General features: G+C 68.1%; 34 protein-coding genes and 1 pseudogene (2 of these 35 cut by a window edge). 14 read left to right on the top strand and 21 right to left on the bottom strand.

Annotated elements, in window-relative coordinates:
* Positions 1–775, top strand: the 3' portion of a protein-coding gene (locus tag ACWEWT_RS12075; protein WP_452558355.1) for a M24 family metallopeptidase. The gene continues 365 nt to the left of window position 1, outside the view; the window shows 775 of its 1140 coding nt (coding positions 366–1140); its start codon lies beyond the left edge, outside the window; the stop codon is at positions 773–775.
* A gap of 12 nt (positions 776–787) precedes the next feature.
* On the opposite strand, the gene ACWEWT_RS12070 is transcribed toward ACWEWT_RS12075, so the two are convergent.
* Positions 788–1192 carry a pyridoxamine 5'-phosphate oxidase family protein gene (locus tag ACWEWT_RS12070; RefSeq protein ID WP_452558354.1) on the bottom strand — a complete coding sequence of 135 codons (405 nt, stop codon included), beginning with the start codon at positions 1190–1192 and terminating at the stop codon, positions 788–790.
* 108 nt (positions 1193–1300) lie between these two features.
* On the opposite strand from ACWEWT_RS12070, the gene ACWEWT_RS12065 reads away from it, so the two are divergent.
* The 4 genes from ACWEWT_RS12065 to ACWEWT_RS12050 all read left to right on the top strand — a co-directional run bounded on the left by ACWEWT_RS12065 (position 1301) and on the right by ACWEWT_RS12050 (position 4798).
* Positions 1301–2065 carry an SDR family NAD(P)-dependent oxidoreductase gene (locus ACWEWT_RS12065; RefSeq protein WP_452558353.1) on the top strand — a complete coding sequence of 255 codons (765 nt, stop codon included), beginning with the start codon at positions 1301–1303 and terminating at the stop codon, positions 2063–2065.
* Positions 2062–3330: a precorrin-6y C5,15-methyltransferase (decarboxylating) subunit CbiE gene (gene cbiE / locus ACWEWT_RS12060; protein WP_452558352.1), complete on the top strand. Its 1269-nt coding sequence runs from the start codon at positions 2062–2064 to the stop codon at positions 3328–3330. The genes ACWEWT_RS12065 and cbiE overlap by 4 nt, the downstream gene beginning before the upstream one ends.
* A 92-nt stretch (positions 3331–3422) precedes the next feature.
* Complete coding sequence (locus tag ACWEWT_RS12055; protein ID WP_452558351.1) at positions 3423–4046, top strand: hypothetical protein; 624 nt, start codon at positions 3423–3425, stop codon at positions 4044–4046.
* Complete coding sequence (locus ACWEWT_RS12050; protein ID WP_452558383.1) at positions 4043–4798, top strand: cobalt-precorrin-6A reductase; 756 nt, start codon at positions 4043–4045, stop codon at positions 4796–4798. The genes ACWEWT_RS12055 and ACWEWT_RS12050 overlap by 4 nt, the downstream gene beginning before the upstream one ends.
* A gap of 99 nt (positions 4799–4897) precedes the next feature.
* Here ACWEWT_RS12050 and ACWEWT_RS12045 read toward each other — a convergent pair whose 3' ends face one another.
* The 10 genes from ACWEWT_RS12045 to ACWEWT_RS12000 all read right to left on the bottom strand — a co-directional run bounded on the left by ACWEWT_RS12045 (position 4898) and on the right by ACWEWT_RS12000 (position 14781).
* Positions 4898–5425: a PadR family transcriptional regulator gene (locus tag ACWEWT_RS12045; RefSeq protein WP_452558350.1), complete on the bottom strand. Its 528-nt coding sequence runs from the start codon at positions 5423–5425 to the stop codon at positions 4898–4900.
* A 57-nt stretch (positions 5426–5482) separates the two neighbouring features.
* On the bottom strand, positions 5483–7051 hold the full coding sequence (locus tag ACWEWT_RS12040) for a precorrin-2 C(20)-methyltransferase (RefSeq protein WP_452558349.1): 1569 nt from the start codon (positions 7049–7051) through the stop codon (positions 5483–5485).
* Positions 7048–7683, bottom strand: a complete 636-nt coding sequence (locus ACWEWT_RS12035; protein WP_452558348.1) for a precorrin-8X methylmutase — start codon at positions 7681–7683, stop codon at positions 7048–7050. The genes ACWEWT_RS12040 and ACWEWT_RS12035 overlap by 4 nt, the downstream gene beginning before the upstream one ends.
* A gap of 92 nt (positions 7684–7775) precedes the next feature.
* Positions 7776–8891 carry a 4Fe-4S binding protein gene (locus ACWEWT_RS12030; protein WP_452558347.1) on the bottom strand — a complete coding sequence of 372 codons (1116 nt, stop codon included), beginning with the start codon at positions 8889–8891 and terminating at the stop codon, positions 7776–7778.
* A 134-nt stretch (positions 8892–9025) separates the two neighbouring features.
* Positions 9026–9991: an SDR family NAD(P)-dependent oxidoreductase gene (locus ACWEWT_RS12025; RefSeq protein WP_452558346.1), complete on the bottom strand. Its 966-nt coding sequence runs from the start codon at positions 9989–9991 to the stop codon at positions 9026–9028.
* Between the two features lie 4 nt (positions 9992–9995).
* Complete coding sequence (locus ACWEWT_RS12020; protein ID WP_452558345.1) at positions 9996–11276, bottom strand: class I SAM-dependent methyltransferase; 1281 nt, start codon at positions 11274–11276, stop codon at positions 9996–9998.
* Positions 11273–11995, bottom strand: coding sequence for a DUF1365 domain-containing protein (locus ACWEWT_RS12015; RefSeq protein ID WP_452558344.1), 723 nt, complete (start codon positions 11993–11995; stop codon positions 11273–11275). The genes ACWEWT_RS12020 and ACWEWT_RS12015 overlap by 4 nt, the downstream gene beginning before the upstream one ends.
* Positions 11992–13317 carry an NAD(P)/FAD-dependent oxidoreductase gene (locus tag ACWEWT_RS12010; RefSeq protein WP_452558343.1) on the bottom strand — a complete coding sequence of 442 codons (1326 nt, stop codon included), beginning with the start codon at positions 13315–13317 and terminating at the stop codon, positions 11992–11994. The genes ACWEWT_RS12015 and ACWEWT_RS12010 overlap by 4 nt, the downstream gene beginning before the upstream one ends.
* Positions 13318–13491: 174 nt before the next feature.
* On the bottom strand, positions 13492–14334 hold the full coding sequence (locus tag ACWEWT_RS12005; protein ID WP_452558342.1) for a MerR family transcriptional regulator: 843 nt from the start codon (positions 14332–14334) through the stop codon (positions 13492–13494).
* A gap of 81 nt (positions 14335–14415) precedes the next feature.
* Complete coding sequence (locus ACWEWT_RS12000; protein WP_452558341.1) at positions 14416–14781, bottom strand: hypothetical protein; 366 nt, start codon at positions 14779–14781, stop codon at positions 14416–14418.
* A gap of 126 nt (positions 14782–14907) precedes the next feature.
* Here ACWEWT_RS12000 and ACWEWT_RS11995 point away from each other — a divergent pair, with 126 nt between their 5' ends.
* Positions 14908–15486 (top strand): lipocalin family protein, encoded by a 579-nt coding sequence (locus ACWEWT_RS11995; protein WP_452558382.1) that lies wholly within the window; start codon positions 14908–14910, stop codon positions 15484–15486.
* A gap of 21 nt (positions 15487–15507) precedes the next feature.
* On the opposite strand, the gene ACWEWT_RS11990 is transcribed toward ACWEWT_RS11995, so the two are convergent.
* The 6 genes and pseudogenes from ACWEWT_RS11990 to ACWEWT_RS11965 all read right to left on the bottom strand — a co-directional run bounded on the left by ACWEWT_RS11990 (position 15508) and on the right by ACWEWT_RS11965 (position 20798).
* A complete protein-coding gene (locus tag ACWEWT_RS11990; protein WP_452558340.1) occupies positions 15508–16467 on the bottom strand; it encodes an STM4015 family protein in 960 nt (319 codons plus the stop codon).
* A gap of 493 nt (positions 16468–16960) precedes the next feature.
* Positions 16961–18085 (bottom strand): aminoglycoside phosphotransferase family protein, encoded by a 1125-nt coding sequence (locus ACWEWT_RS11985; RefSeq protein WP_452558381.1) that lies wholly within the window; start codon positions 18083–18085, stop codon positions 16961–16963.
* A gap of 197 nt (positions 18086–18282) precedes the next feature.
* A complete protein-coding gene (locus ACWEWT_RS11980) occupies positions 18283–18915 on the bottom strand; it encodes a recombinase family protein (protein ID WP_452558380.1) in 633 nt (210 codons plus the stop codon).
* A gap of 50 nt (positions 18916–18965) precedes the next feature.
* The gene (locus tag ACWEWT_RS11975; protein WP_452558384.1) at positions 18966–19274 is read right to left on the bottom strand and encodes a hypothetical protein; all 309 of its coding nucleotides are present in this window, start codon (positions 19272–19274) and stop codon (positions 18966–18968) included.
* Positions 19275–19524: 250 nt separating this feature from the next.
* Positions 19525–20001: pseudogene (locus tag ACWEWT_RS11970) on the bottom strand (carboxylesterase family protein); the annotation flags it as partial.
* Positions 19956–20798 (bottom strand): hypothetical protein, encoded by an 843-nt coding sequence (locus ACWEWT_RS11965; RefSeq protein ID WP_452558339.1) that lies wholly within the window; start codon positions 20796–20798, stop codon positions 19956–19958. The pseudogene ACWEWT_RS11970 and the gene ACWEWT_RS11965, both read right to left, overlap by 46 nt.
* A 285-nt stretch (positions 20799–21083) precedes the next feature.
* Here ACWEWT_RS11965 and ACWEWT_RS11960 point away from each other — a divergent pair, with 285 nt between their 5' ends.
* Positions 21084–21530 carry a hypothetical protein gene (locus ACWEWT_RS11960; protein ID WP_452558338.1) on the top strand — a complete coding sequence of 149 codons (447 nt, stop codon included), beginning with the start codon at positions 21084–21086 and terminating at the stop codon, positions 21528–21530.
* A gap of 217 nt (positions 21531–21747) precedes the next feature.
* Here ACWEWT_RS11960 and ACWEWT_RS11955 read toward each other — a convergent pair whose 3' ends face one another.
* Positions 21748–22350: a hypothetical protein gene (locus ACWEWT_RS11955; protein ID WP_452558337.1), complete on the bottom strand. Its 603-nt coding sequence runs from the start codon at positions 22348–22350 to the stop codon at positions 21748–21750.
* Positions 22351–22360: 10 nt separating this feature from the next.
* On the opposite strand from ACWEWT_RS11955, the gene ACWEWT_RS11950 reads away from it, so the two are divergent.
* The gene (locus ACWEWT_RS11950; RefSeq protein WP_452558336.1) at positions 22361–22531 is read left to right on the top strand and encodes a hypothetical protein; all 171 of its coding nucleotides are present in this window, start codon (positions 22361–22363) and stop codon (positions 22529–22531) included.
* Positions 22532–23064: 533 nt separating this feature from the next.
* Here the strand turns inward: ACWEWT_RS11950 and ACWEWT_RS11945 are convergent.
* Positions 23065–24246, bottom strand: a complete 1182-nt coding sequence (locus tag ACWEWT_RS11945) for a hypothetical protein (protein ID WP_452558335.1) — start codon at positions 24244–24246, stop codon at positions 23065–23067.
* Positions 24247–24859: 613 nt separating this feature from the next.
* Between ACWEWT_RS11945 and ACWEWT_RS11940 the strand changes: the two genes are divergently transcribed.
* Together ACWEWT_RS11940 and ACWEWT_RS11935 are read left to right on the top strand one after the other, a co-directional pair.
* Positions 24860–25225 carry an effector-associated constant component EACC1 gene (locus ACWEWT_RS11940; RefSeq protein WP_452558334.1) on the top strand — a complete coding sequence of 122 codons (366 nt, stop codon included), beginning with the start codon at positions 24860–24862 and terminating at the stop codon, positions 25223–25225.
* Positions 25222–26853 (top strand): caspase, EACC1-associated type, encoded by a 1632-nt coding sequence (locus ACWEWT_RS11935; protein ID WP_452558333.1) that lies wholly within the window; start codon positions 25222–25224, stop codon positions 26851–26853. Before ACWEWT_RS11940 ends, ACWEWT_RS11935 begins: the two co-directional genes overlap by 4 nt.
* Positions 26854–27182: 329 nt before the next feature.
* On the opposite strand, the gene ACWEWT_RS11930 is transcribed toward ACWEWT_RS11935, so the two are convergent.
* Positions 27183–28772 (bottom strand): serine/threonine-protein kinase, encoded by a 1590-nt coding sequence (locus ACWEWT_RS11930; protein ID WP_452558332.1) that lies wholly within the window; start codon positions 28770–28772, stop codon positions 27183–27185.
* Between the two features lie 667 nt (positions 28773–29439).
* On the opposite strand from ACWEWT_RS11930, the gene ACWEWT_RS11925 reads away from it, so the two are divergent.
* The 4 genes from ACWEWT_RS11925 (at position 29440) to ACWEWT_RS11910 (ending at position 57387) form a co-directional block, all read left to right on the top strand.
* On the top strand, positions 29440–30981 hold the full coding sequence (locus tag ACWEWT_RS11925; RefSeq protein ID WP_452558331.1) for an MFS transporter: 1542 nt from the start codon (positions 29440–29442) through the stop codon (positions 30979–30981).
* A 938-nt stretch (positions 30982–31919) separates the two neighbouring features.
* Complete coding sequence (locus ACWEWT_RS11920) at positions 31920–33347, top strand: hypothetical protein (protein WP_452558330.1); 1428 nt, start codon at positions 31920–31922, stop codon at positions 33345–33347.
* A gap of 4 nt (positions 33348–33351) precedes the next feature.
* Complete coding sequence (locus tag ACWEWT_RS11915; RefSeq protein ID WP_452558329.1) at positions 33352–35118, top strand: hypothetical protein; 1767 nt, start codon at positions 33352–33354, stop codon at positions 35116–35118.
* 9 nt (positions 35119–35127) lie between these two features.
* Positions 35128–57387: an amidohydrolase gene (locus ACWEWT_RS11910; RefSeq protein WP_452558328.1), complete on the top strand. Its 22260-nt coding sequence runs from the start codon at positions 35128–35130 to the stop codon at positions 57385–57387.
* A gap of 91 nt (positions 57388–57478) precedes the next feature.
* Here ACWEWT_RS11910 and ACWEWT_RS11905 read toward each other — a convergent pair whose 3' ends face one another.
* On the bottom strand, positions 57479–57671 hold the end of the coding sequence (locus ACWEWT_RS11905) for a hypothetical protein (protein WP_452558327.1). Its footprint extends 584 nt past the window's final position; the window shows 193 of its 777 coding nt (coding positions 585–777); its start codon lies off the right edge, out of view; its stop codon occupies positions 57479–57481.

Raw genomic sequence — 57671 nt, 5'->3', positions numbered from 1 at the left:
GCTGCACCTGTTGCCGCTGGCGCGTAGTTTCAGCGGTCTACCGGTATCGGCGACACCGGTGCTGCGCGAACTGCGCATGATCAAGGACGACGCCGAAATCGAGGCACTGCGCCGCGCGGGCGCCGCCATCGACCGGGTACACGCCCGGATGGGCGAGTTCCTGCGGGTCGGGCGCACCGAGGCGGAGGTCGGTAAGGACATCACCGACGCCATCGTGGCCGAGGGGCATACCGAGGCGGCGTTCGTGATCGTCGGGAGCGGGCCCAACGGCGCCGATCCACACCATGAGGTATCCGACCGCCGTATCGAAGCGGGTGATGTGGTGGTGATCGATATCGGGGGGCCGGTGGATCCCGGTTACTACTCCGATTCCACCCGGACCTATGTACTGGGCGAACCCGATCCGGAGATCGCGGCCCGCTGCGCCGAACTGGAACGGGCCCAGGCCGCGGCCGTCGCCGCGGTACGTCCCGGGGTGCGCGCCGCGGCGGTCGACGCGGCTGCCCGCGAACCCTTGGAAGCCGCCGGTTTCGGGCCCGCGTTCGTCCACCGGACCGGTCACGGTATCGGCCTGTCCGTCCACGAGGAGCCCTATATCGTCGCCGGGAACGACCTGGAGCTGCGGCCGGGGATGGCGTTCAGTATCGAACCCGGAATCTATTTCCCGGGAGAGTGGGGTGCCCGGATCGAGGATATCGTGGTCGTCACCGATGACGGCTGTGTGCCGATGAACGAGCGCCCGCACGGGCTGACCGTCCTCCCGGCCGACAGCTAGCCGGTCCGGCGTTCAGGCTTCGCGTAAGCGGACACCGCACAGCACACGCTGTACCTCGATGGCCAGCACGACCCGGGTCGGGTTCTCTCGTGGCACCCGATAGCGTTCGGCGTAGCGCCGTTCGGCTTCGCGCACCGCGGCGGCATCGTCGAGGACGACGGCCGGGCCCTCCAGGGTCAGCCAGCGCGCGCCGTCCACCTGGCCGACCGCCGCATAGCCGGATCGGCGCACATTACGGGCCTTCACCGAGGCGCCGTCGGTGATCACCCGGGCCAGCCCGGCGGCGGGGTCCCAGGTGAAACCCACCGGCACCATATGCGGGGTCCCATCGGCGCGCAGCGTGGTGAGGGTGGCCAGATGTCGTTCGGTGAGGAACTCGACGGCCGCCGGGGACAATTCGACAGTACGCAGCGTCATGGACCGACGGTAGCGGGAGCGTCATGGACCGCCTGCCGCGGGCACCGCCCCGGCCCGGCACGTCTCCCGGTTCTCCGTGCCGGTTCGTGCGGATGACAGACTGAGCCCATGGTTGTGCGTCGAACACGAGGGATCGACCCGGGTACGGTGCTGGTGCTGGGTGGGCGCAGCGAGATCGGCCTGCAGATCGCGCTACGGGTCGCGCCCGGCCGGGCGGTCGTGCTGGCCGCGCGGCGCTGCGAAGATCTGGACACCGAGACCGCGGCGCTCACCGCCGCCGGGGCGACCGCGGTGTATCCGGTGGAATTCGACGCCGACGATACGGCGAGCCACCCCGCGCTGCTGGGCAAGATCGCCGCCGACTACGGGCCGATCGGAGTCGCGGTACTGGCCTTCGGTGTACTGGGCGAACAGCGCCGGGCCGAGGCCGATCCCGCCCACGCACTGGCCGTGGTGCATACCGATTACACCGCCCAGATCAGCGTGCTGACCGTACTGGCCAACGAGATGCGGGCCCGGGGCAGCGGTCAGCTGGTCGTATTCGGTTCGGTGGCGGGAATCCGGGTGCGGCGCGCCAACTATGTGTACGGATCGGCCAAAGCCGGATTGGACGGTTTCGCCTCCGGCCTGGCCGATGCGCTGCACGGCAGTGGTGTGCAGTTGCTCCTGGCGCGGCCGGGATTCGTGGTGGGCCGGATGACCGAGGGGATGAGCCCGGCCCCGTTCTCCAGCACTCCGGACCAGGTCGCGGCCGCGGTGGTGAACGCATTGGGCCGCCGGTCCGCACGGGTCTGGATTCCGGGCATCCTGCGCCCGGTGCTCTTCGGGATGCGGCTGCTGCCCCAGGCCGTCTGGCGGCGGCTGCCACGGTGACCGCCGACCCCGCGCTCCGCTGGGTGGGCCCGCCGATCCCGGTGGTGGGTATCGGTGCCGACGGCTGGCCGGGACTGCCGGACCGGTCGCGGGCGGTACTGCGTGATTGCGCGATGCTGTTCGGTTCGGCGCGGCAGCTGGCGTTGCTCCCCGACGAGGTGACCGCGCGTCGGGAACCCTGGCCGTCCCCGTTGCTACCCGCCCTACCGGGCCTGCTGGACCGATATCGCGATACCCGGCTCGGCGTCCTCGCCAGTGGTGACCCCATGTTCTACGGGATCGGGGTCACCCTCGCGCGATTGCTCGGTCCGGGTGCGCTGCGGGTGTTTCCCCAGCCGTCGGCGGTATCGCTGGCGTGTGCCCGGCTGGGCTGGCCGGTCGCGGAGGTGGGGATCGTCAGCGCGGTCGGCCGGCCGCTCGAGCGGCTCCTGCCCGAACTGGCCGAAGGGCGGCGGCTGCTGGTGCTCAGCGCCGACGCCGCAACGCCGGCGCGGATCGCGGAGCTGCTGCGCGGCAACGGGTTCGGATCCTCGGCGCTGACCGTGCTGGAGCAGCTGGGCGGGCCGTCCGAAGAGCTGGTTTCCGGGATCGCCGGCACCTGGTCCGAACCTCCGGGCGATCCGCTCAATATCGTGGCCGTGACCGCGGCGGCCGAACCCGGGCACCCTCGCCGTACCCGGCTGCCCGGACTACCCGATAGTGCGTACGGCGGTGACGGGCAGCTCACCAAGACCGAGATCCGGGCACTCACGCTCGCCGCCCTCGCACCCGGACCCGGCGAGACCCTGTGGGATATCGGTGGCGGATCGGGCAGTATCGCCATCGAATGGTGCCGCACCGACCCCGCCTGCCGGGCGATCGCATTCGAGATCCTGCAGCGGCGCCGGGACCAGATCACCGCCAACGCGACCGGGCTCGGGGTCCCCGATATCGAGGTGCGCGGCGAGGCAGTGGCCGAACTCGCCGGGGGAGCGGCACTGCCCGATCCGGATGCGATCTTCCTCGGTGGCGGCCTGACCACGCCGGGCTTGTTCGAGGGCTGCTGGTCGCGGCTACCCACCGGCGGCCGCCTGGTGGCCAATGCGGTCACCGCGGAGTCGGAGGCGCTCCTACTGAACTGGTCGGGAGCGCACGGGGGCGGCCTGCGCCGCTTCCAGGTCTATCGGGGTGAACCGCTGGGACGGTTCACCACCTGGCGTCCCCAGCTGCCGGTGACCCAGTGGACGGTGGTGAAGGGCCGGTCCGGGGATGCTTCCCGTATGTGACAACACGAATGGACGAATCGGGCATCGGGAGTAAGGTCACGGGGGTTCCTAGCGCGGGTCACGCGGATTCGCGCGCGACGGGGAGATCGATAGTGAAAATCAAGAAGTTCGCCGCGACCGCGATCATGGCGGCCGCGGCCACCGGTATCGCCGCGGGCACGGGCTACGCGGCGCCCGCTCCGGCGGCGCCCGCTGTCGAGCAGCAGGAGAACGCGGTTCCGGAGGTCACCGGTCACGATCGCGGCGTCGACTACACCCTGGCACTGGCCGAGGCTGGAAAGTCGCTGGTCACCACGGTTTCCAGCGGTGCGTTCAGCCTCGACACCAGCACTGACGCGGTGGTGCTGAGCAACGCCGCCGGGGAGCGTCTCACCAGTATTCCGCTCACCCAGAACGTCAACGGCCAGGTGGTCGCGGTCGCCGCGACCATCGACGAGGACAACAGCCGGTTGACCCTCACCCCGCGGGCCACCCCGGTCGCGGGTGCGCCGTCACAGGCGCAGTTCATCGGTGCCCAGCAGTGGTTCATGAGTGAACTGCAGGCGGCGTCGCTGGGCGCGGCGGTGGGTGCCGCCATCGGTGCGGGAATCGGGTTCCTGTTCCTGGGTGTCGGTCTCATCCCGGGTGCCATCATCGGCGCGGGTATCGGCCTCGCCGTGGCCGGTGGCCCGCCGCTGCTGGATTCGGCCATCGCCTACTTCAGCGGCCAGCCCTGAGAATTCTGCTGCTGGGCGGGACCGGGGAGGCCCGGGAACTCGCCCGACTGCTCACCGGCGAGCGGGAACACGAGATCGTGTCCTCGCTCGCCGGTCGCGTATCCGATCCGATCCGGCCGCTGGGCGAGGTGCGGATCGGTGGGTTCGGTGGAGTCGGGGGTCTGCGGAAATGGCTGCGGGAGAACCGGACACAACTCGTTGTCGACGCCACCCATCCGTTCGCGGCCACGATGACCGCGCATGCCGCGCAGGCCACCGGGCAACTCGGTATACCCATGATCCGGTTGAGCCGACCGGGCTGGACGGCCGAATCCGGTGACCGCTGGTACCGGGTGCCCGATCTGGCGGCAGCCGCGCGCACAGCCGCCGAACTGGGACAACGGATCCTGCTGACTGTCGGTCGGCACGGGGCGGCGGCTTTTTCCGAATACCCCCGGCCCTGGTATCTGATCCGTGTCATCGACGCACCCGAGGGCGCGCTTCCGCCGCGGCACGAAATCCTCTCGGCGCGTGGGCCGTTCACCGTCGAGCAGGAATCCGCCCTGCTGGCCCGGCAGCGGATCGATGTGGTGGTCACCAAGGACAGTGGGGGCGCGGCGACGGCCGCCAAGCTCACCGCCGCGCGGACTGCGGGCATCCCGGTGGTGGTCGTGGATCGTCCGGCTACGCCGTCCGGGGTCATCGTGGTCGGAACCGTGGCGGAAGCGCTGGAAGCGGTATCCGGATGGGCGGCCGCAGGTTCGGGGAAGTGATCGCGCCGATGGAGAAGCCGGCTTTGGTCTGCCCTCCTGTCGACAACGCCCGGGGAACCGGCCTGGCCGGTGGCCGACAGTGAGATCGGACGGGTGCGTTCAGGAACCGAGCAGTTCGGGTAGTTTGTCGAACCAGTCGAGGACGGCGCGTTCGTATCCGATACCGAATTCGAGTGTCGCCCGGGAATGCGGGGACATATTCGGCCCGGCTTCCTCCGCGCGGTAGCGGTCGAGCCGTTCCTGGTGGACCTTGCGGGCGTTATCGATGATCGAGGCCAGATGGGCGGGCTCGAGGTGACCGCCGAAATGCAGGGTCAGCAGCAGTGGGAACCGGATGGTCTCCGGGCTCGGGTCGCGGGCTATCCATTCGGCGAACTCGGCGCGCCCCGCCTCGGTGATGCGGTACGGAGTGCGTTCGCGGGCACCGGTTTCGCCTTTCGCCACCAGGCCCACCGAATCCATGGCGGCGAGTTCCCGGTAGACCTGGCTCTGGGTGATGGTCCAGAAATCGCCGATGCGTTCCTGGGCCAGGTTCACCAGATCCCAGCCCGACATCGGTCCCTCGTGCAGAAACCCCAGAAGTGAAGCGGCCGTGGAGTTCAGCGGCCGCTGCTGTTTGCCGTTCACCACATAGTCCTTCCACCGGCGCTATTCCATAGTGGAATGCTATCGGATGGGATGAGGTCAGGTGTGATAGCGCCGCGCGGTGTAGACCCGGGGCGCATCGGCAGCGCCGACCACCGCGGTGGTGGAGGCGCCGATGATCAGCAGGGTCCGCATATCGACCTCGGCGGGTTCCAGTTCACCCAGCGGCACCACTCGCACCGATTCGGCCGGGCCGCCCACATCCCGGCCGAGTACCACTGGGGTCTCGGGTGCGCGGTGTTCGAGCAGGATGTCCTTCATCGCGCCGACCTGCCAGGTGCGGGTGGCCGAGGCGGGGTTGTAGACCGCGATCGCCATATCCGCGGCGGCCACGGCCGCGAGCCGCCGAGCCACCACTTCCCACGGTTTGAGCCGGTCGGAAAGGGAGATCGTGGCGTAGTCGTGGCCGAGCGGGGCACCGACGCGGCTGGCGACCGCGTTGGCCGCGGTCATACCCGGCAGTATCCGCACCGGCACCCCGGCCCACTGCGGGTTCGCGGATTCCTCCAGTACCGCCGCGGCCATGGCGAACACCCCGGGATCGCCCGAGGAGACCACGGCGACCCGCCCGCCGCGGCGGGCGAGGTCCAGGGCCATGGCGGCGCGTTCGGATTCGACCCGGTTGTCACTGGCGTGGCGCCGCTGCCCGGGGCGGGCGGGGACCCGGTCGATATAGGTCGTGTAGCCGACCAGGTCGGTGGCGGCGGCGAGTGCCGCGGTGACCTCCGGTGTGGTCCATCGCGTATCGCCGGGTCCCAGGCCGACGACCAGGACCTCACCGCCACCGGGGGCGTCGTCCGCGGTCGCCGCGGCCGGGCCGGTTCGTTCGGTGGAGGTGACCGGTTCGGCGGTCGCGGCCCGTCCCGCCGGGATCGGAGTGGTCGGTTCGGGACCCGGCACGATGGTGATCGCGAAATAGGGGACCTGGGCATCGTCCACATCGCCGGCGGCCAGCACCCGCTCGCGTCCGGTGCTGGCCCGCTCCACGTAATAGGCGCGGTCGAGGCGGCCGGAATCGGCGAGAGCCTTGCGGACGGCCGGGAAAGTGCGGCCGAGTTTCATGATCGCGGCCGCGTCGCTGCCGGCGAGGCGGCGGGTCAATTCGTCGGCGGGCAGTGTCGCGGGTAGCACCGTCAGCACCTGCTCGCCCTCCACCAGCGGGGTGCCCAGTGCCGCCGAGGCCGCGCTCACCGAGGTGATACCGGGAATGATCTCGGCCTCGAAGCGATCGGCCAGGCGCCGGTGCATATGCATGTAGGAGCTGTAGAAGAGCGGGTCACCGGCGGCCAGCAGCGCCACCGAGCGGCCCGCCGCCAGATGCGCGGCCAGACGTTCGGCGGCGGCGCTGTAGAACTCGTCGATCGCACCCTGATATCCACCGGGATGGTCGGTGGTCTCGGTGGTGACCGGATAGATCAGATGTTCCTCGAGCTGATCCGGCCGCATATAGGCCTCCGCGATACCGCGCGAGATACTGCGACCGTGCCGCGCGCTGTGGAAGGCGATCACATCGGCGTCGGCGATCACCCGGGCCGCCTTCACCGTCACCAGTTCCGGATCGCCCGGTCCGAGCCCGACCCCCCAGAGCTTTCCCGTACGCACTGTCATTCCGCTTCGCTCGCAATCGCATTCAACGCGGAGGCGGTGATCGCGCTTCCGCCGCGCCGGCCCCGGACCGTCAGATACTCGAGACCGCTGCTCGCGGCGAGCGCCTCTTTCGATTCGATCGCGCCGACGAAGCCCACGGGTATCCCGAGGACAGCGGCGGGCCGCGGCGCGCCGGCGGCGATCATGTCCAGCAGGTGGAACAGGGCGGTAGGCGCGTTACCGACGGCCACCACCGCTCCGTCCAGGCGCTCCCGCCACAGCTCCAGCGCCGCCGCCGATCGCGTGGTCCCCAATTCGGCCGCCAACTCCGGCACGCGGGGGTCGCGCAGCAGGCAGAGCACCTCGTTGTCGGCGGGCAGCCGGGTGCGGGTCACTCCGGAGGCGACCATATTCGCATCGCACAGGATCGGTGCGCCCGCGCGCAGCGCTGTCCGGGCCGCCGTGACCACCCCGGGGGTGAACAGCACGTCCCCGGCCAGGTCGACCTGGCCGCAGCCGTGGATCATCCGCACGACCACCTGCGCGATATCGGCCGGGAAGCGATCCAGATCGGCTTCGGCTCGGATGATCGAGAACGACCGGCGGTAGATCTCGGCCGCGTCGGTGACGTAGCTGGTGCGCGTGTCGGGCATGCGGACACCCTATGCCGGGCGCGTCGTGCCGGACCTGTGCGGGTGGGCGCCTCGGTGGCCCGCCCGCACCGCGCGGGCGCGGCCCGAACGGATCAGGCGGGCCCGGATTCGCCGGGATTGCCCCGCGGGCGTGGGCCGATCTGGTCGAGCAGGTCGTTGACCTCATCCGGAAAACCATTGGTGACCCGCTGGGGTATCTTGTTCGGGAAGCGTCGCGTCACATGCTCTTCGGCCGCGGAACCGGGTAGCACGTACACCGGCTCGGATTTGCGTTGCAGGGGCCGGACCACTTCGTCGAGATGTGCGCCGCGGTCGTCGAGATAGGCGCCGATCACATCCTCGCCGGCCGGGCATACGGCCATGCAGTAGCCGGCCTTGTAATTCGGTTTGAACGACAGGCTCTGCCACATGGAGAACGATTCACCGGTGGTGACCCGCTGGCGATAGTCGGTACGGTCGGTGCTGTCGGCGACCGTTTCCGCCCAATCGGTGAAACCGCCCATGAATTCGCGGTAGTTGTGCGTGTAGCAGGCCTGGAAATCGAATCCGCCGTCCGGGGTTATCGCACCGACCGGGCAGGCCGATACACACAGTTTGCATTCGAGGCAGGGATTGAAGCTCAGCGGGGGACTCGGAGTATCGACCACCACGTCGGTGACCACCGTGCCGAGCAGGATGAAATTCCCGTACCGGGGATGGATCACATTGCGGTGGATCCCCATGACTCCCAGCCCGGCGGCCTCGGCCACCACCTTGTGGGCGATCACCCAGATCCGTCCGGGGAACTGCTCGACCTCCATCGGATATCCCGGCGCCGGGTATACGGCGCGGTATCCGGCATCCTGCAGTGCCCGGGTGATGCGGCGCGATACCGCGTTGGTCTCGTCGTCGGCGTGATTGAACTCGGTATTGGCGAGACTGCGTTGCGGGCTGCGCAGATTGTCCCGGTTCATCCGCACGCAGAACGCTATGAAGGTCCGGGCGCTCGGCAGGATCGCCCGCGCGTGCTCCACCTCTTCGGCCACCCGCGGATCGTCCACCGCGACGAACCCGGCATCGTCGGCACCGGCCGCGTGGCAGATCTCGCGGAGCCGGTCGGCCGTCAGTACCGGATCGGGTCTGCTTCGCTCCCGGCCGGCCATCGCCTGCACGGTCGGATGCTGGGTCAGCCGCCGCGGGGCGGTCGGTTCGGGTTCGGTATCCGGCATCGGGACTCCTTCGCGACGAGATCCATGCGAGCTCGAGAGGAAGGACGATGCGGCGGAGCGGAATTCATCGGTCGGCGCGCACCTGCGGCCGCGGTCGCCGAACACCTGTCGCACAACGGGAACGCGCCGGGTGGTCAATGCGGATGGAGTGCCACCTCCGCCGCGGTGAGGCAGTACTCCCACAACGACAGGAGTTCGTCCTCGGAGTAGCGAGTGCGCCGCAGATAGTGTTCGTCGCGGATCCGCCGGTCGTGCCAGAAATGGCCGGACATCGGCGCCGGATCGGTGGTGGCCAGCCAGACCGCGGTATCGGCGCCCTCGTCGGCGGTGCGCATCGCCGGCCGCAGGGCGGAACTGAAGCGGGGGAGGGCGGCTGTGATTCCGGGGGTGTTCACCCAGCCCGGATGCATACTGTGCACACTGACCCCATAGTCGGCGAGGCGTCCGTCCAGGAGCGGGCCGAATGCCACCTGGACGCGTTTGGTGCGGGCGTAGGCGGTGGCACCGCGGTATTCGCCGGCGCGAAACTGTGGATCGCCGACGGGCAGTGCCTGCGCGTACATCCCGCCCGAGGCCACGAAGACGATCCGGGCGCTGCCGGCCGCAGCCAGCAGCGGAGTGAGCCGGTCGGTGAACCGCAGCGGTCCGAGAATATGGGTGGCCAGCGTCAGTTCGTCGCCGGCGGAGTTCTCGGCGCGGTGGTCGGGCAGCACACCCGCGTTGTGGACGAGTACGTCCAGGGCCCGGTATCGCTCGCGGAGGGCCCGGGCGCAGGTGTCGACGCTGCCGGGTTCGGAGATATCGCAGATCGCCAGCTCCACCTCGGCCCCGGGGACAGCGTCGAGGATCTCCCGGCGGGCCCGTTCGCCCCGGCCGGGATCGCGGACCGCGAGTACGGTGCGGGCACCCAGCCCCGCGAACCGGGTGGCGATCGATCGGCCTATTCCGGAGTTCGCACCGGTGACCAGGGCGGTTTTCCCGCGCAGGGCGTCGGTGGGCGGATCGTCGCGGGTCCAGCAGACTTTGCGCAGGTGATAGCCGAGCCGGGTGTAGCCGGGCACTATCGTCCGATCGAGCAGAGTGTCGACTGTACGGATCATCGGATCACACCTCGCCTCGTCTCGTCAGCACGAACTGCCCGACATCCAGATACCCACTGCGGAACCCCGCCGCGGAGTAGGCCAGGTAGAACTGCCACATCCGCTGGAAAACGGGGTCGAAGCCGAGCGCGCTCACCTGGCCGGTATACCCATCGAAGCGCTCTTGCCACAGGCGCAGGGTGTGCGCATAGTGCGCGCCCATCGAGAATCGCTCGGTCACGTGCAGACCGGTGCCGCGGGCGACGGTATCGGCGATGAGCCGGGTAGAGGGCAGGAAACCGCCGGGGAAGATGTATTTCTGGATCCAGGTGTAGGTGTTGCGGGTGGCGCGCATGCGATGGTCCGGCATGGTGATCGCCTGCAGAGCCGCCCGTCCACCGGGAGCCAGCAGTTGCTCGATGGACCGAAAGTAGATATCAAGATATTCGCATCCGACAGCTTCGATCATCTCGACCGAAACCACCGCGTCGTATTCGCCGTCGACCAGGCGGTAGTCCATCAGGTCCACCCGGACGAGATCGCCCGCGCCCGCGGCCTCGATCCGGGCCAGGGCCAAGGTGCGCTGTTCGGCCGAGAGAGTTACCGATCGCACCCGGGCACCGCGCTCGGCGGCACGTATCGCCAGTGCGCCCCAGCCGGTGCCGATTTCCAGCAGCCGGGTGCCGGGACCCACCCGGGCGGCGTCCAGAATGCGGTCGATCTTGCGGTACTGGGCGTCCGCGAGATCCGGCCACTGCGGTGCGGCGGTGGTGGAAAGGAACAGCGCACTCGAATAGGTCATCGTCTCGTCGAGGAATACGCCGAAGAACTCGTTGGACAGGTCGTAGTGGTGCGCGATGTTGTCGCGGCTGTTCGACTCGGTATTGCGTGCCGTACTGGGATGTTTCGCCACATAGAGCCTGCGCAGGGCCTGCAGGAACGAGGGGACCAGGTTCTCGATATTCGCGGCGAGCACGGTCAGGACCGCCGCCGGGTCGGGTGCCGACCAGTCACCGGCCATATACGATTCGCCGAAACCGATGAGTCCGGCCGAACCGAGCCGGATCGCGAAATCATCGGGCCGGTGCAGGCGGAGTAACGGTGCCGCGATATCGGCCGGATCCTGTCCGAGGACGGTGCCGTCGGGATACTCGACCCGCAGCGGCAACCGGGAGACCGCCCGGCGGAAAATACGCCGGGCCACCGCGGCCGCGACAGTGGTACGGGGACCCGCGGGCAACCGCTCGATATCGGGCCAGCGCAGGGTGGGTGGGGTGGTGGTCGGGGTGGGTAGTTCGGTGGTCACCGGGACGGCTCCTGGATCGGTGAGACGGTGCGGGGAAAGACGGGCAGGCCGCGCAACCAGAGCCGGATGCCCTGGAAGCGGATGCGTGCCGCGACGACGAGCGGTGCCAAGGGCATGGTCAGAGCGGCGGTCAGGACGGTGCGGGTGGTCGCGGGCCGGAAGTCGCCGGTCATCGATGCGGTGAGCACCGGGCGGTCGCGGTGCAGGGTGATGGATACACGCAGTCGGTCGCCGGGCTCGGGCAGTGCCATCCGGTACGTACCGGATACGTCGTTGAACGGTGATACGTAGAACTGTTTGTCTGTTTCGGCCCGTCCGTGTTCGTCGGTCCGCAGCAGGTACCGGTGCCGTCCGCGGTAGGTGTTGTGAACTTCGGCCACTACGCAGACCGGGGCGCCGGCGCTGTCCCGGCACCAGTACAGAGTGAGCGGATTGAATACGAAGCCCAGCACCCGGGCATTGGTCAGCATGAGGATCCGGCCGCCCGGGAGGTCGATTCCGGACGCGGCCAGGAACGCGTCGATGTTCGCGCGCAGGCTCCGTCCGGGATCGCCGAGGTGGTCGCGGGAAGAGAAGCGGGCCAGCGGGCGCAGCGGGCGGGGCAGCCGCGGCAGATCGTCGAGATCGACCAGCCAGCTGTAGCTGCGATACCGGAACCGGTGCCGCACCGGCGTATGGCGTACATGGTTGATGGTCGTGTACGCGAGCCGGGCGGTCATGATGTGGGTAGGGGCCGGAGAGCGCGGTCGGGCCAGCGGGCACCGAGCCGCTCGGCGGCGCGCAGCCCCGACAGGGCGCCGTCTTCGTGGAACCCCCAGCCGTGGTAGGCACCCGCGAACGCGAGACGTTCGCCGCCGATCTCGCCGAGTCGCCGCTGGGCGGCCACGGATTCGGGGGTGTACTGCGGATGTTCGTAGACCATCCGGTCCAGGACAGCGGTGGGATCGATACGGTCCTCGTCGCCGAGGGTGACCAGGAAACGGGGTCCGGTGGAATCGCCGAGACGGTGCAACCGGGTGAGGTCGTAGCTCACCAGGACCCGGTCCGGTGTCGCGTCGCATCCGGGGAGCCGGTAGTTCCAGGAAGCGCGGGCCCGCACGGCCCCGGGGAGTACCGAGGCGTCGGTATGCAGCACGGTGCGGTTCACCGAATACGGTATGGCGGCCAGGACCTCGCGTTCGGCCGCGGTGGGTTCGGCCAGCATCCGCAGGGCCTGGCCGGGATGGGTGGCTATCACCGCGGCGTCGAAGACATCGACCTCGTCGCCGTCGTCGCGGATCCCGACCCCGTCGGCCAGCCGGGTCACTGTGCGCACCGGGGTGGCGGTGCGCACCGAATCGAGTCGTTCCGCGACAGCTCGGACGTAGGTGGCCGATCCACCGGTCACCGTGCGCCAAGTGGGAGAACCGAACACAGTCAGCATGCCGTGGTGCTCGAGGAAGGTGAACAGATAGCGGGCCGGATAGCGCAGCGCGGTCACCGGATCGCACGACCAGACGGCCGAGACCAGCGGTGTCAGGAAGTGGCTGATGAAGTAGTCGGAGAACCGGCCCCGCCGGCCGAAAGCGGCGAGTGTCAGTTCGTGTGCCGGACGGGCCTCGAGTTCGGCGCGTGCCAGCCGGTGGAATCGCGGCACCTCGGCCAGCAGTTGCAGGTACCGGCCGCGGGTGAGGGAGCCGGGGCGGGGGAAGAGGCCGCCGAGTCCGCGCGCACCGGCGTACTCCAGTCCACAGCCGTCGCAGCGGACCGACATGCTCATATCGGTTTCCTGGGTGCGGACCCCGAGATCGGCGAACAGGCGCAGCAGTGTCGGGTAGGTGCGGTCGTTGTGCACGATGAATCCGGTGTCCACTCCGATCTCGTCGCCTGTGCCCGAGCGCACCCGGTGGGTGTCGGCGTGCCCGCCGAGCCGTGGATCGGATTCGTAGAGGGTCACCCGTGCCGAGCCGGACAGGACCCAGGCGGCCGTGAGGCCGGCCACGCCACTGCCCACCACCGCGACTCGACGTTCCGTCCGGTCCGTCCTGCCCTGCTCGACCATCACACTCCTCCGCTCGGCGACCTTCGGCCGCAGCTATGCATCGAGTATGCATCGTTTTGTAGGCGATGGCGACCCGAGTCGGCAATCCACGGTCGGACAGGTGGTGCGGCCGCCGAGTGGTTCGCGGTGACCCGGTGTGGCGGATGGGTGCGGTGGGGAGTGAACTGCCGACGGTCAGCCGAGTCGGCCGACCGCCTCGGGAAGGCTCGCCAAGCGGGTGACCGCAGCCGGGAGGATGACGGCGTCCCAGCCGGGTCCGCCGACGAGAACCCGCGCCCCCGCCGCGGTGCCCGCCCGCACGCTGGAGGTCAGCGCCGTCGATTCGTGCTGTGACCACAGCACCAGCTCGGCGGGGCGGTCCAGCCGGGCCAGCGTGTCGGTGAGGGCGGCGGTGGGCACATCCGCCCCGAGCATCTGCGCGCCGATTCCGCGTTCGGCCAGGGCCGCCCGCAGGACCTCCAGCGGGAGTGCGTGGGTTTCGCCGCCGGTGCAGGCGAGCACGATGGGCCGGGGGCGCGCCCGATCCGGCGGGTTGGTGCGGTGCAGCGCCGAAGTGATACACCACGAGAGCAGATGCTCGATATCGATGCAGCCCTCGCCGCCGAGTTGGCGGGCGACGATATCGGCGAAAGCGGGCCGGCACAGCCGCTCCCAGGTGTCCACCACGCCGTCGGCCCGCAGGCTCGCGGTCAATTGTGCTGTCACCGAACGGTAGTCGAGGGCGAAGGCGGCGGTGAGCAGCGATGGCAGATCACCTGGTGTCGCGGCCGGAGCGCGCACCGCGGCGGCGGCACCGGCGGGGGTGGCGCCGCCGCGGATGAGCTCGATCATCCGGTTCAGCTGGGTGATATCGGCTTCGGTGTACAGGCGATGGGTCCCCGGCCGGTGTCCGGTGGGGCCGATCTCGTAGCGGCGGTTCCAGCTGCGCAGCGTGGCGGTGGGGATGCCGAGCCGGTCGGCGACCGCGCGGACGGTATAGCCGGCCGCGTCGGTGGCAGGGGCGGAACCGTCGGGCATCGTCTTATTCTGCCTGTTCCGAATCGCCGTCCCGGGCGGACCCGGGATATCGGCGTGGGAGCCGTGGCCGGTCGGTCGCGCTCATCGTGTCCTCGTCGCGGTCAGGCCGGCCGCACCGCACAGCAGGCCCCAGCCGGCGGCCACCGCGACGGCCTTGGTGCGTTGTGGCCGGTCGCGCAGTGCGACGGCGAGGACTCCGGCGTCGGAGAAATCGGCGAGGACCCGGCAGCCCGTGGCGACGCGCAGAGCGGCGGGGGTGGGTGCGAGGGCCATACCGAGGCCCGACGCGAGATCTCGGTAGCCGGTGGTGCGCGCCAGCGCGCGCCGGCCGGGATCGTCGTCGTCCCAGCCGCACGGCCGCAGCAGTACGGCCGGGCGGATCGCGACCGCGAGTCCGTAACACGCCGTGGCCGCTCCCACGAATCGAGCGAATCCCATAGCTACCATCGATCCTCCTGCGCCGAATGGGTACGCATCGATTATGCATCTATATGGGTTAGAGTGGTCACACACCGCCGAACGCGAGGAGTTTTCGTGACAGCACAGCGCGCAGTTCACCGCACAGCGGGCCTGATGGCCGCTCTTCTGGCCTTCGGTGCCCTCGCCGCCGGCGGTGGCGCGGCGGCCCAGCCGGCGCTGCCGCCCGGTCCCGCGCCTGTTCCCGCACTGGATCTGAACAGGTACCTCGGCGTCTGGAACCAACTCGCCGCGGTGCCCCAGCCGTTCAACCTCGAATGCGCGCGCGATACCCGCGCGGAGTACACCCTCGATCCACAGGGCGACGTCGCGGTGCACAACTCGTGCACCACCTGGTCGGGCGGTCTGAACGAAATTCGCGGAACCGCGCGGGTGAACGACCCGGTGACCGGCGCGCAGCTGCACGTCAGCTTCCCCGGGGTACCGGGCCAGGACATGCTCGACGGCCCGACGAACTACATCGTCACCGCTCTCGCACCCGACTATTCGTGGGCGCTGGTCACCGACCCGAGTAGATTGTCCGGTTTCGTACTGTCCCGCTCGGCATCGCTGGACGCACCGACCTGGGATCAGGTGAAGTCCGCCATCACCGCGGCGGGGCAGTCTCCGTGTATGTACCTGACCTCGCCCACCACCGGTGGTCGCTCCGATCTCACGCCCCTGTGCCTGCGCTAGCGCCCGCGCCGATCGGGCCGGCTATTCCGAGACCGAGACGTAGCGCCGCACCTCGTCGCCGCTGACGTACTCGCGGGCATCGCCGGGGTCCAGGTCGAGCCGGACCCCGGCAGGTGTCAGAACGTCGCGCAACCGGGCGCTCATCTCGGCGCCGAGATAGTTGTGGTGCAGATCCAGGCTGCGCAGATGGGTCAACGGCTGACCACCGAGCAGAGCCCCGGCGCCGTCGTCGCCGAGTATTCCCATCGAGAGGTCCAGCCCGGTCAGCCGGGCGACCACGGGCGCCGAGGCCACGGCCGCGCAGATCTCGTCCTGGATATCGCTGTTGCGCAGGGCGAGATGTTCGAGGGCGGGCAGCCGGTGGCCCAGCAGGATCGGGGCGAGATCACCGATTTCGACGTCCGCGCCGTAATTCTCGGTACCCAGCCACAGCTCGAGCCGCTCGAGCGCTGGCAGGTCGCTGGCGGCGATCCCGCGCACGACCTCCGCCTCCAGCCCGCCGGTCTGTACGGTCAGCGTGCGCAGGTGTTCGTGGTGGACGGGCGCGAAGACGAGCTCGGTTCCACCACGGATCCCGAGCTCTTCCAAGTCGGGATAGGCCGTCAGCAGCGGTTCGATGTGGCCCTGCATTATCCAGGAGATCTCCGACTCCTCGACCGTGATATCGCCGAGGAACACCGCCCGCAGCGCGGGCAGCCGGTCACGGGCCGCGACCAGACAGGCGATGATCTTGTCGGCGCTGGTGTCGTAGGCCTCGGGCCAGATCCCGGCCACGATCGCGTGGACCGCGGTCGTATCGACCTCGTCGAGAAAACGGCCGAAAACCTCTTCCCAGGTGTGCTTGTCGTCCCAGCCCGGTTCCGCGATACGCCACGCCACCGAATCCGCCTCGGGCAGCGGCCCGGGTTCGTCGACCTGCCAGGGCACCGGGAAGTCGTGGACGGGCAGCCCGCCGAACTCGTCGAGATGTTCGCCGATCATCACTTTCGCCTATCTTCGGAAACACCGGCCGTTCGACACGGTCGAGTGTTTCTTACCAACCCGGACCGACACGCGCGCGGCGACCGTGCCGTGAATGCTGTTCCCCCACTGTTCTCACCGCCGGATCAGGGGTAGATCTCCCGGTACGGCTATTTCGAACCCGACCGCGTGTCCACCGTGGGCGCGGCAGCGCCCGAGTGGTGCGACCAGTGCGAAACCCGGAATTTCATTCTGTGTTTCGCGATCCGGGCCCGCGGCGTCCTCACGGTTCCCGCCGGCTTCACGGCCTCCGCCGGCGCACGGGGTCGCGAATGTCTACCGGATCCAATTTCCCGATATGGCCGGCGAGGCCTTCGAGGTCGTCAGGCCGGCCGATCCGGTATCCGGGGCTATCCCTTCCCGGACTCGTTCTTCCTCGGGGCCACCAGCTTCCAGCCCTGGCGCGGCTTCGAGGTCGGCGGATGGCTGTACCACAGCAGGTGCGGATACGGGGTTATTCGGTCCATCCCCTGAGCACCGTACGCAGTTCGTCCTTCGAGATGTCGGGCCAGTCGGGTTGGCGCGATATTCGCGTGTCGTACCAGTCGACCCACCATTCGAAGGATTCGGGTGTGCTGCTGGTGCGAGGCATCGTCTCGGAGAATATCGTCGCCAATCGCCAGTCATCCGCCGTGCGGTACATGTCGAGAGTCGAGCCGGCGTCGACCGACGGGCTCGGCGATATCCGGTCGAGCCACATGTCGGTGGCCTGGGCGCGGGTCGATTCGTCGACGCCTGCCCCCATGCGGTGGAGGAAGTTGCCCGCGTTGTACAGCGGGTCGCTGGGCCCGGCGGTTTCCCAGTCCAGGATCCACAGATTGCCTTGGTCGTCGAGCCGCAGATTGGGGGGATACAGGTCGTTGTGGCCGAAAACGGTCGGCTCGCCCGAGCGGTTGAGGTCGGGCCTGATGTAGTCGGACAGTGTCCCGATTCCGAGTTGGTTCATCCTGGACCGGCGCAGCGGCTGATCGCGGTGGGCGTCATCGGCGTGCTGGATGATCTCCTGCTGCCACTGCGGGATGTCGAGGTTCATTCCTGCCGGCAAGCGATGAGCGGACATCAACTGCACCTGGTCCAGGAGGTCGGGTAGCCAATTCATCATCTCGGGATCAGCGAAGCCCAGTGTCCGACCGCGTACATACTGCATGACCGTGAATTCCCGGCCGGTCGACGGGTCCGTGCCGGCGTACAGGATTCGGGGTGCCCGTACGCCGCTTGCACGCGCATGAGCGATGGCAGTGTTCTCCGGCATCCATCTCCTCAGCGTGGTCACTGTCGGCTGGTCCAATCCGCGCCGGACAATGGCCGGACCTGCACTCGTGTCGACCCGGTTCACCCGGTTTCCGGTCCCGGACTCATCCGGTTCCAGATCCCGGACCTGCCGATACAGCCTCTGGCCTTCTTCTCCGGAGAGGCTGGACTCGCAGCCGCCGGGGAGCCTCTGCGCCTCGATGGATGAGCCCGGCGAGTCGCTCGCAGCTTCCGGCCGTTCGCCGGGGCGCCCGGCGGCCCCCAGCCTGTCGACTCCGGCTGTGGACTGCTGTTCGGCGCGTGCGGTCCGGTCGAGGCCGTACCGCATTCCGCGTGGTGGCCCGTGATGTGCTTCGCTGACCCGCGGAGCGGCTTTCCTGGCCATCGTGTCGATGAGCTGTTCCGCTGCTTGCAGCATTCTCGCGGCGATCTCGCCGCTACTCGACCTGTCCACCGATTCCTGCCGCAGTGATCACGTTGTCGGACAGCGACGTCGAAGAAGCCGATTCCGCTCGCTGCCCCGGATCACTTCACGGTGAGTTCGGGGAGGTATTTGTACAGAGTGGTCCGTGAGACGCCCAGCAGTCGCGCGATCGAGGATATCGACTCGTCGGGCCGGGTCAGCAGCGAACGGGCCTGCCGGATCTGCTCCCCACTCATGGCCGGTGGCCGGCCGAGGCGCTGCCCGCGGGCCCGAGCGGCGGCCAGCCCTTCGTGGGTACCGTCGACGATGAGCTCGCGGATGAACTCGGCCAGCGCGGCGAAGACATGGAACACGAGGCGCCCGCCGGGGGTGGTGGTGTCGAGGGCTTCATGCAGCGACCGGAACCCGATCCCGCGCCGACGCAGATCGGCGACGATCGAGATCAGGTCCTGCAGGGAACGGCCTGGACGATCCAGGGCGGCGACCACGAGGGTGTCGCCGGCGCGCATATAGTCCAAGCACGCGGACAGCTGTTCGCGCTCGACGTCCTTTCCGGACTTCTTGTCGGAGAACACCTTCTTGCACCCGGCCGCCTTCAGGGCCCGGGTCTGCCGGTCCGGATTCAGGTCCCGGGTCGAGATGCGGGCGTACCCGATCAGTGCTCCTTCCCCGCCGATCGGGTCCAGGGCATCCCCGTCGAGGGAAAGTGGTTCGAGCGCATCGGTATCCGGCACCCGGCAATCGTACTCAAAAGGGTGATTACCAATTGTTGAACAGTCGAACTCTACGACACACTGTTTTGAACGGGGTAGGGCCGGGTAGCCGGTTCGGTGTCGTAGACGCGGGTGGTGTGGTCGGCCGGGTTGTAGTGGGGCCAGCCGGGGTTGCCGTGGGTGGCGAAGTTCAGCCAGTCGGTGCGCATGTGCCGGGAGACGGCGGTGACCTGGTCGGCGGCGTCGGGACGTGCGGACCGGTGTGCGCGGACGTCCTCGGGGTGGAGTGTGCCGAATACGAGCAGGAAGTCGAGGCTGTGGGAGGCGCCTTGCTCGCGGTTGAAACTCCAGCACAGTTCGTAGAGCCAGACGGGAACCACCGTCGGCGAGTTGTGCGTCGGCGAGGTGCACGGTGGGCATGCGGAACAGCCAGTCGGCGTGGACGAGCTCGTAGAGTTCGGCAGGGGCGGCCTCGGGGTAGAAGTCGCGATAACGGCGGTTGCCGTCGGGTCGCGGTGCGAGACGCCCCAGGGTCGGATCGACTTGTTCGTCGGTCATCTCGATACCGAGTTGGGTGTTGAACAGCCGGTATTCGTCGCGGGTGTGGCCTACGAGCAGGTCGATGTCTCGGGCGGCGCCGGCGGCGAGGGCCGGCCACGGCGCCTCGGGCAGGACCTCGCCGTCGACGACGGGTGAGAACGGCGTCGGTGTCGACGCCATCGGCCCCCAGGCATCGACGAATGCGGGCATTTCCTCCCGGATCGTGTTCTCGGCGTCGACCAGCGTGCGGGGGTCGACGCCGGCCAGGTCCTCGATGGTGGCCCGGGTGCCGGCTTCGGCCGCGATCGCGGTGGAGATGGCGGCCGCGAGTTCGGGGGAGAAGTAGGTGCCCGGCACGCTCTGCGGGATGGCGCGACGGAACAGCCCGGCTGCGGTCGGCATCGCCATGAGTGCGGCGATACATCCAGCGCCGGCGGATTGGCCGAAGACGGTGACGTTGCCCGGGTTGCCGCCGAAGGCGGCGATATTGTCAGGGGCAGTGACCTGGCGGCGTCGTTCAGTCAGGAACTGTCGGTGCGGGTAAGAGTGGTCTGGAGCAGGATCCAATTGGGTGAGGTCATATTCAGAGGCATGATCCCGGCGGACGCTCGGACTGTGAGTTGATCGCCTCCCGCTTCGACATCCAGCGCGCCGCCGCGGCGCGCCAACTTGTCCTTCGACATCCGCGTCACCGCGTCGGCCACCGTCGAACGGACCTGATCCGTGTCGAATCCCGGCGCCACCTCGGTGAGGTCCGCGGGTAACCGCTCGGCCGTGGAGCCGATCTGTTTGCGGTCCCCGAGGAACCTGGCCGACCATGAGGAAGCCGACCCGTCTGCAGGCCGGTTGAACGCGAATTCACCGAGCTCGGCCGCACCCCAATTGTCTTCCAGGATCCCGCCCTGCGGTATTCGCATCTCCTCGACCTGTCCGCTGATCGTCCCTCCGTTACCCGCGGCCGCAGGTGTGTAGACCAGGCGAACCCCCTGTTTTCCCGAGTTCCTCAGTCCGTGGTTCACCGGGAGTGCAGCGATATCGGCGGCACCCCGATCACCCAGAAGCCCGGCCAAGGTGTCACGTATCTGCTGTCCTGACATGGTCGGCGAGAATTCGGCCGACCGCTCCTCACGGGTGGCAGCGTCTCCCACGGCCGGGGGTGGTACTGCTCCACCGGACTGCTCGATCCGGGGTACTCCCTCGCGATCGCTGCCGGGGATCGTTGTTCCTGCCGATTCGGCTGTCTGTCCGGCCTGCCGGACAGGGGTCTCAGCCGCCCGGGCCGCGTCGGGAATGACCTTGTCGGCCAGTGGCTCTGCTACCCGCTTACCGAACCACTTACCCCGCACAATCACACTTTCGCTCAACTCGGCAGCAACGACGATACGACCGCCTCGCGGCCGGGATCCGGTGGCGCGTAGATGTCGATCAGGTCATGGATACCACCCGCGGTGATAGTAGCGAATCGACCGGTCGCACTCGGCAGTGCGGCAGGTCTCGAAACATTGGTTGCGAGACGGTGTGTGCCGGGGTGGTACCAGGCTGGTTTCCGGACTGTCGGGGACCCCTATCCACCAACCGCCTTGTGCGGCAATTACATTGATTCGACGATCCTCGTCCGCAGTGCCAGTGCTCGATGTCACTGTCATTTTATGTCGACGGGCTCTGACATCAACCCTGCGAAGGCATTCTTCGAGGACCTACGGACCTGGGCTTACCCACAGGTCGACCGCCACGTTACGAAAGAGGGCTTCTTCCAGGCTGTCCAGGAGGAAGCTCAACGAATCAACAGTGTGGGTGGGTACAACCGCACACCCCGTCAGCTCGACCTCGCCATTTCGAATGTCACCGATTGGATCTGGGAGAAGTTCGTCGAAGGCGAACCTGCGGAGGCTCCCGGTGTCCGGGATATCCGGCTTCAGCTGGCCGACGAGCTCTACGACGTGCTCGAGTCCGCCGCTGCGAGCACTCAGGAGACAGTGCCCGAATACGTCACTCGAGTAGTGCTCGGGCATCTTGCCCATCTCACACTGGGTAATGCCGAACTCGAGGCTGCCATGCGTTCTCAGCTCGATTCGTCGGAGCCCGCCGACTTCTGATACCAGGAGCCAACCGCCGATAGCCGCCGGGAAAGTGGGTCTCATCGGCGGTCAGGCCCGGCTTCACCGTCCCGGGTTCATCCCGTTCGGCCGCGTTTCATCCCGTTCTGCGTGGACCTGTTCCCCGCCCATCCTTCGAGCGCCGAACTCGGATCCCGTGCTGGAGATCTTCTGAGAGCCGCGGGCGCGGCCGGTGGAGTCGTCACCCTGGTGACCGTTACTGGTGCGCAGGCCTTGCCCGGACAGAAACAGCCCTGCCCGGCTGCGGATCACCGCGGTCACGGGCCCAACGAAGTCGGTGTCCGAATCGCTGATGGTGACTGGTCACGGCATCGATATGAGGCAATAAGGTCCGCCGGACCGGCCACCTGCCCGGATCTTCATGGTCGGGCAGGGCGGCATGCAGGGTTTCAACGGCGCGGCTGCGGGCGTCGGCGATCACGTCGGGATGGCGGTGTGGATCGCTGAGGTCGCGGGTGCGGGCCACGGCTTGTACGAGCCGGTGGATCGAGAGCGTGCCAGTGGCACGGTCGGGAGTGATCATGTTGTAAGCCGCCGGCGGCCCGAGCGCGGTGCTGCGCTTCGGCGGGTCGAGGCCCGGTTCGTGGCTGCGAGTGAGAGGAATGGACTCCGGGGCGTACCAGGCCAGGGTGCGTAGCAGATCGACTGCGGCGGGTTCGGTTTCGGTGATGCGGTCCAGGGTGATCCGCCAGATCCGGGCGATGGTGCGCTCAGAGTCGGCATCGACATCGGCCTGCCCGAACGTCTCGGCGGGGTAGTCGGCGATCCCCTCGGTGGGTCGGCCGGCTGTTCCCGGCAACCTCGCCGGGGTGATCGGCGCGGACTGGCTGAAATACCTCTCACCAGTCCACTACTACATCGGCGGCGAGCCCCTGCGCAACGGCATGCAGTGGGCCGATACCGCAATCCTGCTCGCGGTGAGTGTCGCCCTGTTGGCCCTCGGATTCCTCCGGTTCGACCAACGTGACCTGCGCCCCTGAAGCCGATCGCCACGAGCCCCGCGGCCTGCTCGATGGCCGCGGGGCCTTGCCGTCGTGATCGGCACCGTCGATATGGTCGGCGACATCTGCGCGCAGAGCATGGTGGCCGATCTTGTCGAGGAACCAGCACGCACGGCTGCCTACGCGCGCGATGGTTTCCCGAGCGATAGGGGTCCCCAAGGTCCACCGACGCATGACCAGCAAAGGGTCTTCTTGGGAAGAACTCCGGCAACAATAGTCGTTGAACAGTGATAATTCAGGTCGAATGTGTCCAAGAACGCATCGGTTCTTGAACGCTCCGACCGAAACGGTCCGCCGGGCCCGTGCGCTGCTGACCCGGCCGGACGAGTCGGTGTCCTCGATCGCTCGGCTTCTGGGATATCGCGGACACGCTGTACGAATACGTGCCCGAGCGCACCGACGGAGCCCGGGCACGTATTCGATGAACAACCCGCAGAGCCGCCGTACCCTCCACCACTGAGTTCGGGTGTGGCTTTGGCGTTCAGGGCTTCCGGTTCCGTGTCGGCGCCCACTCAGTAGCGGGCATTATCGATTTCTATGTCGGACACTGCCAGAGTGCCGTAGGTCGTCGTTCCATCCTTGTGCCTGTGTTTCACCGATACTCTTCCGCCATCCGAGAGATCGATCCACCGATTATCGTCCTCTCCCGCGAAGTATTGATTGCGGTATATGCCGTACTCGGCGAACACGTGGCCGCCTCGCGGGGTGTCGTACCGGCCGTTGCATACCTGTATGCCGGCTTCGGGAAAGGTGATCGATCCGTCGACCTGGTTCGCCCCCTGGACCCGGGTGGCGCTCACCAGGTCGGCCACGATCCGGTCGGCGCGGACGATGGCCTGGACGCCGGAGTTGTTGGAGACCTGCACCCCGTCGGAGGTGAAGCCGAGGTTCCCGGTGCTGGCCGCGGTCCCCTGGATCTGTGAGGCGTGGAGGCCGGTCTCGAAGGTGGGGGTGCGCAGTTGGACGGTGGTGGTGAGGAAGTGTCGCTGCATGGTATGGGGGTTGGTGGCGATGAGGGTGTAGGTGGTGTCGCGTTTCGGGCCGGTTCCAGGGGCGGGTTTCCACTCGCCCGCGGTGGTGACCGGCGCTGTGCTGCCGTCGGGCAACCCGATCGTGTAGGCCAGGTCGGTGGATCCGTCCCACCGCAGGACGATGGTGTCTCCGTCGTCCACCATCGCCTGGTCGGGACGGAAGTTGCTGGGCACCGCGGCTTGCTCGGCGGCGGTTTTCAGCAGCGGCACCGCCGCCACGGTGTTGGTCAACTTCGCACTCTGCTGCCTGCTGGCGGTCTCTTTCACCCGCAGTACAGTCAGTCCGGCGGTTTCGGCGACCGGAATGTCCGCCAGCTTCAGCACCAGGTATTCACCGGGGGCGAAACGGATTCTGCCGCCGGCGGGGTCGGTGACCTGGAAGGACCCGGCGGCGACCTGGGGCAGGACCGACAGCGTCCGCACGCCTGCACGGAGATCGCGATACTCGCTGGTGGCCTTGATACTGGTGATATCAGGTGTGAGGTGCTCGGCACCGTCGCCGAGGGACACACTCACCTCGTTTTCGGACCAGTACGCCGCGGTGCTGCCGGTGTTGGTGACCATCAGATACACCGTCCCCGGAGAACGGGACTGCCCAGCCCGCGACGCCTCCAGGGGCGCCGGGTCGGTGAGCACCGTATAGGTCAACAGGGTCATGGTCACGACTCCTTCAACTGAAGGTCGACGCAGGCCGAGAACCCGCGCACAACCGAGAACCCACGCGCACTGCCCCAGCTCTCCGGCCCGCAGGTCCAGAAGAGCTCCCTTCCGGGGGTTGCGCGTCAGGCACACATGAAATATACGCTGGCACTACATGATTCGTGATCGAAACCGTCTTCCCCGACCGTCCGGCCAGCAGCCTCGGGTGGAGCCGGACGGACCAGTTCACGGCACCGGCGGCGCTCTCGCCGGTACCCACAGATCGAGGCGCCCGCATGACGCTGTGCGCTCGGCCGCGCCATCCCTACCTGCGACGTCGACGAATGTCCCACACTCCCTGTGGGTTTGTGATCAGGTACGGAAGTAGCCGACTACGACACTGCGACGCTTCCCGTGATAGCCGTAATCCGAACTGCTGCGCCGATCCGTCCGCTCCGACCCGTCCAGCGAGGAACGACCATCTGTGACCGATTCAGACCCCGGCCAGAACCCCGAGGCGACGAGTATGTGATCACCGATGGCGACGATCGGTGGGTGGCGTTCGGGTGGTGTATTCGGGGCAAGCAGATTTCCTGGTGGGTGATGGGATCGGGGAGGGTCCGGCATGATGGTTTGCATGTCGGAATCGGACGGTCGGTTGATGATTCGTACCAGTGGGGGCCCTGACGAGTTGCTGGGGTTGCTGGATTGGTTTCGTCACGATGACGAGTTGCGTGGGCGGGTGAGCCCGCCGCCGCCGCGGCTGCGTGACGGTCGGATGGGTGATCTCTATGACGTGCTGGTGGTCGCTGTCGGTGCCGGAGGGCTGGCGCCGGCGTTGACGCGGTCGCTGTCGGCGTGGCTGACGCATCGACGTGCGGATATCACGATCACGGTGAAACGGAGCAACGGCGCGGAGATCACTCTGGATGCCGATCGGGTCAAATCCGCCGAGGTGCTCGCGGAGGTGCGGAACTTGCTCGACGAGATCGACACTCCGTGACCGCGGTGCCCGATCGGAGCGGTTCGCGGGCGCTGCTGATCGGCGTCGCACATTACACCCACGCCGATATCCCTGATATCCCTTCGGCGACTGCCAACCTCACCGACCTGCGGCGGGTACTCACCGCGGAAGATGGTGGCGGATTCGACGCCGAGCACTGCACGCTGCTCACCGACCCCGGCCACAGTACCCAGATCGGTGCCGCGGTCAGCGCCGCAGCCCATGAAGCCGGTGAGGTTCTCTTGGTGTATTTCACCGGGCATGGGCTGCTGGATCGCCGTGGGCGACTGCATCTCGCGCTCACCGGCAGCAATCCCGAGTTCTCGCAGGTCGGCTGGACCTCGGTGCCGTTCACGATGCTGCGCGAAGAAATCCTCGACAGTCCGGCCCGCGCGCGGATCCTCATTCTGGACTGCTGTTTCTCGGGGCGGGCTTTCGAAGCGATGAGCGGCGGTGCCGGGTTGGTGGCGGGCCAGACGGAGATCCGCGGTACCTACACCATCGTGTCGTCGTCGGCCAACGAAACCTCTTACGCGCCGGCCGGTCACCGCAATACCGCCTTCACCGCGGCGATGCTCGCCGCCGCCGAGACTCCCGGGCTGTCGCTCGACGAGTTGTACCGCGAAGCCGACCGGATCCTGCAGCGCGGCGGACATCCCAGACCTCAGCGGCGAACTGTCGATATCGCCGGCGATCTGCGCCTGTTCGGCGTCCCCGACGACGAACAACGGCACCGCAAAAATGCCGAAGCCGGCGACAGCGACGCGATGTATCGCCTCGCGGGCGGGCTGGTGAGCCGCGGAGACACGGAGCGAGCGGAATTTTGGTACCGGCGCAGTGCCGGTGCCGGGGAAGTCCGGGCGATGTGCAGCCTCGGGATCCTGTTGATGGAGCATGGTGAGTCCACCGAGGCCGAATCCTGGTACCGGCGTGCCATCGAGGCCGGGAACACCGCGGCGATGCACAACCTCGGGATCTTGTTGACGGAGCGGGGTGAGCTCACCGAGGCCGAATCCTGGTACCGGCGCAGTGCCGGTGCCGGGCAAGTCGGCGCGATGTGCAACCTGGGGAACCTGTTGAAGGAGCGGGGTGAGCTCGCCGAGGCCGAATCCTGGTACCGGCGAGCCATCGAGGGCGGGGTAGCCCTCGCGATGTGCAACCTCGGGATCCTGTTGAAGGAGCGGGGTGAGCTCGCCGAGGCCGAATCCTGGTACCGGCGTGCCGCCGACGATGGGCAAATCGAGGCGATGAACAACCTCGGGGCCCTGTTGATGGAGCGGGGTGAGTCCACCGAGGCCGAAACCTGGTACCGGCGCGCCGCCGAGGCCGGGGACGCCCTCGCGATGAACAACCTCGGGGCCCTGTTGATGGAGCGGGGTGAGCTCGCCGAGGCCGAATCCTGGTACCGGCGCGCTATCGAGGCCGGAAACACCGCGGCGATGAACTACCTCGGATTGCTCCTGGAAAAGCGCAACCTCCCCAGCGAAGGAGCACAGTGGTACCGACGAGCGGCGACGGCCGGCCGAACCGAGGCCATGCGGAACCTCGCCCGTCTACTCGACGCCGACGGCGCCGGCGTCGAAGCGAAAATGTGGCTCCAGCGGGCTGCCGGCGACCATGCTGTATGACCCACCATGGAGTCCCGGGAAGGACGGTGGCTTTACATGTCCGAGACCTCCGCGTCCGCTTTTCCGGACCGACACCGGCAGCACGAGTTGTGGAGACGTTGGCGGGCAGGTGAATCGCTCAGTCCGATGTCGCGGTCACTCGGGATTCCGCTGCAGCATATGCGCCGGATCCCGGCCCGGGCGGGAGGCGTCCGGAGGCCACCGCAAGTTCGGCGGATTCGGAATCCGACACAGCGCCGAGCGTGAGGAGATTTCGCGGGGGCAGGTGACGGAGCGGCCCCCGGGTGGCCGCTGCTTCGGCGGCGCAGGCACGCCGGACCCGGTAGCTTTCAGTGCTCGAGGGGGGCTTTCGACCACCATTCTCGGAGGATGTCGTCGACGGAATGGCCCGGCCAGTCGACCGAGATGAGAAAGCGGTCGCGGACCGGGTCGGAGGGGAAGGAGAAGTAGGCGTCGCCCCAAGCTGCGGCCCTCGAGCTCAGCGGTGGCACGGTCATCAACGCTGGTGCGGCAAGCGTGGGGTTGGGTGCCGGTTGCGTCTCGGGCGAGAGTATGGTTTCCGTCCCCGGGCCGAATCCCCAATTCGATTTCAACTCTTCCTGCGCAGCGCGGGGGGTCGAGTGATCCACGATTCGGAAGGTGACACCGGAGTCTTCGCGGGGTCTGCAATAGATTTCGTGTCCAGGGGGATCATCTCCCTGTCGGCAGGACGCCTGTTGCCAGCCCGGCAACTGTGATCGCTCCGGGACAAGGCCGGGAAAGGCATTCGCGATGGGCTGTTGCTCCCCCCACCTCGTCGTCTTGTTCGGGTCGAACAAGAGCAATCCCGCCGTGCCGACGATCACTACGAGCACCAGGACGCCGAGGATCACACCCGGAGCTCTACCGAGATCGGTAGGCTCCGGCGATGCTCCGCGTCGGAGCGAGTTGCCGGGCCCCGGGGCCACTACCGGCTGTGCGGCCGCTATCGGATCAGGGGCGCTCGTCCGAGCTCTCCCATCGGTTCCTTGCTGGAGCCCGACCGGTGCCGAGTTGTGCACGGTCGGTGCGGTGCGTGCGAAATCGACTGCGTCGGAGACCTGTTGATGTCCGAACGTGTCGAGAGCCGCCGTGATGAATCCGGCACAGGAAGGGAAGCGGTCCTCGCGTTGTTTGGCCATTGCCCGCTCCAGGACCGTATCGAGGGCCACGGGGAGGTCCGGGCGCAGGGCGGTTATCCGGGGAACGGGTTTCGAGAGGTGACCTGTTACCACCTGTCCCGGGTTCGTTGCCGCGTAGGGCGGTTGCCCGGCCAGCAGTGCGAACAGGGTGCAGGCCAGGGAGTACTGGTCGCTGCGGTGGTCCACCACTTCACCGGACAGTTGCTCGGGCGAGGCGTAGGCCAGCGTCGCGGTGAATGTACCGGTGACCGTGATCTTGGTGTTGGCGGAGTCGATGAGCCCGGCGATCCCGAAATCGGTGAGTACCGCGTGCGGGTTCCGGAATCGGTCCCCGTCGGCGATGACGATGTTGGCCGGCTTCACGTCCCGGTGCAGGATTCCGAGGCTGTGTGCGTAATCCAGCGCCAGCGCGGTCTCGCCGAGGAGACGCGCGACGGTCGCCGGTGGTTGCGCGGCTGCGTTCCACGAGGCAGCGTCGGTGCCTCGAATGTATTGCATCGCGATCCACAGATGGCCGTCGTTCGTGCCGCGGTCGAGCACCCCGACGATTCCGGGGTGCTCGAGCCGAGCGACGACGTCGGCTTCTCGTTCGAAGCGGCGGACGAGTTCGGTATCGGTGGATACTTCCTGGTTCAGCAACTTCAACGCGACGGCGCGAGGGAGGCGGGGATGTCGGGCGAGGTAGACGACGCCCATTCCGCCTCTGCCCAGGACTCGTTCGATCCGGTATCCGGCGAAAGTCGTGCCTGCCCCCAGCATCACTGCCCTCTTTCGCTGTCCGAACGGGGGACATTACCGCATGTTCGCGTCGCGTCGCCCGCCGAAAGTTCATGGAAACCGGCGGACAGCATTCGCACCGCGATGGTCAGCTCGGCGGGAGACGACGATCGTCGAAACCGCGGGCGCACAGACACGGCCGTCGGCAGTCGCGCGGGGGTGCGACCGGTCGCGGCTCGGGTGCCGACCCTGTTGTATTCGGCGCGCATCGACTCGGCGGCCTCCCTGGCGACAAGAGGTTCCACTGTTCGAACGGGACTGTCCATCGAAACACGCAGTGGCACAGAGGCGTATCGGTCATCTTCGCCGATCGGCAGTCGGTGGGATCGGTAGCGGCAACGGTCCAGGACCGCTCTGATCACCAGAGCGACGCAGACCCCGATGATCCTGCCGACTACCCGCTGCCGGAAATAGTGACCTACATGGATCCGGCGCACCGCTGTCGCTGATACGCCTCGGCGTCCGAACAGGTCGTCAGCGAGCACGAGGTGGCGATAGGGGTGCGTTCCTTCGGTTGCGTGATCGTCGCAGACAACACCCCAGCGCCCGGCGGGGGTCCATCGGCCCGTTCGGGATCCTCGGGCGGCGGTGGTCGGTATGTGTGCCTTGGCTGTGCCGGTAGCCTGTGCCGGTGGGGTCGAGGAAAAGTATGCCGGGCACAACGAAACGCCCAGGTGTGGCTCTGGCTGCGGTGACCGCGGTGGTGTTCGTGACCTTCCTGGACACAACGGTCGTCAGTGTCGCGCTCGGTGCTATCCGGAGTGATCTGAAAACCGATGTGATCTCCCTGCAATGGGTTGTCAACGGCTACACCCTGGTGTTCGCGTGTCTCATGCTGACGGGCGGATCGCTCGGTGACCGCTGGGGCCGCAAGCGCGTCATGATCGTCGGGTTGGTGATCTTCTGCGCCGGGTCGGTCGTGTCGGCGCTGGCGGCCGGTGTGTCGGCCCTCATCGTCGGTCGCGCGATCATGGGTGTGGGCGCGGCGGCCTCGGAACCGGGAACCCTTTCGTTGTTGCGGCATATCTACCCGCGGGAACAGACGCGCGCGAAGGCGCTCGGGGTGTGGGCGGCCGCCTCCGGGTTGGCGTTGGCGGCCGGACCGGTGCTCGGCGGCGTGCTGGTGCACGCGTACGGGTGGCGATCGATCTTCTGGTTCAACCTGGTGATCGGGGCGGTGGCACTGGTGGCCGCGCTCTGGTCGGTCCCGGAAAGCGCCGACCCGCGCCCCGAGCCGATCGATTGGGCCGGAGCCCTGCTCGGCGCTGCCTTTCTCGGAGCGGTGATCTATGCGGCGACCCGTGGTGAAGAAGTGGGGTATACAGCTCCCTCGGTGATTGCGCTGTTCGTACTCGGAGTGATAGCCCTGGTCGGTTTCGTCACTGTCGAACGGCGGTCCGGCGCCCCTATCCTCGACTTCCGGTATCTGCGTTTGCCGACAGTCCGCAGCGCGCTGGTGGTGGCGTTCGCTGTCTATTTCGGCATTTTCTCGATCTTCTTCTTCACCGCCCTGTATCTGCAGGTGATGCAATCGTATTCGGGTGCGCACACGGCATCGGTCTTCGCGCCGATGGCTGTCGCGATCACCATCGGATCGCTGGTCGCGGGCTACTGGGTGGCGCGTCGAGGTGCGCGGGTCCCCATGATCATCGGCTGCGTGGTCGGCGCCGGTGGGATTCTGCTGACCCGCCTCGCCCTCGCCGGCGAGGTGCGCGATCTTCCCTTGGCCTGTGCGATGGCGGTGGCGGGAGCGGGATTCGGGGTCGCGGTGGTGCCGTTGACCTCGGCTGTGATGTCCGGGGTGCCGCGCGAGCATTCGGGTATGGCCGGCGCGGTGACCAATACGATGCGCCAGGTCGGTGCGGCGTTCGGGGTGGCAGTGCTGGGGGCATTGGTGAATTCGTTGCTCACGGCGGATCTGGAGCAGCGGATGACCGAGCTGGGCCTTCCACCCGAACTACAACCCGGCGCGGTGGAGGCCGTCGAACGTGGTGGTATTCCGCCAGGTCTCGACATCAGCCCCTATTTCCCGTACCTGGGGAAGCTGAACGAGGTGATCGAAACCGGAAAGACCGCGTTCCATCACGGGCTGGATGTGGCGCTGCTGGTTTCGGCGGTCATGATCCTGGCCGCGGCGGCGTTCACAACGCTCGACACGGCGGTGAGCCGGCGACACTCTCCGCTCGTCTAGGCCCCGCCCACCCCTGATCCCGGTGACCAAGTGCCGACGATCCCTTACGGCACAGTTCTACTCGAGCCGATAGCTTCGACTCTTTGTTTCTCAGTGGGCTGAATCGGTGATAGCGGCGGATGAGCCGTCGACAAGTCGGAAGATCGGGCTTCGAGGCATCCCGGTCATCGGCGAAAGCCGCCGACCGGCGCAGCCGCGCTCAGCGGTCGTTCCGCTGTGCGCGCTCTCGGTGGGAGGCCGTCTCGACTCTTCTGGTAGCCCCGAACCGGTGCACATACCCCGAAATATCTTCTTTATCAACGGGAGTGAGGAAATCCAGCAGTCGAATCACGAAGGGGGCCGACCGTATTCCGCATGCCGCACGAGGGTACAGGATGTCGCCACACGCTTGTCTGTAGTCCGTGCCGGCCGTCCGAGCCTGGACAGATCGACCGGGATCTCAGCTGCCGGCGCGTGAACAGGGGGTTGCTCGGGTCGGATGTGAACCCCGGGGTGGGCGTGCGGCTAGGACCCCGTGGTGGTTACGGCGGGCTGGTAGCGGTCGAGGTGACCCCGAGGATGCGGCCTGTGCGACCTGTGCACAGGTGACAAGATGATGCTCTCGAAATGTTCTGGGGGCACAAAGTTTTAAAGATATCCGATGGATTCGATGGTGGATATGAGCCGCTTCAGTATGGTGATTCGCGCCGACTTGTTTCGTAATTCGACGACTGTGCCGCGAATGTGGAGCGTCCTGCTGATCCGCGGTCGCGACGTATGAGCAGACTCATGGGTGAGAGGCCCTCCGGGTCTGGAATATCGATAAATGGGAGTGTGTCAGATTGGGGGGCGAGACTTCCCGACAAGGCGGGGAGATCGCGGGCGTGGTCGACGAGATCGTGCGAGGACTGCCGGCCTTCGCTCCGGTCGGCTGGCGGCGCCTCGAGGCGTGGTTCGCAATGACCGTCGTGTGTCGGTCCGCGGTGCTGCTGGCCGATACGAGTGCGGGGCCGGTGCGGTGTGCCGTGCCGGAGACGGTGTGGGATGCGGTGCGGCGGCACCGGGCGGTCTCGGCCGAATCCGGCGACGGGCCGTGGTGGCGGTTGCTGGTGCGACTGGACGGGGAGGACGTCGAGACCCACCGTGACGACGGTGCGGAACCGTTCCCAGGGGAACAGTTGTTCGCCCCGGAAGCCTATCTCGCCGATCTGGAACGGTACCCGCGGCACCGGCTGCCGGTGTGGCTGGCAGCCTACCTTCGGCGCGGCGCCGGACCGGCCCGGACACCGGAGCGAGCGGTGGCGGCCGTGGGGACGGACCGCGACGCCGGTGTGCGCGCGGCCACGGTGGACGGCGAATTGCCCGATCTCGGGGTGCTGTGGGCGCGGTGGGCGGTGTTGTCCGCTGCCTTCGTGGCGGCCGGGCTGGAGCTGGGGCCACGGGTGGGGCCGTCGGTCGGTGTGTTCGAGGGAGCGGGGCGCAGTGGTTCGACACTGATTCTGCTACCCCGCGATCGGGCGGTGCTCTCGGGTGGTGTGTGGGAGGCGCCGATGCTCGACGCCGTCTACAATTCCGGCGCCGAAATGCCGAATCTCTTCGCCGGCGCACCGAGCTGGGTGGCCGACCCGGTACTCAATCCACGGGCCGCGACCGGGCTGCTGACATTCTGTTACTGGTGGCATGACGGGCGCTGGCATCGCGGAGAATCCGACCCCGTCCCGCAGTGCGCACCGGCGATTCCGGCGGTGTGGACGGTGGCGGCGGTGGCCGGGATCATCGGCAGCGTGGTCGGTGCCGGGGCCGGTACCGCCGGGGCCGAGGAACTGGTCCGCGCCGGGCAAGCCCAGTCGGTGACCCGGGCCGCCGTCGAGCGGGCCTTCGGATCCGCGGTCGATCTCGACGGCGCCCTGTTCCAGTTCACCGTGGCGGGACTCGAGGCTGCCGGTGGTGATGTGTATCCCCGGACCGGGCCGGAAGTACCGGCGGCGGAGGACGTACCGGACAACGGTGTCACCGGTACGGAGGCGACCACTCGTTACGAGGCCGAGAGTGCCGGGCCGGGCGCGGAACGCGCCGCCGCGGCCGCGGGCACTGCGATCTCGGCGGAGACCGCGATCGATTCGGTGCGGCAGCACATTCGACGGCAGGACCACGATACGACCGGCTATCCGCTGTCGACGCTGCGGGCCGAGCGTGTCGGCATGGTGTGGGTGGTGCGGTCGCCGGCGCCGGACGGTGACCTCGCCTTGGACCGTGCGGTGTTCTATGTCGCCCCGGATGCCGTGGTGGAGCGTTCGACTTCGTCGGTGCCGTGGGCGGTATTCGCGTCGCGGGTCGAGGAACGATTCCGGCGGCGCCGCTCCGGTCCGGCGGATTCGGGCGAGTAGCGGTATGGCCGGAGAGATCGAGCTGGATCCGAGTGAACTGCTGCGGCAGTCTGCCCGCCTGGCCGAACTCGGCGAGCAGGTCGGCCGCGCCTGTGCCGACCTGCGCGGTTCACTGGACCTCGCCCACGGGTGCTGGGGTGACGACTATATGGGCGACGCGTTCGCGGAGGACTTCACCCCCAATGCCGATCAGTTGCTGGCCGGTCAGCAGGCCATGGCGGACGGTTTGCGCGATGCCGCCGCGGCGATCCGCAGTGCCGCTGACCGATTCGCGATCGACGATCAGGACGCCGGTCGGCGCATAACGCAGACGCCCGGCCCCGGCCTCGGCGACGAGACACGTTTCGCGTCGGCTCGTGTCACCGAGCCTGCCGCGCCCCGGACGGTGACCGATCCCCAGGCGGCTCCGGACCGCCGAGCGACGGCGGAATCGGCGACCCCGTCGCGGACGGAGCCCGGTATCGGTGCCGCGCCACCGGGGACAGCACCGACCGGGGTGTCGAATTCCTCCGCTGCTCAGGTGCCGCCGCGGAGTGACAGGCAGTCGGCCCCCGCTGCCCCGGCCCCGGATCGGCCTCGTGAAACCGGCCCCGTGGACGCGCCGAGTCGTAGCAACCCACCCCGCTCGGTATCGGCTCCCACGACGACCGGTCGCCCGGCGCCCTGGAACTCCGCGCCTGCCGGACCCAATCGAGTCGACACCGGGCCGCGTGCGGAGTCCGCCCGTCCGGCGCGTCTCGGTTCCGGAGAAAGCCCCTGGAGCGGACGTTCGCCGAATATGCCGGGCCGGCAGCCGCCGGTCGGGGCGAGTCCGCAGAACGCTTCGCCTCCACCGGGATCCCAGCCGCCGCGTGGCAACAGCCGCCGTCCCGCACCCGAGCGACCTACGGAGAACCTCGATCGTTCGCCCGTGTTCGCCTGGCTGGCGCAGATGCTCGTGCGGTCGCACGGTGTCGAGGTCGCCGGGTTCGATCTGCCGGACCTGGCTGAGCAGCCGATGCGGGAGTTCGCCGCGGCCGTCGACCGAGTGCTGACGGACTATCCGATGATCGTTGTCGATCGCGTCGCAGTGGCCGAGCTGGGCGACGATGCGGAGCTGGTGCAGTGGCGGCAGGAACGGCGGATATCGGCGACGATCGGGTCGATAATCCTCGACCGCCGTGCGGCACGCACACCGGGCGGCCCGGTGACCGCTGCGGCGAGCGATATCGCCGCCGCGCAACCGGACAACACCGGCGGCGTGCTCGACGACACAGCCGACGCGCGATCGAGTGATTCCGCTCGTGCACGACCGGAGGGCGCCGCTCGCGAGCAATCGGGTGGCACTGCTGCCGGGGAGTCGGGTGGTGCTGCGGGTGGCGAGACGGCAGCGACGGCAGCTCGGGAACCGGATGGCACGGTTGCCGCCGCGATGGATGATCCGGCGGCGCGATCCGGTGGTGCGGGGATCTACGCCGAAACCGTTCGTGCTCTCGGTCCGGCGCTGGACAGCGCCGGTGGTGGCGCCGCCGGGGCCGGTGCGCGGCGGGCGTTGGTGGCCGACTACATGAAGGCAGTCGAGGGCCGCTACACGACGCTGGCCGAGCTGGTCCGCGGATTTCGCCGGTGGCGTGCCGAATTGGCCGGCGCGACGGACGAATCGGGCCGATTCGACGTGCAGCGGGCCATGAGTGCCGGATTCGCCGAGGTCGTACTGCGGGGCGGCGAGGCGAGTGCGCCGGCCCGGACGCTGCATGCGCTGCTGGTCGACGCCGCACATCAGCGGGACTAGGTGGCGCGGTTGTTCGAGTCGACATTGCTGAATCCCGTGGTCGCGTTGCGGGATGAGTTCGAGGGGCTACCGGATTCCGTGCGGTTGCCGATCGAGATGGTGGTGTTCGGGGGGATGCTGCCGAATGCGGACATCTCGCAGATGCGGTGGCTGGCCGAGGAACTGCGCACCGATGCCGCCGCATTGGGCGAACATGCCGAGGACCTGAAAAACATTCTCGCGCAGGAGCATTCTATCGGCAGGTTCGGTGACGGGTTACGCGGTGCGTTGGATCAGCAGCAGGACGGCGCGGGCAAGCTGGGTGAGCAAGCCGTGGCGCTGGCCGATCAGCTCGATGCGGCCGCCAATGAGGCGGAGAAACACCTGTGCGTGATGTTCGTCTTCGCGATCGATCTTGCGGTGCGCCTGGTCGCGATGATGATGGCGGCGTCGGCGTCCGGTCCGGCCGGGGTGGTCGCGGCGGCGCCCTCGGCGCAGGCCAGTCTGCTGGCCGGGCGGGCGCGGGTCACGGCCATGCGGGCGGCGTGGAAACAGGCGTATGAGCGGATAGCGGCGAATACCGCGGCGCGGATGCCGAAGGTGGGGCCGGGGCGGTTCGCGGTGGTGGCGGTAGTCCAGGCAGCGGGGTTGACCGCCGGGGTGGATGCCGGTGTGCAGGGGCTACAGGTGGCGGCAGGGCATCGCGATCCGCTCGTGATGGGGGCGGACGGTACCAACCCGACCGGGATCGACCTGAGGTCGATCGGATTGGCCGGCTTCGCCGGTGCGGCCGGTGCGGTGGGCGGTATGCTCGCGGCCCGGTACGCGCCCACGATCTTCCCAGCGGTGGGATCCAGCCCGATGCTGGCGGGTCTGGTGCACGGCACCGCGGGTGCGGTGTCCGGTCTGGCTGCCACGGCGCTCGTCGCCGGCTGGCCGGAGCATTACACAGAGATACTGGGCGCCCTGGTGAACGGCGGATTCTCTGGTGGCATGTATGCCCGCGGCGGGATGCCGCGACCGGGGGTCGTTCCGCAGACCGTGGACGGCAGCGGGGGTTATGTTCACCCGGACGCCGGTCCGGCCCGGCACGTGGGGCCTACGGTGGCGCACGGGATTTCCCAGCAAGCCCGGGCGGAGTGGGCCGGCGCGGAAGCAGCGTGGACCTCAGGGGATCGGCCCGGGGCGACGGTGCCCGATTCGGCGGTCTCGGCAGACAGCATGTCCGGTGCGCCCGCAGAGCGCTCGGCTGCCACGTCCACGTCCACGTCCACGTCCGCGGCCGCGGATCCGGTTCGGGGAGGCGAGCCGGGACATGCCGAGCGGACCGAGTCGGCAGGTCGTTCCGATCCGTCCACGGTGGACCGTCCCGAGTCCGCGTCTGCCGCGGCCCGGTCGGCGGAATCGGTTCCCGGTGTGGTGGAGCGCGCGGAGCCGGTCTCCGCCGCGGCGCGCGCGGAACCGGTAGCTGTCCCCGGCCCTTCCGGTCATGCGACCGTGGCCGACCGCATATGGGCGTCGCCGGATGTGCCGGGAACCGAACCGGGGGTGGTCGCCGCACACCCGAACCCAGCGGCGGTGGCAGCTGGTCCGGAGCCCGTCGCCGGCCGGGTCGAATCGTCGGGCGCCGTGGCGGGTGCAGATGCTGCCGGGGCCGGGGGACGTCCCGAGACCACCGGTGCTCCGGGCCGTCCCGCGACGGCGATGCCGGCGGGCCGGGTCGAGACGCCGGCACTCGACAGTGTTCAGCGCAATCCTGCGGGGGGCCGGATGCCGGGGGAGGCGCCCCGGACAGTGTCGGCGACCGGGGAAACCGCACCACCACCGCGGGCCACGGACACCGCCGTCAACCGTCCACACGCCTCGACTGCTGCTGCCTCGACCGAACCTGCCCCGGCCGGTCCGGCGGCCGAGACGGGCGCCGCCGGAGATCGTCCGGTGCCGCGGGGCGTGGACGGCGGTGCCGAGGCCGGCCGGAATGGGATGGGCACCGATGCCGGTCGGGCTCGCTCGTCCGACGACGGACACACCACCCGCACCCAGGCGGACACCGGCGCCGTCAGTGAGCCTGCTACGGCGGGTGGGGAGAAAACCTCCGGCGAGCGTGTGGGTCGGGCCGCCGATTCGGGCGAAACCACCGGTGAGCCGGGTATTTCCGGTGACCGTGCGGTGCCGGGTGAGTCGGATGTTTCCGGTGACCGCGCGCCCGCCGGGGATGCCGAGCCGGCGGGGGCATCCGGCGATCGAGTCCCGGAAGGGCCGACGTCGCGCGAGCGCGCCGAGGCGATCCTGGCCGATTTCCGTGCCCGCTCGGCCGAGCACCTTCCGGCGCATCTGCGCTTGTCCAATCTGTCCGACGAGGCGGTGGCCACGGGGCTTTTCCACGGGGGTGAGCGGGATTCGCTGATCGCGGGGATGGAGATCATTCGGCGCCAGACCGTGAGCGAGCAGATCCCCGGCGGCATGGTGGTGCGGCATACGCAGCTCGAGGGTGCGCTCGAGCTGGCGGCCGGGCGGCCGGTGGAGATGCTGCCGGGGCAGGGCAAGACGTTGATGTTCATGCTGCACTCGATGCGGCAGGCGGTCAGCGAGGGATCGGTGCTGCTGGTGACGACCGCCGACGGGCTGGCCCATCGTGAGTTCACCGAGTACCGGCGGGTACTCGAGCCCTTCGGTATCGACGTGCTGCGTGCCGATCAGGAGTCCGGGTTCGGACACGAGCCCGGTCGCCCCACGATCGTGGTGGCCACCGGCGAGACGGTCGGGCATCTGTGCAATTCCGGTCGGGAGGCGCCGCCGCGCAGCGTGGTGATCGATGAGATGGACGCCGTCGTCGACCGCGGCGAGAAGACGTTCATCCGTTCGGAGAACCAGTCGGAGGCGGCCGCGCCGCCCACCGCCCGGGAAGTGTTCGACGCCCATGATTTTCTGGCCGACGCGCTGGCGAAGGGGCAGTTGTCATATGAAGATTTCGGTCTGAAACGCCTCGCCGAAGAAATCGATGTCGAACTGCCCGACGGAACCTTCGAGATCGGGGCCGACTACTGGTACGACGGGCAGGCGAGTCTCACCGCTGGTGGGGTGGAGAAGGCGCAGGCGCTACCGGGCGGGCAGCACTGGCTGCAGGACATGGGACGCTCGCGGCTGGAGATGGCTGCCGCCGCCGAGTTCACCACCCGCAACAAGACCCACTATGTGATGGATCAGGGCAAGATCGTCATCATCGATCAGGGCGAACACGGCCTGCAGCGCAATCCGAAGACCTCCAGTGAAACCCGGTGGAGCGCCGAGGCGGGCAGGTCCAGTCTTGCCCAGGCCGTGGAGGCCAAGGAGATCCGCGCCGCCGAGGCGATCGGGATGAGCACCGAACAGCACGGGATCGTGATCCGCGCCGACACCGACTCCGCCAAAAGTATCACCGCCGCCGAGATCTACGGCACCGCTCGCTTCTTCGACCACGTCACGGGCGCCTCGGGCACTCTCGCCGACCTCGGTGGCGTCCTGAAAACCGTCTACAACCTCGACGCACCGCACCGGGTCGACCCCTACAACCCCACACGGCTGGTCGAGGGCGCCCCCGAGGTGCACGAGAACACCCGGGCCAAACTCCACGCTCTCGCCGAATCCGCCCACGCGATGTGGGACGGCGGCCGCGGCCGGTTCCAGGAAATCCTGTGCCACCGTAACGATCTGGTGGAAAAACAGGTGAACGCACTGGTGCGGGCCGGTGTGCCGCGCGACGCGATCGAAGCCGTCGACGCCACCCGGATCGCCAAGTGGGGTGCGGACTGGGAAACTCGGCTGCAGAACGTTTTCGACGCCGCCGGCGCGCAGGGCAAGATCCTGGTGATCAACCGGCAGGGCCAGCGTGGCGTAGATATCTCCCCCTCCGACGAGGTACTGGCCCAGGGCGGCATGCATGTCTGGATGACCGAGGTCCCCGAACAGTCCTACATCTACGAGCAGGGCAAGAACCGTACCGCGCGCAACGGCGCACCCGGCAGCGCGCAAGCACTCATGTCCCCACAGGACGGGATCATCCGCAACGCCGTGCACCTGAGCGGGGTCCGCGAAACCGTGGTGACCTACGAACGGGCTGTCGGCGCACACCGCGCGGACCCGACTCCCGAAACGCACCACGCCGTCGTCGAGTCCGCGGCGGCGTTGGCCTCGCTCGTACCCGGGCTGCAGGAACGCGCCCACCATCAGCAGACCGCGCAGTTCCTGCTCCGCTACGCCCCCATCTCCGAGCCCGAGGCGCTCCTCGAGGCCGTCACACCGTGGCATCCGGACAACACCGACCTCGCCGGGCCCGACACCCCCGCCGACCGCGTGCGCAGGCTGGCCGGGCTGCTCGGTGTTCCCTATTCCGCACTTGCCGCCGCGGCAGCGTCCATGCCCGAAGACGACGCGATCCCCGAGGACGACGACTCCTACACCGAAGGTACGTACGCCGACACCGCCGACGCACATCGTGGCTCTGCCCCTGTCGCCGATACTGTTCGGGACACAGGCGCAGCCACGGACGAAGCGATCCGCATCGCCGGATCTCGTACCGCCGAGGAGGCTGATCCGCTTCGCGAACTCCTGCGCCGCGCCGCTGTCCCACCCGCAGCGGTCGAAGCTCTGCACCAGTCCATCGACGCCACCGCACCCGGCCGAGCCGTCCGGTACGCGCTGCTCACCGACGAACAGGCCCTCGACCACCTCACCCCGCGCCGTGCACAGCTCGCCGCGGCCCTCGGCTGGGATGCCGCGGATGTCGAAGGCGCCGAAGGACTGCGCCGGGTCGGCGCTGCGGCAACCGCCGCCCAGCGCGAACTGGCCCGTGCGCTCGCGGCGGCGGCCGAACCCGGGCCTGCCGCCGAGCGCGGCCCCGGCCCTTCCTCCGACGCGTCTCCCGCACTTGTCGAGGTCAGCGCGACCATGGCCCGCGACATCCTGGGCGAATCCCTCATGGGCGAGGTGTCCGGTGGCGCGGCGAACCGGCAGTACGGCCCGGAAACCGAAGCGGCAACCGCCCGCGCCGACCGAACCGTTCCCGACGCGGAGGTCGTCGAAGCGGCCGCGCACTATCTCGCCACCACCGCCCTGCTCGACCTCGTCACCGAGATCCATCGCCGCAGCCCCAACAATTGCGTCGACAACGGCGTCACCGGTATGCGCGTGCTCTTCCCCGGCAAGGCCGGCCACTTCACCATGCCACCGGGCGGACTCGCTTTGCGGGGACGCGACTGGGCCACCACCCGACAATCGTTCCGCAACGGCGCACCGCACGAGTCCCGCTCGCTCGACGACGCCGTCGCCTCGCTGAAGCAACGCCCCGGAGGCGTCCAGGTCCTGGTCTACCGGTGGAAGAATTCCGAGGGCCGCGGCGCCGACGCCGACAACCATCTCGTCGTACTGGTCAACGACAGCACCGACCCCGCCCGGCCGAACCTGAAAGCGGTCGACCTCGCCGCATCGCCGGACGGCGACTACACCGGCGATTTCGGCCCCGAGCACCTCGCCGACCGCCGCGCCATGCTCAACCGGGCCGTCCCCTTGGCCACCTGGCAGCGTGAGCAAGAGCGCTACCTCGGCAGGCTGCCCGCGGCCGACCGCCGCTTCTGGACCATAGACTTCGACGCGGCCGGCGAACTCGTGCCCACCAGCGACCCCGGCACCGCAGCCGTGACCGAGCGGCCGGAAGTGGGTCCGGAACAGGAGCGGGCAGTCGAGGAAGCGCCGGCGCCCGTGACCGGGGCCCGGACAGCACAGCAACCCGACCGGCCACCCGGATCGCGGATCGACGCTTCGAACTCCGTCCGCGGCGTAGAGCCCGCCCTTGTCGGCGCCCGGCCATCCGAGGACTCTGTTGTAGCCCCTGCCGGTGAGCCGAACTGGCGGGTGCGACGCCTGCGGGACGAGATCGAGCTGACTCGGTACCTGTATCACAAGGAGGAGACGAAGCAGGCGGCGCGGGCGATGATCGTCCGCATGCGTGAGGTGCTCACCGCATTGCACCCGGATGCCACCGAGGACCAGATCGAACGCGCATTCCTCGCACCGGAGCGAGTCCTGGACGGGATGGTGCCGCGCTCGGTGTCGTTGGATGAGCTGCTGGCGGAGGGAAACCTCCGACAGCTGATGCAGGCGTTGTACAACCCTCTCGTGCGCCGGGGTGATCTGGCGCCGGAGTTCGAGGGTACCGAGTTCGCCGTGCCGATGCTGTATGCCGGCCTCGCGCGCTTGATGAACGAACGCGGTAACCAGCAGAGCTGGGAAGAAAGAGCCCGCGAGCTGGGACTCGATGATGTCGCCCTGAGGGAGGTCCGCGACCGGATCACCGGTGGCGACCCGCAGCGTGATGTCGGCGAAGGGGAGCTGAAGGACATTGTGAATCAGGCCCACGATGCCCCCGATCTCGACGATATCGTGGCCGAACGCACCTGGAGCAGCGCGGAGGAGCGCAAGTTCGGTCTGCGGGAGCAGGTGCGCCTGGGAATCACCGTCCAGGACTGGGCGCTGCTGGGAATGCCGTTGTCACGCTGGGAAATGCAAGTGATACCCGGTGAACTGGTCGCACTGCGCAAGAGCCGGCTCGACCCCCGCCGGGAACTGCGCCGTGACGAGCACGGCCTCGTCCGCGAGGATATCCTCGAAGACCGCCTCCGCTTCGAAGATCGGCTCCGCGATGGCAGCGGAATCACCGATACCGTCGGGCCCGTACGCTTTGTCATTGCCACGTACGCCTATGACGACAACGGCCGCCGGATGCGGGACGAATCGGGCGATGCGGTGGTCACCGATGTCTTCGTCTACCGCGACGCCGGAGTGGTCGATGCCGAAACCGCCCTGGCGCTCGACCCGGACGTGTTCGCCGTGCCGCTCCCCTGGGGAACCGGTTCCTCGAAGGTGACATTCGACAAGGAAGGCCGGTTGTTCCGGGAACTCGCTGTCGAACAGGGCATCCCGCTGCTGGCCGGGATCTCGGGCACTGCCGCCCGGTTCGCTTCCGCATTCCGGTGGCTACGACCGGAGGGTGTCGACCCCGTGGATTTCGCCGGGGCGATTCTGGCCAAGCTGTCACCGATCCACCATTCGATGTACGAGCAGCTCCGCGGTATGCAGTTGACCGGTCTGCGGCTGCCGCTGGTCGACGAAGCCGTATCACGGGCCCGCGACGGCGCCGTGAACGAGATGTTCGCGGCCCTGTCCGAACAATTCGACCGCCGCCCGCTACACCATGCCTCCGAGATCGCCCATTTCACTCCGCCCGATGACGATGGCATACCGTCGGCGACCGAACGCGATGAGACCGGGTCCACCGGAGCGATCGGAAGCACCCGGCACGAGCCGGGTGGGGGCGATGCCGGGTCACCCGGGTGGATCGGGAGCAGACCCGCCGATTCCGGTGCTCGTCCGGTGGAGTCGTCGTCGAGTGGTGAGTCGCGGGGACTCGATCCGGTGGGACCGGTCGATACGCGATCGGGACTGCCGGCTTATGTCGAGCCCGATGACGACCTGTATCGGCGGGCGAAGGGAATTCTGGCGGATCATTGGGGGAGTGGAACCGATCCCGGTGACCTTGTACCACTCCGGCAGGTGAATCGGCGCGCGGGTCGCCCGGCGCGGGTTGCCGGTGCCACGGCGAGCCTCGCGGCCAGGAATGCTCTCCGCGTCGAGAATCTGAGCGGCGACGAGCTGCGGACCCTGTTGCGGGCGTGGCCCGAATTCGTCGGCCAAGCCGGCGGATTTCCGCGAGAGGTACGCGATCAGGCCAATCGGTGGGCCCTGGCCAGGGCGATTGCCGGGTTCGAGGATGCGGAGCCCGCGGATCGGCTGTCTCGCCGTGACCGGGCGCTGCGGGACCATGTGTTCAATGCCCGAGATCTGTTGATCAGAGCGAGAAACCGCGCGGTGACTCTGGATACGCCCGGCGTCCCGGCGCCCACGGTGCTGCTCGAATGGTTCGATGCCGAGGACCCGGGTGCCGGATCGGCCATCGTCTCGATCGGCAGTGCGGACCCGGTGGCGGAGGCGTGGCATGTGGACGGGTCGGCCGGGAATCTGCGGCGGCTCGATCAGCGTGTGCAGTTGGCGGCCAATCATTACGAGGTGGCCGCCCGGGCGAATCCGGATCGGCCGGTTCGGGTCGTGGTGTGGTCCGGGACCGACGGCCATCGCCTGGCAGCCGATATGGCGGCGCTGACCACCGTGCCCGCACCGGCGCCAGTGGTAGGGACCCAGCTGGTTGTCCACGGCGGCGGCGGTCGTGCGGCGAAGAAGGCACTGTCGTACGAGGCGATCACCCGGACCGTCGACTCGGTGGTCGTCTGTGGCGAATCGAATATCACCGCGCTCGGTGATCGGCCGGCGGACCTCGAATCGCATACGAAGCTGTACTTCGGAACAGCGTCTCAGCCGGGTAGCCCCGCCGAGCCGGTGCCCTGGGCGGGCACACAATTCTCCTGCCGGTTCCCGTTGGGGAACTTCGCTCAGGCGAACACCCTGGCGCGCATCGCACGCATCAGGATGCTGCCGGATCTCAAGCGGCTGTTCGAATTCGGCAAACCGCTCGCCGATGAATTCTTGAGCTATATCGACGAGCGCGTCCACGTGCCGACGGAAGCGCTGGGAAACCTGGGCGCCATTCTGGCCGATCGTCCGGACCTGCTGGCGCTGCACAGCCCGTCGGCCCGACCGGTCGGTTTCGCGCACTACCTGCGGCGCGGAGCGGACACCCGCACCGAGTCGCCCTACGACGATATTCTGCCCCGGGATCCGAGCACCGGCAGGCCGACCCCCGAGGCGACCGAGGCGGATCGGGTGCTCGCCGCGGCGGCCCTCGACAGATACGAAGGCCGGCCCGCCGACCCCACGGTCCTGCTTCATCGCGGGCTTCCGGACGACTACATCCGGGCGGCCGAACTGGCTCGCCGCAACCGGGACTGGTGGCAGAACCTGACCGGCGAACACCAGCGCGCCATGGTGGCCGCCCACCCGGAGGTCATGGGGAACGCACCGGGAATTCCGTCCGGCGTGGCCACCTACGCCAACGAGTACTGGCGGCGGCGGACCTGGTCGGACATCCGTACAGACGTTGTCACGGAGGGGGTCGGCAAAGGCTTCGGGATAGGCATCGGGAAGAGCAACCGTTCGGCGGTGTTCCGGAATCTCTATGCCGTCGAGGAGGCGCTGACCCGTGCGGTCGCCGTCCACCGCGATATTCCGCAACCGATCGTGTCCACGACCGCCCTGGACCCGGCGGCCTTCGGTGGCAACGGGTCCGGGTCGTTCGTCATCGGCAACAGCACACTCGAAGACGCCGACCACGTGATCTGGTACGTGGACGGCGTGAATACGCGGCTGCAGACGTTGTTGATCCGCCTGGAGCAGGCGCGGAACCTGTACGAGGAGATGCTACGGGCCGATCCCTCGGCGACGGTCGCGGTGGTGTGCTGGCTCGGATACGAGGCGCCGGCGAACCTGAAGGAGCATTGGGCCGCCACGCCGGCCCTGGCGGCGGTCGGCGGGCAGGCGTTCGCGCGCGATGTCCTGGCCCTGCGTGCGACGTCGGCTGCCAAGATGTCGATGATCGGTTACAGCTATGGGTCGGCGGTGGTGTCGGAGGCCACCGTGGGCGGTCGGCTGGACGGCGTTTTCGAGCACGGCGTGGTGCTCGGTTCGCCGGGTCGCGGCTGGCGCTACGACCCCGCCGCCGACCGCAGCTGCCGGAACAGATGGGTGATAGCGCAATCCAGCGATCCGATCCCCGCGCTCGGTGCGACCAGTCCCGACCTGCACGGCCGGCAGGTCGGTGTGCTGCCCCTCGGCCTGGGTGTCGACCCGGCGACCGATCCGACGGCGGTGCGGTTACGGGGTGAACGGTGCTTCCCGGACACGCTGACGAAGCCCGACTACGGCCACATCCAATATCTGGGCTACGCGCTGCCCGCGGCGGCCCAGCCCAACGAGTCGCTGCACAATCTGGCGCTGGTCCTGACCGGCCGGGGCGACGAGGCACTGCGCGAAGAGCGCCGTCCCCTCGTCGACGATCCGCCGTGGACGCACAACCTGCGTGCCCCCCTGATCGACCCGGCCGCCGACCGTCGTGCGCCGCAACTCGATCCACCACCGGCGCTGATCGGCCGGCGGCCGAGCCGGCGGACTCCGGTGACCGATACCGCGAGCGAACTGTCCGGGCGGATACCGACGCCGTGGAGCAGACCCGCCGGGCCCGGCACCCGCACGGCGGGATCGGCGCCGGAGGACAGGGCGCGGGCGGCACCGTTGTCGCATTCCTCGGATGCCGGGCAGCGGGGGCCGGTGCCGGGCAACGGCCTCATCGGCAGTCGTCCCCCGTCCGAACCCGTCATCGACCCGGAGGAATCCGGCGGGCGCGCGGCGACGCCACGAACGTCCGGACGACCCGGTCCTGGTGCGCCGGTTCCAGTGGAGCGAGCCGCGGGTGAGCCGGAGGCGCCACACAGCGACTCCCCGACGGGCCGGAGCCGAGTTTCGGAGTGGCGCAGGTGGCGGCTGGAGTGGGAGATACCGCTGGCCCGGGCGCTGTACGACAGCCCAGGGGCGAAATCGGCGGCGGTCGCCATGCTCGAGCGCTTGCGTGAGCTGCTCCCCGAACTGCATCCGGGCAGGACTTCCGAGGAGATCGAGGCGGCGTTCTACGCGCCGGAAATCGTGACAGCGGGTGGCATGGTGTCCCGCTCGGTGCCGTTGGACGAGCTGGCGCGCGACGGTAACCTGCGCGAAATCATGGCGGCGGTGTACAACGCCATGTGGCGCAACTGGGGGCGTCCCGAATCGCCGGGAACAACGCTGGACGAGGGTCTGGTCGCACTGCTGAATCAGCCCGGCCGGCGGGTTCGGGCGCGGCAGCTCGGACTCGATGCCGAGGCATTGGGAGCGGTGCGTGACCGGATCACCGGTGGCGATCCCGACGCCAGGATCCGAATCGAGGATTTTCGTTCGGCACGCCAGAACGCGGTCCTCGATCCCGAATACGACTACATCCTGGACGATCGCGAGCGCAGCGATGCTGCGAAACGGGCCCGCGGCGGAACCGAACAGGTTCGCCGCAGCCTCACCGTCCAGGATTTCGCGCTGCTGGGCATGCCGTTGTCGTTGCGGGAACTGGAGGCCGTCGACGGGGCTCTGGTCGCGCTGCGCAAGTCCCGGCTCGATTCGGACCACCGCTTGCCACGTGATACCCGCGGGCGGATCGATATGGACGAGCTGGAGCGCGAGCTCGGCACGGACGACTCGACATTCCGCTATGCCATACCGCTGTACGAATACGACATCGACGGCCGTCGAGTGCTGGATGAGCACGGGAACGAGGTGGTCACCGACGTACTGACCTACTACGAGGCCGGCGTTGTCGATGCGAAGACCGCGCTGAGCCTCGATCCGGGTGAGTACGCCGTTCCGATTCCGGCGCGATCCGGTTCGGCGCTGATCGACCTGGCCGAAGACAACGACTGGTTCCACGAGATCGCGGTGGAACGCGGATACCCGCTCATGACGGGGATTTCGGGAACCTCGGCGCGTATGGGCGCTCGATTCTTCTGGATGGGGCTGCCGGATGTTCCCGTGCTCGACGCCGCCGCGGCGATTCTGGCTTTCGAAATGCCGCAGCATCATTCGCCGATCGAGCTGGTGCAAGGGCTCGATATGGTCGGCCTGCATCTGGTGGACAACGAAGTACAGCGGGGTGGTCCCGCGGTGCTCTACCCGGCGTTGTTCGAACTGTTCGGAATTCCCGAGCCGGCAGGTGGCGCGCGGATCACTCCGGTGCCGGTACCGGCTGCCGATGATCTGTCCTACACCCTGACCGACCCCGAGGCTGCTGCCACCCGGGAAGTACTGGCGCGCACCGAACACGGCCGGCAGGCCCTCGGCACACTGGCGGAACTGGATGCGCAGGTGCGGTTCGAGCCGGTTGCCGCGGCGCGGCAACCGGATGCGGTGGACAGCCGCACCGGAGAAATCGTCATCAGTTCCCTCGGCCGTGACAGCAGCGGTCGGGCGGAGGCCGTAATCCGGGCCGTCTCGCTGATGGCGTCGATGGCCGCCGAAGGGGCCGAGATGGATTCGGCGGCGCAGGGGTATTGGGACGCCAGGTGGAAATGGGTCGGCCGGGAACTGGACGAGCTGGCGGATTGGAGCGAGGCCGAGGTCGAGGAGGGGGCACCGGAGTCGGCGCTGGCGCGGGTGCGGCAGGAGATCGAACTGCTATCCGGGGAGATGGAGAGGTCGGCACTGTCGTCGATACGCGGTGTGGAAGCTGATTCCGTGGGGGCCACAATCCTGGCCGAGGAACGGCGCGTCGAGAGTGCGCAACGGCGGAGCCGGGCGTGGCAGAAAGCGGAGCGCGTAGCGGCTCACCTGGGTGCGCGCCCGTCCTTCGATTCCGGTCCCCGGCCGACCGCGACACAAGACGAAGTCCGGGCACAGCAATACCGGGACGAGCGTGCGTGGGCCGGGGTTGCCGCGAACCGCCGGAACTACCTGGACGCGCTCAGTAGCTCACCGAAGCGCGACCGGCTGGATCCGGTGTGGTGCGAGCGGCTCGACATACCGTCGGGCGAGCCGCTGTCCCGGGGTGTCGAGGTGCCGGTGCCCGGCTCGGTCTTCGCGCTGGATTTCGCGAATCCCGAGGTGCGGCGGGGCGTCATCGTCGTGCCGTTCGCCGACGCCGCGACCGCCAAGGCAGCCCGCATCGTGTCGTCGGCCGAGTATCTGGTGCGGCAGGGCTGGTCGATTTCGATGGTGGCGTTGCCCCCCGCCGGATACGACCGGACCGGCTGGACGCTGCGTAAGCACTTCGGTGGTGCCGCGCTGGACGGCTTGCGGCGGCTGCGTGACGACAGTGCGTCGGGCGAGGTCGCGGGTGCTTTCGATATCGCGATGGTGTCGGTGGACACTGCGCGTCCCGGGCGGATCGACCGGACGCAGGAGCTGCTGGGAGACCTGTACGAGCACTACGTCGGACTCGGGGCGCGGCTGCGGACCGCCGCCGACGACACCGAGCGTGCTGCTGTGCGGGCACGGGCCGCGCGCCTGCTCCAGGAGGTGTACCCCGATCCGGCCCTGCAGCAGACCGTTGCCCGCGAACTCGGGCTCCTGGCCGGTGCGCAAGACTGGACACCCGGCGAATCCCGCAGTGAGCCGGTGTATGAACCGCTGTCCGAGGAGGCCGGGGATCGGGTCGGCGCTTTCCTGAATTCCGACCGCCTGGTGGAGATGGTCGCGACTTTCGAGCACCTGCACCGGAATCCCGAACTGTCCTGGCAGGAAGAACAGACCATCGCCTACATCGTGGGCGAACTCGAGAGCGCCGGGATGCGGCCCGAGATCTGGCGGGACAGCGACGGCCGGGTGGCCGGCGTCACTGTCGACATCGGTCCCGACGGCGCCCCCATCGTCGGCTACCGGGCCGATATCGACGCTCTCCCGGTCGAGGAACCCGCGAACGGTGTGCCGTACCGTTCGACCGCCACCGGTCTCGATGCCGACGGCAACCAGGTGCCGGTCATGCACGCCTGCGGCCACGATATGCACACCACCATCGCGCTGCACACCGCCATGGGGCTGCACACGATGCAAGACCGGCTCGGGGTGCGGGTCCGGGTCATGTTCCAGCGTGCCGAGGAGGTCGGCACCGGTGCCATCGCCTTGGATCAGACCGGCGCCATGGACGGCGTCATCGATGTGGTCGCGCTGCATACCGATCCCTCGATGGCCACCGGCACCTTCGGCGTCCTGACGGGCCCGATGAACGCGGCCGCCGTCAAACACGAACTGTCGCTGCGCGGTAAAGGAGGTCACGGTTCCCGTCCCGGGGATACCGCCAATCTGCCGGAACAGGCCGGTAAGCTGCTGGCCGGCCTTCCCGATGTGGTCCGCGACAAGCTGCGCGGCCGGGGCATGGTCGGCCGGGACTCGCTGTTCGTCATGGCCTTCGGGTCCGCGCACACCGGGTCGGCGATCAATGTCATTCCCGATAAAGGCACGCTGGCCGGCACGGTCCGCCTCTACAGCGAGGCCCTGTTCGACCGCGGTGAGCTCAACGCCCTGCGGGCGACCGTGAACGAGGCCGTCGCCGAAGTACTCGCCGGCACCGGCCTGGACTTCGATCTGGACCTGACCGTGGTCGCCCCGCCGGTCCTGAACCACCCCGACTCGGCGGAACGGTTCCGCCGGGCAATTACCGACGCAATCGGCCCGGAAGGTGTCGGTACCCGCAACCCGTCGCCGGGCAGCGACGATTTCGGGGTGATGCTCGCCCGGACGAACGGCCGGGGCGCGTATGTGAATATCGGGGTGGGACCGGGCCCCGACCTGCACACCCCCGAATTCGTCGCCGACCCGGAAGCACTGCCCATCGGCGTCCGGGTGATGCTGCACCACTTCCTCGGCAGGCCTGCTGTTCCCACCGCCGGGCCCGCCGGCGCGATCGGTCGGAGACCGGGTTCGGAGCCGGACCCGGTGCAGGCAGCGCGCACGCGAATCCTCGACGACGCCTTCGCCCAGCTCGCCGCGCCCGGCGAATTCACCACAGCCACCTGGGCCGAGATCGCCTACAAACTGTTCCACGCACCACAGCGAAAATCCGGGTCCGACGCGGTCATCCGGTCCTTCATGGCTGCTGTCGGCGTCCATCACCTCGGCCGGGTCCCCGATTTTCCTCACGATATCGATCTACTCGCCATGGTTACGAGCCAGGACGAGTTCATCGCCCTCATCGTCGAACACGGCAACACCACCGGTAGAATAGGCAGCCGCCCGGGTGCGGTCACCGAAGGTTCTGGCGCATACCTGCCGGCCGCAGGGGGGAGCCGGTCGTCGGGGGATGAGTACCGGCATCCCGATCACGGGTATGTAGATGTCGAGTTCGAGCCGCACTTCATGGGTTCTGTTGTGCGGCGGATGGTCCCCGATCGGCGCTACATCATCACCGGAGGATCGGAAATGCTCGCCGAGATCGACGGTGAGCTACCACTCGCTACGAATGCCGTGGTCACCGTCGATGACGCCGGCCGGATACAGGTGCGGGCAGTCCGCAAGGTTGTGGTGGACGGGTCCCGGGTGCGTCCCGGGGAAACTGTTGTCGTGGCCGATGGGGCGCAGCTGCGCATCGGGGGTTGGGGGCTCGGTACGTACCGGGCGCAGGTGAAGGTCCGTCCGCAGAATGTGGATATCGGATTCGGCGGGGCTTCGGTGCGGCTGTTCGCGGGGCGCACCGAGACCGCGGGGCCGCAATTACTGGGGCGTCCTGCGGCCGAGTTCGCCGACGGTGAGCAGGTGCGCCTCGGTCTCGACGACGACGGCGCCGTATGGGTGCGGTACCTCGGGCCGGGTGAGTTCCGGGTGCGTGGGGATCGGGTGCAGGCCGACGAGCAGTGGGTGCTGCGTCCAGGAGACGAGATCGAGTGGGGTGAGGTGTGCGCGGCCGCCGAATTCACCCAGCCGCCGAGGCCACCGGGAGCGGCCGATGTGTTGCCGTCCACCTCCGGGCGCTTCGGTGAGGCTCCGATAGCCGGGTCCGATCCTGCTGTCCTCACACTCGGATCCGGTACCGATTTGGCGCGCTTGCTGCCGGGAACTCGGTTCGTGCACGAATACGAGCCCGAGCGGCGGGATGCGCCGCGTCGCGTCATGGTGGAACGGGACTTCGACGGCGAGGTGTGGTTCGCCCATCCGAACACCGGTACCTGGGGTGTGGTGGAAATTGCCGGTGCGCCGGTCGAACCCGGGACTCGGTACCGGGCGAAACCGGGGGAGCCGGTGTTCTTCGGCGACTGCACGGTGCGGCTGACCGGCCCGGGCGTTGCGCCGGAATCGGTCGAGGTGACCTGCTCGCTGGACGACGATACGGCAGACGGTGAGCCGCCGCAGGTTTCGGTAGCACTCACCGTCGGCGACGACCCGGTCCGCATCGACGCCACACTGATCCCGGAATGGGGAGATCGACCGTCGGCGCAGGTGGGGTTGTATCACTCCGGCCGGATGTGGTTGCGATACGTGCCACCGGTTTCCGGTGATACGCCCGAACCTGCCGAGATGTTGCGAATCCTCGCATCGGAGCAACCCGTGGACCTGGGCGACGGTGTCACGTTTCGTGCGACGTTCACCGAGCTCGCCGACCCGCTGGTGCACGTACTCGGCCGCGAGCCCAGTCCGGCGGACCTGCAGGTGATCAACATACTCGGCGCATTGCCGGCGCCGGTATACCAGCGGATTTCGGAATACGTGAATCAGGTTCGCGGCGGTGGCATCGTCATCGGTGACTGCTCGCGTCTGCGCCTTCCGGATACACCGGGAGTGAGGGCGCGGTTCGGAGTCGGTGGGCTGGCGCGCTTCGGATGGCAGTCGGTGACCGGATTCCTGCTGCCGGAGGCGCGCACGCTGAAGATCAATTCAGCGGCGGTACGAGGTGTTCCGGTGTTGGTATGGCAACTCGCCGGCGATCTGGTGAATGCCGCCTACGGCGCAGATGGCCACCCGTACAGCGACGGACACCGGTGGCGGGAGCTGTATGCCGAACTCGGTGGGGACAATGCCGACAATGCGGTTGCCGCGGACAGGCGTGCGGTGTTCTTCGGCAGCTGGTTCAGCGCGTGGATGGCCGGTGACGAGGTTCTGACCCGACTCACCGGTGGTGCGAAACCGGCGCGCCGGATCAGTGAGTTCTTCCAGGACCTGTTCGGTGCCGACCCGGGGACCGTGTTCACCCGGCAGTCCGGACGGCGTTCGTCCGCGTTATTCGCGACAGCCGAGCCCGATTCGGGGGAGTCCGATCAGGAGAAGCTGGGGGTGCCGCCGGAGGCGAACAACGACGTCTTCGCGAGGAAGAGCCCCAAACAGGTCGGGCGGATCCTGCAGCGGTCGATGCGGGCCGAGCAGAAGAAACTGTGGCGGGAGCACCCGGAGTTCGAGCCGCCGTACAGCGTGCCCGAATTCGTCACCTTCGGATTCGACCAGCGCGGTCTGAACCCCGAGACGGTACGCGAGTACGCCCGCGAAGTTCTTGCCCGTTTCCGCGCCGAACCGGTTCCTGATTTCCGCTCCGCGGGCATCGCCGCGCTATCGGAAAAGACCGCGCTATCGGAAAAGACACTGGCCGAGTGCGTCGTTGTCACACATCACGATACGAAGACGAGCTATACCCGAAGCATGACGCTGAATCTCGCCTATGCGAGTGACATCGACACGTTCGTCTACGAGGCACGGCGCGGTGCGGCGACCGGATTCCATCCCCGCTCCTCCGCGGACCGACCGATGCAGGCGTTGATACGGCACGAATGGGGGCATGTCCGCGCCGCCGTGGGGCCGCGCCGTGCCGCTGTCGAAGCCGGGCCGTATACGTTGCAGGTGGCGTTCGAAGCGGGTATGGACTACAGCGTCTTGCTCCGATCTTTGAGCGGCTACAGCCACCACCAGGATTATCCGGACTTGCTGCAGGGGGAGGAAGCTCTCGCGGAGGCACACCAGGACTACCTCGCCCGCGGCGCCACCGAACGGGAACGCGGCGCCTACGCGCCCTTACTGGTGCGCGCACTGGTCGACCTGGAACGCCGGCATTTCGCGGCGGCGGTCTCGGGGAGAAGCCACCACCTACAGAGCACGCTCGGACCGGAGCGGGATCCGGCCTCGCTGCTGGGTGAGGTGCCCGGCGACGAGTGGAGCGAGAAGTCCGTAGCACGGAACCGCAAACAGCTGCTGGACATACTGCACGAGAGGGAGCCGGGCCGGCTCTTCCACCTCGACAACCTCGACGCCGATGCCCTCGATACGGTGAATCCGTTGATCTTCGCCGAATTCTGTCGTGCAGTGGTCGATTTCCGCAGTGACCATCCCGACTCCGATCTGCGCGTGTTCGAATTCCGCGAAAAGACCGAGAAGCAGCCTGTCGTCCAGGTAGTCCAGCAGTGGCTTCCGCTGCGCACTTTCCATCGGGTGTTCACGGTCGCGAGGCAGGCGGTGGAGTCGGTGGACTCCTGGTTCAGCTGGCTGACCAAGGAGATCGATGCGGGTCGGGTATCGGCCGGTGCGCTGGAGCGGCCCGTGTATTCGGTCTTCCGGCAGGCACTGGACGAGCACGCGCAGGCAGACGAGCACCGTGATGCGGGCGCCTTCCTGAAAGGGCACCACGACCGGGCTGCCGGAGAGAGGAGTGGCGACTGGCCCACCTCCGGTTCCCGCACGGAGCAGCAGCGAGCGTTGCCACCGGAAGCCGCATCCCACGAAGCTGCGGCGGACGCAGCGGAGTCCCCACGCAGTGCAGGCCCCGAGGATCCGAGCACCGAGCCGGTCGGCGACGCCGCTGCGCCCGACGGCGCGATCGGTCGGAGACCGAGCGATGATGCCGCGGGTGGAGCGGATGCCGGACCGGGGTGGGCGGCGGTCGAGGACCTGCGGCGCGATGTGTTCGCGGGGCATACCACGATCGCCGATATCGGTATCGCTCTGCAGGCGGAGTTGCGGGCGTTGCCCGGCGGCGAGGACCACCGCGTGTTCGGGTTCGATCTGGCCGATGCGGATGTGGATATCGGCGAGTTGCGGGTGTACGCGCAGGCGGTGCTGGATATCTGCACAGTCTTCCCCGGGGATACGACGCTCTGGATCGCGCTCGATCGGCACGGCTCCGCGCGATACATCAAGACCTACGACTCTTCTTATCCCGATACGCGGCGGCGGTCGATCGTCCTGGATCTCCAGACCGGTCGATTGAGAGGCGTACCCGAACATTTCCCCACGGCGATCTCCCCCCTGGGGGAGCGTCGCGGTCATTCCGCAGAACGCGCGAGATATCTGTGCGCCGTGCGTGATCTGTTGCCGCATTTCGATATTCCGGGTTGGGAGTACGCCGGCCGGTTGGTGCTGCCGACGCTGATGGAACCCTTCGAGCAGGACTTCGCGGAGACTGCGCGGCCGGTCGAGAGACAGCACGGTCCGCATCGGGAAGCATTCGATGATTGGCGGGTCCTGCAGGGTCTCGGCACGGGCGACTTGATGCGCGGGCTCGGCGGGCAGTACACAGTGGCCGTCGGGGTGGCTGTGGCATTCGCCGAGGGCCGTGCCGTGGCGGGCAGCCCCGCTGGGCGGCTGTACGAATTACTGGCGGCTCAGGACGGGATCGAGAAGCGTCCGATCACCGGGGACGTACCGATCGGTGAGCTGCGGGAGGCGACGAATGCCGAGAAGCTCGGGGTGCCGGCGGATCTGGTGGATGAATTCTCCGTCGTCGGCGCCGATGCGGACCTCGGTGATCCGGATGCCGTCGCGCGGGTCAACAAGGCAGTGGGGGATACGTTACAGGGACTCCTGCGTGGTATCCCGGGACACGAGAACATCAAAGTTTTCGGTTTCGATTCGCCGCATCTCGACACCGACGTGGTGAAGGAAGTCGCCAGGGGGATGGTCTGGCTGATGCAGACGTATCCGAATACCGATATTCGCGAGATCGGTTTCGGTGACCTCCGCTATACCGGCGACGACAAAACCAAAGCCGAGACCCTGCCGGGGCACGGTGCCGTCCGGTGCTACACCGAGTCGATCGTTTTCGACACCACATGGGCCGCGAGCGCCGGCGAAGTTCGTAAGCAGGCCCGGCACACGGTTGCCACAGGTTTGCATCCCGCGAGTTTCCTGCTGCGGCCGGTCATCGCCTACACCGCACACGAATACATGCACGCACTCGGCGTGGCGGGCAGCTACGACGGCGAAGTGGCCGCCCTCGAAGCCCTGGCCGATCTGTACCTCGCCGAGGAGCGCGGCGAACCGACGCCGGCCGGCTGGCTGGCCTGGCTGCGCACCGCGATCCCCGCCTACGGCTTCGACGGAGCCGGTCGTTTCATAGCCGTAGAATCGGTGGCCGACGGCGGGGGCGATGTAGCCGTCCGCCGGTATGTGCTCGGGCCACACGCCGAGGTCCGAGCCCCGAGCCTGGTCCAGCACGATCTCCTCGTCGAGGCCGCGGCCCGCAACGCGCGGCACGGCCGGTGGGAGTCGATGCTGGACGCACGCAGGTTCCGGCGCAACGAGTCCCTCCTACTGCGCTATCGCCGAGCCGACGCCGGCACAATGGTCGGTGTCGCCGTTCAGGCGTTCGATGCCGCCAGGGGGCGGGTTCTCGGTGCGGTGGATACCTCCGGTGGTTACGCGTATTCCGATCGGCCGGAAGAGTCGCAGCCCTCGGATGCCGGTGAGGACGGTTCCCGGTCCGAGGAGTCGCGGGGAAACAGGGGCGACGGCCTCATAGGCAGGCGTCCCCGGCCCGTACCCCCGGCGCAGCGGTACGGGCCGGGGATCTCCGATGAATGGTCGGAGCTGATCGCAGCGGGGACCTCGCGGCTGGGGCGCAACCGTGCGATCGGTGCCCGGTTGCAGTCGGTTCTGCGTGCCCTCCCCGGCCATGACGATGTGGTCGTGAAGTTCGACGATTCCCGGTTGACACCGGAGGTGCTCGCGGAGTTCGCGCGGGCGTGGGTGACGCTGTTCACCAGATACCCGGACGTGGATGTTCCGGTCATCGAGCCGTCTGTCCTGTGGGAAAGTGAGGCGGTGTCGGCGTTCGCCTCCGATGATCCGCGGCGTACGCGGGTGGCCGGTTCGTCGGCAGAGCAGGAACCGCCGCGGGTGCTGGCACTGTATGTGAATCGCCGGTTCTTCCTGAAACCGGACGTTTTCCGGTCGGAATCGGGTAGGACCGACACACCGGATGATCCGTACGACGACTACTTCCTGGAACACGTGAACCGAGCCGTGACCGCGGGTGAGCTGCCGGAGTTGGTGCAGGTTCGGCCGGCCTACGCGGTCGCCGTGCTGGCATTCGCCGCAGCGCTGGATATTTCGCGTGGCCGACGGGCCCATCCGGCCGTGGACGAATTGTTGCGCGAGACATTCGCCGGTACGGGTCGGCCACAGCACGGGCCGGAGTTCCGGCGGTGGCGGCTCGAGATGCTGCCGGATGCGGTCGAATGGTCCACGGGCGTACTCGACAAGTCGAAGGCGCTGACGCTGGGGCTACTGAGTACGGAGTTGCCGGTGAGTACCGAGTTGTCGGATGACGAGAAAGCACTGCTGACCGGGCTGGCCGGACTGCTGAATGCGCACGACGGGTCGGTGCCGCGCAGCGTGGCCGCAACCGATACCGGCCCAGTGCCCCTGCCCGAGCCCGGGAACGCGGCATTGATGCCCGCCATGGTGATCGACGACGAGTGGGCGGCGCTGTCGACCGGGCACGACATCGCGACGCATCTGCGCAATGTGCTGTATGCCGAAACCGGACGGCATTTCGAGGTGACCGGGTTCGATTCGGAACCGGACCTGGATGTGTTGCGGGAATACGCGCGGACCGCCGTCGAGTTCCGTGACGATCTGGTGGCCTACAACGTCCCCGAAATCGCCATCGTCGACACCGAGAAGGCCAGCGGCACTAGGTCATTGGGGTATGCCGAACTAGCCTACGACGAAGATGCGACACCGCGGCGATATGAATACCAGCGACCCGGCGAGCATGCGGTCCGGCTCATCCACGCCCGGCGACTGGTACTGGACCGCAGCTATGCCACGAACGCCGAGAATTTCTGGCGTGCCAAGACTATCGCGGCGGACCTCGGCTACCACCCCGATAGCGGCCGGCATCGTCCTGTGCGAGCGTTGGTGTTGCACGAGCTGGGGCATGCGGCCGACTTCGCGGGGCATGGGGTGGCTCGCACGCTGATCGCACATGCGCTGCTGGGCCACTACATCGCCGAACGCCTGGGCCCGGCCACGGAAGCCGACTACCAGCAGTGGCTCGAGGGGCAGCTCTGCGGATACAGCTTTCACGCCGACGGGCAGCTGAACCCGGCTGAAGCGATCGCGGAAGCGTTTTCCGATGTCCGGTCGCGGGGCTACGACAACGTCGAGGACGCGGTGCGGATCATCTACGACCTCACGGTCGGCGCCGCCGATACTTCACCGGCCGGACGGGTGCGTCGATTCCTCGACCGCCGGCGATTCGGTGCCGCGCGGTATCACCGAGGGGTCGGCGGCACGATCACCCGGCGGACATCCCGGTCCTCCGGGGCTCTGGTCGACGGCACTGATCCGCACGAAAAAGGCGCGCATGAGGGGTCGACCGCATCGATCGGGAACAGACCCTCCGAGCCCGACACCCACTCGGCGGGGCCGGCGCCGGGTGACGGCTCGCGGCCGACACCGTGGACGCTCGGTCAACCCGGTTCCAACGGTTCCCTGTCCGAAAACGGCGCTTCGACGCCGGGTCGGCGACGCTGATCGGCCCGCTGCCGGATGGTGTGATAGTCGGCGCATTCGGTTGGCGATGGATCCTCATGGTCAACCGGGGCCGTCCTTCCGGTTTGCGGAATCACAGGTCGTCCGGAGCCCGGGGATCTGTTCTCGGTTCGTCGGCTGGTGTGGCTATTGCGTCGGGTGGAAGTTTGCGGGGCGGGTAGATCGGATACGGGTGGTGGCCGAACAAGTAGTCGCGGAAGGCTCGCAGATATTCGTGCTGTTGTTGTTGATCGACGAACTCGGTCGTGCTCGGGTCGAACCAATCG

Source organism: Nocardia sp. NPDC003963 (assembly GCF_053605105.1).
This window is presented reverse-complemented; position numbering and strand designations above follow the sequence as displayed.

Excerpts from the sequence above, each read along its gene's own strand:
- ACWEWT_RS12070 (WP_452558354.1), bottom strand. The coding sequence starts at position 1,192 with ATGACGCTGCGTACTGTCGAATTGTCCCCGGCGGCCGTCGAGTTCCTC.
- ACWEWT_RS12065 (WP_452558353.1), top strand. The coding sequence starts at position 1,301 with ATGGTTGTGCGTCGAACACGAGGGATCGACCCGGGTACGGTGCTGGTG.
- ACWEWT_RS12040 (WP_452558349.1), bottom strand. The coding sequence starts at position 7,051 with ATGACAGTGCGTACGGGAAAGCTCTGGGGGGTCGGGCTCGGACCGGGC.
- ACWEWT_RS12035 (WP_452558348.1), bottom strand. The coding sequence starts at position 7,683 with ATGCCCGACACGCGCACCAGCTACGTCACCGACGCGGCCGAGATCTAC.
- ACWEWT_RS12030 (WP_452558347.1), bottom strand. The coding sequence starts at position 8,891 with ATGCCGGATACCGAACCCGAACCGACCGCCCCGCGGCGGCTGACCCAG.
- ACWEWT_RS12025 (WP_452558346.1), bottom strand. The coding sequence starts at position 9,991 with ATGATCCGTACAGTCGACACTCTGCTCGATCGGACGATAGTGCCCGGC.
- ACWEWT_RS12015 (WP_452558344.1), bottom strand. The coding sequence starts at position 11,995 with ATGACCGCCCGGCTCGCGTACACGACCATCAACCATGTACGCCATACG.
- ACWEWT_RS12010 (WP_452558343.1), bottom strand. The coding sequence starts at position 13,317 with ATGGTCGAGCAGGGCAGGACGGACCGGACGGAACGTCGAGTCGCGGTG.
- ACWEWT_RS12005 (WP_452558342.1), bottom strand. The coding sequence starts at position 14,334 with ATGCCCGACGGTTCCGCCCCTGCCACCGACGCGGCCGGCTATACCGTC.
- ACWEWT_RS12000 (WP_452558341.1), bottom strand. The coding sequence starts at position 14,781 with ATGGTAGCTATGGGATTCGCTCGATTCGTGGGAGCGGCCACGGCGTGT.
- ACWEWT_RS11995 (WP_452558382.1), top strand. The coding sequence starts at position 14,908 with ATGGCCGCTCTTCTGGCCTTCGGTGCCCTCGCCGCCGGCGGTGGCGCG.
- ACWEWT_RS11990 (WP_452558340.1), bottom strand. The coding sequence starts at position 16,467 with ATGATCGGCGAACATCTCGACGAGTTCGGCGGGCTGCCCGTCCACGAC.
- ACWEWT_RS11985 (WP_452558381.1), bottom strand. The coding sequence starts at position 18,085 with ATGCGGTACGGCCTCGACCGGACCGCACGCGCCGAACAGCAGTCCACA.
- ACWEWT_RS11960 (WP_452558338.1), top strand. The coding sequence starts at position 21,084 with ATGTCGACGGGCTCTGACATCAACCCTGCGAAGGCATTCTTCGAGGAC.
- ACWEWT_RS11940 (WP_452558334.1), top strand. The coding sequence starts at position 24,860 with ATGTCGGAATCGGACGGTCGGTTGATGATTCGTACCAGTGGGGGCCCT.
- ACWEWT_RS11930 (WP_452558332.1), bottom strand. The coding sequence starts at position 28,772 with ATGCTGGGGGCAGGCACGACTTTCGCCGGATACCGGATCGAACGAGTC.
- ACWEWT_RS11925 (WP_452558331.1), top strand. The coding sequence starts at position 29,440 with ATGCCGGGCACAACGAAACGCCCAGGTGTGGCTCTGGCTGCGGTGACC.
- ACWEWT_RS11920 (WP_452558330.1), top strand. The coding sequence starts at position 31,920 with ATGACCGTCGTGTGTCGGTCCGCGGTGCTGCTGGCCGATACGAGTGCG.
- ACWEWT_RS11915 (WP_452558329.1), top strand. The coding sequence starts at position 33,352 with ATGGCCGGAGAGATCGAGCTGGATCCGAGTGAACTGCTGCGGCAGTCT.